Raw genomic sequence first — 57,671 nt, 5'->3', positions numbered from 1 at the left:
GTCATGAACAGTTTTATTGATGATTATGCAATGAATTGGCGTTTTTGTTAGATATGATTTTATTGGACGGGGCTATAAATGAAAAACCACGCCCTGAGGCGTGGTTGGGAATCAGATAATGTCAATCTCGTCGACGGAGGGGTAGATCCAGCTCGGCCGGAACGGCATCGAATCAATGTCATCAAGTTGAGAGACACCGGAGAGCACCAGAATGGTCTCCAGACCCGCCTGGAAACCGGCCAGAATATCGGTGCGCAGGTTATCACCGACAATCACCGTCTCTTCAGAGTGGGCCTGCATCGTGTTCAGCGCGGCACGAATGATCCACGGGCTCGGTTTACCGACCACAAACGGCTTACGACCGGAGATTTTTTCGATACCGGCGCACAGTGCGCCGCAGGCCGGATAGAAACCACGGCCGTGCGTATCGGGGTTGGTGGCGATAAAACGCGCGCCGCTGGCGACAAAGTAGGCGGCCTTATGCATCATCTCCCAGTTAAACGAGCGCGTTTCGCCGACGATCACAAAGTCCGGGTTCACATCGGTAATGGTAAAGCCTGCTTTATACAGCTCGTGGATCAGCGCACCTTCACCGACCACGTAGGCTTTTTTCCCTTCCTGACGCTTCAAAAAATCTGCCGTCGCCATTGCGGAGGTATAAAACACGCTGTCCGGTACGTTGATGCCCGCAGTGGCAAAACGGTTCGCCAGATCCTGACCGGTTTGGGAAGGGTAGTTCGTGAGAAGAACCAGCGGCATTCCTTTGTCGATGATGCGGTATAGAAACTCCGCAGCACCTGGCACGGCGACGTTGTCGTGCATCAGCACGCCGTCAATATCACAAATTACATTCTTAATGGTCATGAACAATCCGACATCAAAAAAAGAAGGCGTTACTATAAGTCCCGATTAGCTTTCCAGCAAATGCTGCAACAGGATCCCGTTGAGCATGGCGCGTTTGACCAGCGCAAACGCGCCAATCGCAGAGCGGTGATCCAGCGTCGAACGCACGACCGGTAAATTCTGACGAAACGCTTTCAACGCCTGGGTGTTAATGCAGCCTTCAATCGCGGGCAGTAACACTTTTTCCGCCTCGACGATTTCACCTGCAATCACCACTTTTTGTGGATTAAAAAGGTTGATGGCAATGGCAATGGTTTTGCCGAGGTGGCGCCCGACCTGTTCGATCACTTCGCAGGCCAGCGCATCGCCTTTATTGGCGGCTTTGCAGATGGCGCCGATTTTACAATCATCCAGCGTCACGCGGCTCTGGTAGCCTTGTTCCAGCAGATGACGGACGCGATGCTCAATGGCCGCGTTGGCGGCAACCGTTTCAAGACAGCCAAAATTACCGCAGTGGCAGCGCTCGCCAAGCGGTTCCACCTGGATATGACCAATCTCGCCCACATTGCCGTTACGGCCAATAAAGATACGTCCGTTGGAGATAATGCCCGCCCCGGTACCGCGGTGAACACGCACCAGAATAGAGTCTTCACAGTCCTGACTCGCACCAAAGTAGTGCTCGGCCAGCGCCAGCGAGCGGATGTCGTGACCCACAAAGCAGGTCACTTTAAAGCGCTTTTCCAGCGCCTCCACCAGCGCCCAGTTCTCGACCGGGATATGTGGCATATAACGAATGACACCGCTTTCCGGATCAACCAGCCCGGGCAGGATCACCGAAATGGCGATGAGCTCGCGGATCTTGCGCTGACAGCTTTCGATAAAGTGCGCGATGGTATTGAGCAGCGCGTGCTCCAGTGTCTCCTGGGTGCGCTCCGGAAGAGGGTAGTGCTCTTCGGCAATGGCTTTGCTGCTCAGATCGTAAAGCGTCAGGGTGGTGTCATGGCGACCAAGACGAACGCCAATGGCCTGAAAATTGCGGGTTTCGGTGATGATGGAAATTGCGCGGCGGCCTCCGGTGGAGGCCTGCTGATCGACTTCTTTGATCAGGCCGCGCTCAATAAGCTGACGTGTAATTTTTGTCACGCTGGCGGGAGCAAGCTGGCTTTGTTCGGCTATCTGAATACGTGAGATTGGCCCGTGTTGGTCAATCAGGCGATATACCGCCGCGCTGTTAAGCTGTTTAACGAGATCGACATTACCGATTTGAGCTTGTCCGCCTGGTGTCATACTTTTACTTACTCAGTGACGACCTCGTTACCATTAACGATGGTCTTAATAATTTTATAATCGTGTGTGAATGCCGTCAGGTTTGCAACCATGCCTGGTGCAATTCTGCCGAGCTGTTTATCCACGCCGATGGCACGCGCAGGATAAAGGGTTGCCATGCGCAGCACTTCTTCAAGCGCAATGCCGCAATGCTCGACCAGGTTACGCACGCCTTCAATCATGGTCAGGGAGGAGCCGCTCAACGTACCGTTTTCATCCACACACAGTCCGTTGCGGTAGTATATTGTTTTACCGGCAAAAATGAACTGCTCAATATTTGCACCTGCCGGTGCGGTGGCATCCGTCACCAGGCAAAGCTTGTCACCTTTCAGCCGCTTGGCGTTGCGAATGTTGGTGTAATCGACGTGTAAACCGTCCGCGATGATGCCGCAGTAAACGTCTGGCTCATCCAGAATCGCCCCAACCAGCCCCGGTTCGCGACCCGTGATATACGGCATGGCGTTATACAGGTGTGTCGCAAAGGTAATACCCGCACGGAAACCGGCTTTTGCCTCTTTCAGCGTGGCGTTTGAATGGCCCGCTGACACGACAATCCCGGCGGCGGCCAGTTTGCTGATCACGTCAGTACCGGTCATTTCAGGTGCCAGCGTCACTTTGGTGATCACATCCGCATTGGCACACATATAGTCGACCAGTTCGGCATCAGGCTTACGCACGTAATCCGGATTATGCGTCCCTTTCTTCACCATATTCAGCCATGGCCCTTCAAGGTGCAGACCCAGAGCCTGATTTGGGTGTTTCGCCAGGTATTCACGCATAACGCGGATACCCTGTTTCATCAGCTCATCGCTGCTGGTGATGAGGGTTGGCAGATAGCTGGTGCAGCCCGATTTCTCGTTCGCTTTCTGCATGATTTCCAGCGTTTCGACGGTGACGGCGTCTGCGGTGTCGTTAAACTGCACACCGCCGCAGCCGTTCAGCTGTACGTCGATAAAACCGGGGGAGATTACTGCTCCATTGAGTGAGCGCTGTTCAATCTCCGGCGGCAGCTCTGCCAGCGGACAAACACGTTCAATCAGGCCATTGGCGATAACAATCGCATGGTCATCCAGAATTTCATGGCCGGTATAAATCCGACCGTGGGTTAAAGCGTACATAACGACCCCCGGTTAAAAAAAGCGGCCGCCTCTTCATGAAGAGGCGGTTATTCAATTACAGACCTTTGATGTTCTCAGCTTCTAACTCGTTGAAGTATTTCAGCGTCTTCACCTTCAGTTCCATCGTGGACGGTTCGTCACAGACGATGACGGATTTTGGATGCAGCTGCAGGCAGCTGATGGTCCACATGTGGTTTACGTTGCCTTCAACGGCAGCCTGGAGCGCCTGCGCTTTCACGCTGCCCAGGACCAGAATCATCACTTCTTCGGCATCCAGCAGCGTGCCGACACCGACGGTCAGGGCATATTTAGGAACCTGGTTCACATCGCCATCAAAGAAGCGGGAGTTTGCCACGCGCGTGTCATGGGTCAGCGTTTTAATACGGGTACGGGACGCCAGCGACGACGCGGGTTCGTTAAATGCGATATGACCATCGTTACCCACACCGCCCATAAACAGGTGGATTTTACCGTAAGAACGGATTTTTTCTTCATACTGACGGCATTCTGCGTCAATATCAGGCGCGTTTCCATTCAGCAGGTTAATGTTTTCAGCTGGAATATCAACGTGATCAAAGAAATTACGGTGCATGAAGCTATGGTAGCTTTCCGGGTGATCCTTCGGTAAGCCGACATATTCATCCATGTTGAAGGTGACAACGTGTTTGAAGCTAACCTGGCCTGCTTTGTGCATCTCTACCAGTGCTTTATATGCGGTCAGCGGTGTGCCGCCGGTAGGGAGGCCAAGTACGAAAGGACGATCGGCGGTTGGTTTGAAGGCGTTGATACGGTTAACGATATGGCGAGCGGCCCATTTACCGACTTGTTCAGCAGTTGCCAGGGGAATCAGTCTCATTGTTCACCTCAAGAGTTTAAGTAGAAGAGTGGGCGGATGGGTATCGGGACCTGATACTTAAGCGTAACCTGGAACCTTTCAGGCCGGATCAATCCGTCTTGATTTTTCGAATGATAAAATAAGTTTTCGATGTTAGCCAGTGAAAGGGAGGATGATAAACGATATTTGGTGACAAAAATCACAAAAAGTACGCTTTTAATTTGCGATACGAATTAATTTTTCACACACTCACAATGCCAGTGAATCATCAACTGTATTTCTAGTTCGTGACACAATAAAAAACATAGTTAATGCACGAGCCTTAACAAGGGTCTCGTAGGGGGAATAGGATGAATATTTTAGGTTTTTTCCAGCGCCTCGGTAGGGCTTTGCAGCTCCCTATCGCCGTGCTACCGGTTGCAGCACTGCTGTTGCGATTCGGGCAACCCGATCTTCTTAACGTGCCGTTTATCGCGCAAGCGGGTGGTGCGATATTTGACAACCTGGCGCTGATTTTCGCCATCGGCGTGGCGTCCAGCTGGTCTAAAGACAGCGCGGGTGCCGCGGCGCTGGCAGGGGCAGTCGGTTATTTCATCCTGACCAAAGCGATGGTAACCATCAACCCTGAAATCAACATGGGTGTTCTGGCGGGTATTATTACCGGTCTGGTCGGCGGTGCAGTGTACAACCGTTGGGCGGGTATCAAACTGCCAGATTTCCTGAGCTTCTTTGGCGGAAAACGCTTTGTCCCGATTGCGACAGGCTTTTTCTGTCTGATTCTGGCCGCTATCTTTGGTTATGTCTGGCCGCCGGTACAGCATGCCATTCATGCAGGCGGTGAGTGGATCGTGTCTGCGGGCGCAATGGGGGCAGGTATCTTCGGTTTCATCAACCGTCTGCTGATCCCAACCGGCCTGCATCAGGTTCTGAACACCATCGCATGGTTCCAGATTGGTGAGTTCACCAACGCAGCAGGTACCGTATTCCACGGTGATATCAACCGCTTCTACGCGGGTGACGGCACCGCGGGCATGTTCATGTCCGGTTTCTTCCCAATCATGATGTTTGGTCTGCCGGGCGCTGCACTGGCAATGTATCTGGCCGCGCCAAAAGCGCGTCGCCCAATGGTTGGCGGCATGCTGCTCTCCGTTGCGGTAACGGCGTTCCTGACCGGTGTTACTGAGCCACTGGAATTCCTGTTCATGTTCCTGGCTCCGCTGCTGTATCTCATGCATGCGGTGCTTACCGGTATCAGCCTGTTTGTGGCCACCCTGCTGGGCATTCACGCGGGCTTCTCCTTCTCAGCCGGTGCGATCGACTACGTGTTGATGTACAACCTGCCGGCAGCCAGCAAAAACGTCTGGATGCTGGTTGTGATGGGCCTGGTGTTCTTCGTCGTCTACTTCCTCCTGTTCAGCGCGGTTATTCGTATGTTTAACCTCAAAACGCCGGGCCGCGAGGATACAAAAGATGACGTCGTAACCAGTGAAGCAAACAGCAATACCGAAGAAGGGTTGACCCAGCTGGCAACCAGCTATATCGCCGCGGTAGGCGGTACCGATAACCTGAAAGCCATTGATGCCTGTATTACCCGTCTGCGTCTGACCGTTGGCGACTCTGCGCGCGTAAGCGATGCCATGTGCAAACGCCTGGGCGCGTCTGGTGTGGTGAAACTGAACAAACAAACCATCCAGGTTATTGTGGGTGCGAAAGCCGAATCTATCGGCGATGAAATGAAAAAAGTGGTTGCCCGTGGACCGGTTGCTGCTGCCTCAACGGATAGCGCGCCTGTGGCTGATGCTCCGGTTGCTAAACCGCAGGCTGTACCAAACGCCGCTACTATCGCCGCGCTGGTTTCACCGGTTACGGGTGAGGTGGTCGCGCTTGAGCAGGTACCTGACGAAGCGTTTGCCAGCAAAGCGGTCGGTGACGGTGTTGCGGTGAAACCAACGGAGAAAACCGTTGTGTCTCCTGCGGCGGGCACCATCGTGAAAATCTTCAACACCAACCACGCGTTCTGCCTCGAAACCGAAAAAGGCGCGGAGATCGTGGTTCATATGGGTATTGATACCGTTGCGCTGAACGGCCAGGGCTTTACTCGCCTGGTGGAAGAGGGCGCAGAAGTGGTTGCAGGTCAGCCGATTCTGGAAATGGATCTGGACTTCCTGAACGCCAATGCCCGTTCGATGATAAGCCCGGTGGTATGCAGCAACATCGACGACTTCAGCGGCCTGGTGCTTCGGGCAAAAGGTCAGGTGGTTGCGGGGCAAACGCCACTGTATGAGATTAAAGGCAAGTAATCGCTCCTGAGTAGAGTCATGCCTTAAGCGGCGGGGGAGATCCTCCGCCGCTTTTTTTTGCAGCAAATGCCCCCATTATTTTCTTCCGGGACGTTTTAAGGGTTGTCACTACGTCCGGCTTATAAGATCATATGCCGTTATACGTTGTTTACGCTTTGAGGAATCCACGATGAGTGAGGCAGAAGCCCGCCCGAGTAACTTTATTCGTCAGATCATCGATGAAGATCTGGCCAGTGGTAAGCACACCACGGTGCATACGCGTTTCCCGCCGGAGCCTAATGGCTACCTGCACATTGGTCACGCCAAATCGATCTGCCTGAACTTTGGTATCGCACAGGATTACCAGGGGCAGTGCAACCTGCGTTTCGATGACACCAACCCAGTAAAAGAAGACATCGAATACGTTGAGTCCATTAAGAACGACGTGCAATGGCTGGGCTTCAACTGGTCTGGCGATATCTGCTACTCCTCTGACTATTTCGATCAGCTGTATGCCTATGCCGTTGAGCTGATCAATAAAGGTCTGGCCTATGTTGACGAGCTCTCTGCGGATGAAATCCGTGAATACCGCGGCACGCTGACGGCACCGGGTAAAAACAGCCCGTTCCGCGATCGCAGCGTGGAAGAGAACCTGGCGCTGTTTGAAAAAATGCGTGCTGGTGGCTTCGAGGAAGGTAAAGCGTGCCTGCGTGCCAAAATCGATATGGCATCACCGTTTATCGTGATGCGCGACCCGGTGCTTTACCGCATTAAATTCGCTGAACATCACCAGACCGGTAACAAGTGGTGCATCTACCCGATGTACGACTTCACCCACTGCATCAGCGATGCGCTGGAAGGCATCACCCACTCGCTGTGTACGCTGGAATTCCAGGACAACCGTCGTCTGTACGACTGGGTGCTGGATAACATCACAATTCCGGTGCATCCGCGTCAGTACGAGTTCTCTCGTCTGAATCTGGAATACACCGTGATGTCCAAGCGTAAGCTGAACCTGCTGGTGACCGATAAGCACGTTGAAGGCTGGGACGACCCACGTATGCCGACCATCTCTGGTCTGCGCCGTCGCGGATATACCGCGGCGTCAATCCGTGAGTTCTGCAAACGCATTGGCGTGACCAAGCAGGATAACACCATTGAGATGGCGTCTCTGGAATCCTGCATTCGTGAAGATCTGAACGAAAACGCGCCGCGCGCGATGGCCGTTATCGACCCGGTAAAACTGGTTATCGAAAACTATCCGCAGGGTGCGAGCGAAATGGTCTCGATGCCTAACCATCCGAACAAACCGGAGATGGGCAGCCGTGACGTACCGTTCAGTGGTGAAATCTGGATCGATCGTGCTGACTTCCGCGAAGAAGCGAACAAGCAGTACAAGCGACTGGTGCTCGGTAAAGAGGTGCGTCTGCGTAACGCCTATGTGATCAAGGCTGAGCGCGTAGAAAAAGATGCGGAAGGCAACATCACCACGATCTTCTGCACATACGATGCCGAGACCCTGAGCAAAGATCCAGCGGACGGCCGTAAGGTGAAAGGCGTGATCCACTGGGTCAGTGCATCACACGCGCTGCCGGTAGAGATTCGTCTGTACGATCGTCTGTTCAGCGTGCCTAACCCAGGCGCAGCAGAAGACTTCCTGGCGACCATCAACCCGGAATCGCTGGTCATCAAACAGGGTTACGCTGAGCCATCCCTGAAAGCGGCTGAGGCGGGTAAAGCCTTCCAGTTTGAACGTGAAGGTTACTTCTGCCTGGACAGCCGTCACAGCACCGCTGAAAAACCGGTATTTAACCGTACGGTTGGTCTGCGTGATACCTGGACGAAGATCGGCGAATAATAACGCCGCGCTGGTCAATGAGAAACAAACGCCGCGTAATGCGGCGTTTTTTTATAGAGTGATCATGCCTTTAAAGCAGTAGCTAAATAGCGTTTATAAAAATAACAGGTCAATGTGGTGCTACTTATTTTTTTTAAAAAAGTTTATCCCCTTTCAAAAGTCTGACGCACCGTAAAAAGAATATCATTTAACGCGTTACTTATTGAAAATCGGCCTTTTCCCCTGCCAGTACTGGCATCCCGTTAAATGTTACAAAGCACTACCAATTATGTGCTCTTCGTCATAATCCTGAGTTTTAGCCACCGAAAAGCATTGATAATTCGCGTCGCGAAAAATAACCTAAAGACGGTAGTTATTCGAGGGTATTTCCGACTACCCCTGACCATCAGGTCTTTTATATTTTTCGCCGTTTTAGGCGTTTTAATTCGTCAAAGAGGAATAATCTATGCGTACGTTCAGTGGCAAACGTAGTGCGCTGGCGCTGGCTATTGCCGGTGTGACAGCAATGTCAGGCCTGGTGGTGACGCCAGACGCTAAAGCAGCAGGCTTCATCGATGATTCAACCCTCACGGGCGGTATTTATTACTGGCAGCGTGAACGTGACCGTAAAGATGTCACGGAAGATAAATATAAAACGAACCTTTCTCACTCTACCTGGAACGCCAATCTGGATTTCCAGTCTGGTTACGCTGCCGATATGTTCGGTCTGGATATTGCCGCCTTCACGGCAATTGAAATGGCGGAAAATGGTGACAGCGGCCACCCGAACGAAATAGCCTTCTCCTCCAGTAATAAAGCGTATAAAGAAGACTGGTCCGGAGATAAAAGCGGTATCAGCCTGTATAAAGCTGCCGCGAAATTTAAATACGGCCCGGTATGGGCGCGCGGTGGTTATATTCAGCCAACCGGTCAAACCCTGTTAGCACCGCACTGGAGCTTTATGCCAGGTACCTATCAGGGGGCAGAAGCGGGCGCCAATTTTGATTACGGTGACGCAGGTGCGTTGAGCTTCTCGTATATGTGGACCAACGAGTATAAAGCGCCGTGGCATATCGAAATGGACAAGTTCTACCAGAACGATAAAAAAACCAAAGTGGATTATCTTCACTCGCTGGGCGCGAAGTACGACTTTAAAAATGATTTAGTGCTTGAAGCGGCATTTGGTCAGGCGGAAGGTTATATCGATCAGTATTTTGCTAAGGCCAGTTATAAATTTGACATCGCGGGTAGCCCGCTGAGTACCAGCTACCAGTTCTACGGTACGCGAGATAAAGTCAGTGATGGTGGCGTGAATGATATTTATGACGGCACGGCGTGGTTGCAGGCGCTGACCTTCGGCTACAAAGTCGGTCAGGTAGATTTGCGTCTTGAAGGAACGTGGGTAAAAGCGGAAGGGCAGCAGGGCTACTTCCTGCAGCGTATGACCCCAACCTATGCATCTTCAAACGGTCGTCTGGATATCTGGTGGGATAACCGTTCCGACTTCAACGCCGATGGCGAAAAAGCAGTCTTCTTCGGCGCAATGTATGATCTGAAAAACTGGAACCTGCCAGGCTGGGCGGTGGGGGTATCTTACGCCTACGCATGGGATGCGAAGCCTGCTGATATGGCAACGCCAGACGCATACTACGATCCAAACTATCGTCTCAAAGAATCCGCTTACAGCCTGGATGCGATCTACACCCTGCAGGATGGTCGCGCCAAAGGTACTATGTTCAAACTGCACTTTACACAATACGACAACCACTCCGATATCCCGAGCTACGCGGGCGGTTACGGCAACATCTTCCAGGATGAACGCGACGTGAAATTCATGGTTATCGCACCGTTCACCATCTTCTGATGACTCGTCCGGCGGGATAATTCCCGCCGGACCGGAGACTACATATGAAAAAAATTGTAATCGTCGCGTTGCTGGCATCGGGACTGGTGGCTTGTGCGCAGAATCAGGCCCCGAAAGAGGACTCCCGTCTGAAAGAAGCCTACAGCGCGTGTATCAATACGGCGGAAGGTTCGCCGGAGAAGATCGAAGCCTGTCAGAGCGTGCTGAATGTGCTGAAAAAAGAGAAAGCGCATGAACAGTTCGCAACCCAGGAGAATATTCGCGTAATGGATTACCAGGCCTGTATCCAGGCGCGTAAAACCGGTAACGATCAGGAAGTCGCGAAGCGTTGCGATCAGATCTGGAAAGAGATTCGCAGCAACAACAGCCATTAACCCGCTGTTATCATGCCCGGTAGCGCTGCGCTGCCGGGCTTTTTTTTGCCAGACCGCAGGCAAAAAAAAAGCCAACCTTGCGGCTGGCTCAGAGTATGAAACGTGTTTATTTCGCGTCGTGCGCGTGATCGTCTTCGCGGCAATCGCCTTCAGCGCAATGACCATACAGGTACAGGCTGTGGTTCGTCAGGCGGATACCGTGACGTGCGGCGATTTCACGCTGGCGAGATTCAATGGAATCATCGCTGAATTCAATGACCTTGCCGCAATCCAGGCAGATCAGGTGATCGTGGTGATGCTGTTGAGTCAGTTCGAATACAGATTTACCGCCTTCGAAATTATGACGGGTGACAATGCCCGCGTCATCAAACTGGTTCAGCACACGATAGACGGTTGCCAGCCCAATCTCTTCGCCCATGTCGATAAGACGCTTATAAAGGTCTTCCGCACTGACATGGTGATTGTCTGGACCCTGAAGCACTTCAAGGATTTTTAACCGAGGAAGCGTAACTTTCAGGCCAGCCTTCTTTAATGCGGTATTGTTGTCAGTCATGCGGAATCTGTCCTGTTGCTAAACGATTCACTTCTGTAGGAAGTGACAGAAATTGCACCCGGGATAATGCGTCTCATTATAGAACTGCCATGGCTAAATGAAAACTGCAAGTCTCAGGTAAAGTATGCTTATAAAAACGTGGTATCACCAACAAACTTGCATTGTGAAAGCCACGTTTTATCAGGGGGTCATTGTACAGGTCTGGGCGAAAAAGTTAAAAGATTGTAGCAATTAATTTAATCGGTTTGACCTGGTTTATGGGCGCAACCACCGTTGCGCCGCAAGAATCATCAGGCGTTGAGAATATCGTCCAGGTGCAGCTCTTCACGGATCTGCTTAACCCATTTTTCAACGCGCTCGGCGGTCAGTTCTGGCTGACGGTCTTCGTCAATCGCCAGACCCACGAAGTGATCGTCGTCTGCCAGACCTTTAGACGCTTCGAAGTGGTAACCAGCGGTAGGCCAGTGACCTACAATAACGGCACCGTTTGGCTCAATAATGTCGCGGATGGTGCCCAGCGCATCACAGAAGTACTCTGCATAGTCTTCCTGGTCGCCGCAGCCAAACAGGGCAACCAGCTTGCCGTTGAAATCCACCTCTTCCAGCGTTGGGAAGAAATCATCCCAGTCACACTGGGCTTCACCGTAATACCAGGTCGGAATACCCAGCAGCAGGATGTCATAGCCTTCGAGATCTTCTTTGCTGCTCTTGGCGATGTCGTGCACATCGGCAACGTCTTTACCGAGCTGTTTCTGAATGTTTTTTGCGATATTTTCGGTATTGCCGGTATCACTGCCGAAGAAAATGCCGATAATTGCCATGAGTAAAATAACCTCTTGATACTTAATGGTATGGTGGCGCAATTTGTCCACGGATAAAGGCAATAATAGCAGAACAGGCAACCCTGCGGAAACAGCTATCGCGCAGGACTGCACTCTGTGCTACATGAAAAGGGTAATGAAGGGATTTTTCGGACTTATGCCTTACTGCGCATGGTCTCGAGTTGGGTGAGTAACATCTCTTCGATCAGCTCGCTGCGGCTGATATTACGCGCGTCAGCCAGTTCGTTTAGCGCATCGACAGCGTCGGCGTTGAGCTTCAGTTCGACACGCTTAAGCCCACGATTTTTATCGCGTTTAAGCTGGTTGCGTTTATTAATACGCAGCTGTTCGTCGCGCGAAAGCGGATTCGTTTTTGGTCGTCCCGGTCGACGCTCATTCGCGAACAGATCTAGTGTCGTACGGTCCGTTTGTTCTTTGGCCATGATTCTGAGACTTCGGGGGAAACACGCCGCCCTGCTAATGCCTGGGCGATAAGCGCGCCATCATACATCACCAAAAACGGCACGCCAACGACTGGAAGCCCGCAGCCTTCCAGTCGCTCTCTTTTTAATCAATTTGCCGTATCAGTCAGATAGCGGCGAATGGCGCGTAAGACGGCATCTGGTTTTTCCGCATGAACCCAATGTCCGGCGCCAGCTATGACATGAGCGCGTGCCTGCGGGAATTGCGCCAGCAAGGTATCGCGACAGGCGTCGGTAACGTAGGGCGAATTGCCGCCACGAATGAAGAGGGTAGGGTGCGGCCATGCCGGTACGGTTTCCCAACCAACGATGTTATCGTACTGCTCCCACAGCACCGGCACGTTGAACCGCCACTGGCCGTCAACGAACGATTTCAGCAGAAACTGGATAACCCCTTCTTCATCCAGATGCTCACGCATAACGACAGCTGCCTGTTGGCGCGTCGAGGCGCCAGCGTTGGTCACCGCGTTGATGGCGGCGAAAATCTCATCATGGCGACGGACATTGTAATCCACCGGGGCGACATCTATGACCACCAGGCCACTTATTCTTTCTGGTGCCAGAGCCGTCAGGGCCATGACCGCTTTGCCGCCCATTGAATGCCCGATCAATGTCACTTTCTCGAGAGTGTTGGCATCCAGCGTATCCAGCAGATCCTGCGCCATGGCCGCATAGGTCATCTCTTCTGAACGCCCGGAAAGGCCATGATTTCGCATATCCACCTGCAAAATATCGTGATCGGTAACCAGATCGCGCGCCAGCACGCCCAGGTTATCCAGGCTGCCAAACAGCCCGTGAACCAGTACGATGGGAGGATTCGTGTTCGGCGATTGTGCAGATTGCGCTCGGGTATTCAATTTCATGGCAAAGTTCTTTTTTTAGGTGTGACAGGTTAGGGTATTATGTTGACCATTCTGCCGCCCGGCTGCAAGGTTCCAGTTTAATCTGACTTTTGCCGCCAACCTGGTTTGACGCTATCCGCTGTTGGGATTTGACTTTATAATCTCAACGACTTGTATTCAGATAAGATATCGCACTGGATTAAGATGAAAACAATCGAAGTTGATGACGAACTCTATCAGTTTATTGCCAGCCAAACGCGGCATATCGGGGAGAGCGCGTCCGACATTTTACGGCGCATGCTTAAAATTTCCGCCGCCTCACCGTCTGCTACCCCAGCCACTAAAGATGTCGTGTCTCAGCCGAGTGTTGTTGCACAAGCAAAACCTGCCGCCGTGCAGGTGAAAGACAAAGTACGTGCGATGCGCGAGCTGCTGCTGTCTGATGAATATGCAGAGCAGAAAAAAGCGGTCAACCGCTTCATGCTGGTGCTGTCTACACTTTATTCACTGGATAACAAGGCGTTTGCTGAAGCGACTGAGTCGCTGCACGGTCGCACGCGCGTCTATTTCGCGGGCGACGAGCAGACGCTGCTGCAAAATGGCAACCAGACCAAACCTAAACATGTCCCTGGCACACCGTACTGGGTCATCACCAATACCAATACGGGCCGCAAGTGCAGCATGGTTGAACACATCATGCAGTCCATGCAGTTCCCGGCGGAATTGATTGAAAAGGTTTGCGGTACAATTTAACCCTTGCATCAGAAGGACCCGGTAATGGCAAATCACAGCCGTGCAGGCCAACCTGCACAACAAAGCGATTTGATTAACGTCGCTCAGCTGACCGCGCAGTATTATGTGCTGAAACCGGTCGTGGGCAACGCAGAACACGCAGTGAAGTTTGGGACATCAGGCCATCGCGGTAGCGCGGCACGCCATAGCTTTAACGAACCGCACATTCTGGCCATTGCTCAGGCCATCGCGGAAGAGCGCGCCAAAAACGGTGTTACCGGTCCGTGCTACGTGGGGAAAGATACTCACGCCCTGTCTGAACCGGCATTCATTTCCGTGCTGGAAGTTCTGGCGGCGAACGGCGTTGATGTAATTGTGCAGGAAAATAACGGTTTCACCCCAACGCCTGCCGTCTCTAACGCTATCCTTGTGCACAACAAAAAAGGTGGCCCACAGGCTGACGGTATCGTTATCACGCCTTCTCACAACCCGCCGGAAGACGGTGGTATCAAATACAACCCACCTAACGGTGGCCCGGCAGATACCAACGTCACCAAAGTGGTGGAAGACCGCGCCAACGCCTTAATGGCCGATGGTCTGAAAGGCATTAAGCGTATTTCTCTGGATGCGGCCATGGCGTCCGGCCACGTGAAAGAGCAGGATCTGGTGCAGCCGTTCGTGGAAGGGCTGGCGGATATCGTCGATATGGCGGCTATCCAGAAAGCCGGCCTGAAGCTGGGTGTGGATCCGCTGGGCGGCTCCGGTATTGAATACTGGAAACGCATTGCAGAGCATTACAAGCTGGATCTGACCATCGTTAACGATCACGTCGATCAGACCTTCCGCTTTATGCACCTTGATAAAGACGGCGCGATCCGTATGGACTGCTCCTCCGAGTGCGCGATGGCAGGCCTGCTGGCACTGCGTGACAAATTCGATCTGGCCTTCGCCAACGACCCGGATTATGACCGCCACGGTATCGTTACCCCGGCCGGGCTGATGAACCCAAACCACTACCTGGCTGTGGCAATCAACTACCTGTTCCAGCATCGTCCACAGTGGGGCAAAGAGGTGGCTGTAGGTAAAACGCTGGTTTCTTCAGCCATGATCGACCGCGTGGTCGATGCGCTGGGTCGCAAGCTGGTGGAAGTGCCGGTGGGCTTTAAATGGTTTGTTGACGGTCTGCATGACGGCAGCTTCGGCTTTGGTGGTGAAGAGAGCGCGGGGGCATCCTTCCTGCGTTTCGACGGCACACCATGGTCAACCGACAAAGACGGTATCATCATGTGTCTGCTGGCGGCGGAGATCACCGCGGTCACCGGCAAGAACCCGCAGGAACACTACGACGAGCTGGCGGCGCGCTTTGGTGCTCCGAGCTACAACCGTATCCAGGCAAGCGCGACCTCCGCACAGAAAGCTGCCCTGTCTAAACTCTCTCCGGAGATGGTCAGTGCCAGCACGCTGGCCGGTGATCCGATTACGGCACGTCTGACGGCTGCGCCGGGTAACGGTGCCTCTATTGGTGGTCTGAAAGTGATGACCGAAAATGGCTGGTTCGCCGCGCGTCCATCCGGTACGGAAGATGCGTACAAAATCTATTGTGAAAGCTTCCTCGGCGCTGAGCATCGCCAGCAGATTGAGAAAGAAGCGGTAGAGATTGTCAGCGAAGTGCTGAAAAACGCGTAAGTGGTGTTCGGTGCGGGCTGATGCCCTCACCCCGGCCCTCTCCCACAGGGAGAGGGTGAAAACACTAAAAACGGCAACCCCTGGGTTGCCGTTTTGCTTTTACCTAACTATGTTTATTCTTCAATTCAAACCGCGGTGAGACCAGCCCGTACAGCGTCCATCCCATAAAGGTCACCATCGCACCATAAAGCATCGCCTCCTGGCCGGATGAGTAGAGCGCATAGAAGCTGTAAATCGCCCCAATCAGCGCCACAATATTGGCCGCCCGTGCTTTACGGGGATCGACTTTCGCCACCTTCTGAATGATCACCAGCGCCGCCATCGACAGAATATATGGAATGATATTTGTCACCACCGCCAGGTTGACCAGCACGTTGAACTGGCTGTTCAGGGATGGGCTAATGGTCATCAGCGATAACCCGCTCTGGAAGATGACAATGGCCAGCATGCCCTGCACCGGCGCATCGGCTTTGGTCACGCGGGAGAAGATTTTCGGGAAGTAACCTTCGTCAGCCGAAGATTTAAACACCTGCGCGATGGTGAACTGCCAGCCGAGGAGTGAACCGCAGCAGGACATGACCATCAGCCCCATGATCACTTTCCCGACTTCCGGGGTGAACATCTGCGCGAAGGCCAGCCCAAACGGCGCCGTGGAGTTAGCCAAATCCATGTTCGGTACGATACCGGCAATAACGTTAGTGGAGACGATATAGATCACCGCCGCGCCCAGCGTTCCGCCAAGAACGGCAATCGGGACGTTCTTTTCCGGGTTCTCTACCACTTCCGCGTTTGCGCAGGCGGATTCCAGACCGAGGAAGGCCCACAGCGTCATGGCGATAGAGGACCCCACAGCGGAAAAGAACGGCACATGGTGCGGGTTCCAGGAGTTCGCGTACAGGGTCGGACTGAACCAGAACCAGCCGATGATGCACAGCCCGACAACCGGGATAATCACGCCCCAGACGGTGATGCTACTTAACTGACCCGTGATGCGCGCGCCGCCAAAGTTGGCCACGGTGCAGATCCACAATACGCCGATGGTGGCCAAACCAATTTGCACCGGGCTGAGCGTGGCACCAAACAGCTCCGTACCGTAACCCACGGCGGAGATGGCAATCGCCACGTTGGCGATCAGCAGCGACACGCCATAGGTGTAGTTAGCCATAAAGTTGCCAGATTTGCCGAAGGCGTATTCGGCGTAGCCGCCCATCCCGCCTGACTTGCGGCTGAACATTCCGCATTTGGCAAATGCCCATGCCAGCGCCATGGAGCCGACCGCGGTTACCAGCCAGGAGATAATCGAAATGGTACCCACCTCGGCAAGTTTGGTGGGCAGCATAATAATCCCTGACCCCATCATGTTGACCATGGTGAGGATGGTCAGCTGCATCACGCCCATCTTGTTGGACTTACTCATAATTTTTCTCCTTTCAGCAGCGCGGGCTGAGCGGCGGGTTGTTTGATGACGTTACAGCGAACCTGTTTGCGTCCGTCACACTCCTCAACGTACACACCCTGTAGTTCCGGTGCGAAGCCCGGTAAAAGGTTGATACCCTCTTCCAGCGCGGCAAAGTAGCGCAGGACGGAGCCTCCCCAGACTTCACCCGGAACCACGCACAGCACGCCTGGTGGGTAAGGCAGGGCGCCTTCGGCGGCAATGCGGCCTTCCGCATCACGCAGGGAGACCAGTTCAACCTCACCACGCAGATACGCATAGTTTGCGTCCTGCGGGTTCATCATCACGCGAGGGAAGTGAGACTTGCGGAACATCTCTTTTTGCAGCTGTTTCACGTTATGGCGGGCGTACAGTTCATGCATCTCCTGGCATATCTGGCGCAGGGTATAACCGGCGTAGCGTTCCGGGTATTGCTTACAGATAGACGGAAGCACCTCTTTTAATGGCGCATCGGTCTGAAGCAGTTTTTCGAAACGCACCAACTGTGCCACCAGCTGCTGCAGCTTGCCCATATCTTCCGCAGGGGTCAGCAGGAACAGGATCGAGTTGAGATCGCATTTCTCCGGCACGATGCTGTTTTCACGCAGGAAGTTAGCCAGGATGGTGGCGGGCACGCCGAAACCCTCATACTCGCCGGTACGGGCGTTGATGCCCGGCGTGGTCAACAGCAGTTTGCACGGGTCGATAAGGTATTGATGCTCGGCATACCCTTCAAAAGCGTGCCAGTTTTCACCCGGCACAAAGTGGAAGAAGCGCAGGTCGGTGGCAATTTCAGCCGTGTCCCAGCTTTCCCACGGACGGCCATCTACCAGCTCCGGCACGAACGGGCGAATAAACTGGCAGTTCTCCAGGATCAGCTTGCGTGCTTCAATGCCGGTAACCACGCAGTCCATCCACATATTGCGGCCACTCTGCCCCTCGTGCATGCGGGCGTTGATATCCAGTGCGGCAAACAGGGGGTAGAACGGGCTGGTGGAGGCGTGCATCATAAAGGCGTTATTCAGGCGCTTGTGCGGGACATAGCGCGGTTGGCCTTTAATATGGCGGTCTTTCTTGTGAATTTGCGAGGTCTGCGAAAAACCCGCCTGCTGTTTATGGACTGACTGGGTAACCAGGATCCCCGGATCGTTTTCGTTCAGCTCCAGCAGCAGCGGAGAGCAGTCGGCCATCATCGGAATAAATTGCTCGTAGCCCACCCAGGCAGAATCGAACAGGATGTAGTCGCACAGGTGACCAATTTTATCGACGACCTGGCGGGCGTTATAAATGGTGCCATCGTAGGTGCCCAGCTGGATCACCGCCAGACGGAACGGACGTTCGTCACGCGCACGACCCGGCGCCACTTCCGATACCAGCTCGCGCAGGTAGCTCTCCTCAAAGCAGTGGGCATCAATGCCACCAATAAAGCCGTACGGGTTGCGCGCCGTTTCCAGATAGACCGGCGTGGCACCCGCCTGAAGCAGGGCTCCGTGGTGGTTGGATTTATGGTTATTACGATCGAACAGCACCAGGTCGCCGGGGGTGAGCAGGGCGTTTAGCACCACTTTGTTAGATGATGAGGTACCGTTCAGCACAAAGTAGGTTTTATCCGCATTAAACACTTTCGCCGCGTGTTGCTGGGCAATGCACGGCGCGCCTTCATGAATCAGCAGATCCCCCATGGCCACGTCGGCGTTGCACAGATCGGAGCGGAAAAGCGTTTCGCCGAAGAAATCGACAAATTGATTACCGGCAGGATGACGGCGGAAAAATTGCCCACCCTGATGCCCCGGACAATCGAATGCGCTGTTGCCCTGATTCACGTAGTCGACCAGTGCGCGGAAAAACGGGGGGCGTAGCTGGGTTTCGTACTTCTGCGCGGCCGCTTCCAGTTGACGTCCGTAAAAGTCGTTACTGGTCTCTGAACACTCAAACACACCGTGGATGCGCGATAAATATTCAGCCGGAATGAACTCTTCTTTATGTGTCGCAATGAATACGGGAATACCAAACCCGGTAGCTTCTATTTCTTCCAGAGTGCCACTGGAAATATCGCTCACGGCCAGAACAATGGCGGCCACGTCAATATAATCAGAGGTGCTGACATCTACCAGTTCACGGTGAGTGGTAAAGCAATCAGGGCATGCACGGCTGGTTGCAATTTTTAAACTTTTCATCTTTCTCTCTTTATTTAAGGCAATATTCGTCCCTCGATTTCTCGCAAGAAAGAAATCGATAATGTCCGGAAAAAAAAGCAAAGTGTGGCCGCTGATAAAAAATCAGTAAGTTGCTTTTTAATGAATGAGATTCAGTCCGCCCGGCTGCGGATAAGTCTGAATTAAATTGAATGAACGCACGCCTTCACAGGCAACGGCCTGTAAAATAGAGTTTTTTCAGGTTAACCTGCAAGCGGGTGCGCCAGAAGTCGAAGGACTACCGGGCATTAAAGAGATGGAAGTCAAAGCAGTTTCGGTGGGCAAACATCATGATATGTGTTGTCCGCCTTATATGGGGCATCAAGCGATTATTGTTTTCCATGTTTCATTTTCCTTTCAGTAATTGAAAGCATGGTCATTTTATCCAGGAAAAAGCGATTAACTGTGAATCAGATCACCCTTAACTGATCAAATCAGAAATAATTATTCGTTTTCGATGAATATCGCAGATCAAAACACTGGTTTGTTGATAATGCGTTAACGGATTGTATTGTTTCTGTTTTGAATGAGCGAAAATAAGCCAAAATTATCGCTTATGGCTTATTTAAACGGAATTATGTGGGTGGGTTTGTTTTTATTGGAAATAAAATTGAATAGTTATTCAAAGCATAAACCGATAACCGATACCGGTTTCAGTTAATAAATGGCGAGGACGTGCGGGGTCGGTTTCAAGTTTCTGGCGCAGGTGACCCATATATATGCGTAAATAGTGACTATGTTCCACGGCGTTGGGTCCCCACACCTGAGCCAGCAGCTGACGTTGGGTCAGCACCTTACCGTGGTTGTTGAGCAAAACCGCAAGCAGGCGGAACTCTATCGGCGTGAGATGGATCTCCTCTTCACCGCGCACAATACGTCGCGAAGCGAGATCGACCTGCACATCACCGAAAGTGTACGTTGGGTCGGCAGGCGTGGCGGCACCGTGGCGACGCAGCGCCACACGAAGGCGAGCCTGTAACTCACCAATCCCAAAAGGTTTAATAAGATAGTCGTCCGCCCCGGCATCCAGCGCGGCGATTTTATCCGACTCTTCGGTGCGTGCGGAGAGCACCAGAATGGGCATCTGGCTCCACTGGCGCACCTCGCGAATAAAATCGATACCGTCGCCATCCGGCAAACCGAGATCGAGGATCACCAGGTCCGGCTTGCGGGTAGCGGCTTCAATCAACCCGCGCTGGAGCGTACCGGCATCATGAACGCGCAGACCGTCACCTTCCAGCGCAGCGCGCAGAAACCGGCTAATGGCGAGTTCATCTTCTACAATCAGGACGTTGATCACAAATCCTCTGGTAATTCATCAAGTTCTGGCGGGGTGTCCAGAGGAAGTGTAACACAAAAACGTGCACCTCCTTCCGGGCGGTTCTCCGCCGAAATGGTGCCGCCATGGACGTCAATAATGGCCTGGCAGATCGCCAGACCCAGCCCAACCCCCGGAATGGCAGACTCTTTATTGCCCCGTGAGAATTTTTCGAATATCGCTTTTTCCTGCCCGGCAGGAATACCGGGCCCGGTGTCCCAGACATCGAGCCGCAGGGTGTGATCTTCCACCGAAGCATTCACCCCAATTTGCGCGTGTGCTCCGGCATATTTACCCGCATTTTCCAGCAGATTAATTAACACCCGCTCAAACAGCGGGCCATCAACGTGAATTAATGTCAGGGGATCGGGCATGTTCAGGGCGATATGCCGTCCGCCGAGACCGGGCTCCAGCATTTTCAGCGCGCTTCCTACCACTTCCTCAAGCGTGAGCCACTCTTTTTTGAGGTTGAACCCGCCAGACTGTATCCGCGCCATATCGAGCAGGTTATTCACCAGCCGCGTGGTGTTCAGCACGTGCTGGCGGATCTCGCTGGCCTGCAGGGCGTGTTTTGAACCTTCAGCCGCCAGATCCAGGGTCAGAATTTCCGACTGGCCAAACAGCACGGTGAGAGGCGTGCGAAGATCGTGTGAGAGCGCTGCCAGCAGCGAGTTGCGAATGCTTTCGCGCTCGCTTGCCAGCCGGGCCTGTTCTTCGCTGGCAGTCAGCGCCAGCCGCTCCAGGGCGCTGGCAACCAGCAACGTAAAGGTCTCGAGCAGCCTCTGCTGCTCGGGGATCATCAGCTGGCGCAGATTAGAAGGCTCGACGATGACCAGCCCCTGATTTTTATCCGCGCTGCGCAGCGGCAGGATCTGATACGGCACGCCGGGGAGGGTGTCTGTCCCTGCGCCTGCCGGTAACCCTTTATCGAAGCTCCAGCGTGCAATGGCCTCATCCCACGGCGTCATGCCCGTGGCCGACGTCAGCGGGCGCAGCTTACCGTGCTCATCCGGGAGTAAAATCAGGTTGCTGGCGTTAAATGTCGAGCGGATAAACTGCTCGCTGGTCTGGACGATATCCAGCGGCGTGCGGCCTACCGCCAGCGATTTAGACATCTCGTATAAATGTCGGGTGCGCTGTTCGCGATAGCGGGCGATACGCGCCTGATAGCGAACGCCTGCCGTCAGATTCCCGATCACCAGCCCGACGGTGAGCATGACGGCAAACGTGAGGACGTACTGTACGTCCGAGACGGCAAGCGTTCCGCGCGGGTCGATAAAGAAGAGATCGAAGCTGATGACGTTAATCACCGTCGCCAGGACTGACGGCCAGCGCCCGTAGAAGAGCGCCACCACCACCACGCCGAGCAGGTAGATCATCACCAGGTTGGCGGCATCAAACGCAATCAGCCACTGGCTGGCAATAAAGGTAATCAGGGCGCAAAGCACGACGGCGATAAGGCAACCGCGAAGCTGGATGCGCCATTTATCGGTGAACGTGCGGCTGTCTGGCGCGCGGTTGGGTAACGGCGTGGGTTTGTCATCCAGCGCCACGACCACCAGATCCAGGTCGGGTGCACGCCGGGCCAGTTTGTCGGCAAACGATTCGCGGCTAAACCAGCGCCGGTGCTGGCGACGGCCAATGACAATTTTGCCCAGGTTGTGCTCACGCGCGTAGCGCAGAATGGCTTTATCTTCCTGCGGATCGGAGAGGGTCGCGGTTTCCGCCCCCAGCTCCTGCGCCAGGCGCAGCGCACTCAGGATCGCGCGACGCTGGTTTTCTGGCAGGGCGTGAAGCTGCGGCGTTTCGACATACACCGCGTGCCAGACGCTGCCAAATTTCGCAGCCAGCCGGGCGGCGGTACGGACAAGCTTTTCATTGCCGCTACCGTGACCAATGCACAGCAGGATGGCATCCCGCGTATGCCAGACGCGTTCCTGTCCTTGCAGATCGCGCCAGGCACGCATCTGGTCATCCACGCGATCGGCGGTGCGGCGCAGGGCCAGTTCGCGCAGGGCGATCAGGTTGCCTTTACGAAAGAAGTGTTCGATGGCGCGTTCGGCCTGGCCTGCAATATAGACTTTCCCTTCATGCAGGCGCTGGCGCAGATCGTCTGGCGGCAGGTCCACCAGCACTACTTCATCGGCGGAGTCAAAGAACGGATCCGGCACCGTTTCGCGCACCTGAATGCCGGTCACGCCGCTGACCACGTCGTTCAGGCTTTCAAGATGCTGAACATTCACCGTAGTGAAGACGTCAATCCCGGCTTCAAGTAACTCTTCTACGTCCTGCCAGCGTTTGGGGTGGCGCGAGCCTGGCGCATTGCTGTGCGCCAGTTCGTCCATCAGAATAAGGGCGGGGCGGCGGGCGAGGGCGGCGTCGAGATCAAACTCCGTCACCAGCCTGCCACGATGGCTGATACGGCGAGGAGGCTGCGTGGCCAGCCCCTTTAACAACGCCGCGGTCTCTTTACGGCCGTGGGTTTCCACCACGCCGATCAGAATATCGAGCCCCTGAGCCCGAAGCCGCTGAGCTTCTGTCAGCATGGCGAAGGTTTTCCCGACGCCCGCGCAGGCGCCGAAGAAAATTTTCAGCTTGCCGCGATGGGCTTCAGCTGTCTGTTCCAGCAGCCTGTCAGGATCCGGGCGCAAGGGCTCGTCGGTCATTTAGTTATTCCTTAGCGCGTCCAGCGCCAGATTCAGCTCAACAATATTCACTACCGGCATGCCAATGAAACTGACCAGCGGGTTTTGCGTGTGCGCTGCCACCAGCTGGCTGACCTGCTCGACGCTAAGATGACGGGCCGCGGCGACGCGCGGTATCTGCCAGGCCACCGCTTCAGGCGTCAGGCTGTAGTCCAGCCCACTGGCGGAGGCGGTCACCAGTTCCACTGGAATCTCCCGGCTGGCCTGCGGGTTGGCGCTGCGCAGGGCCGCCACACGCTCAGCGATGGCTTTATCCAGTTCAGGATTACTGCCCGCCAGGTTGCTCCCGCCGGATGCCATCGGATTATACGGGCTATCGGCGGTAGCGGAAGGGCGTCCCTGAAAGTACCGGGCGTCCGTAAAGTTTTGACCAATCAGGCGGGAGCCGCGGTTTTCACCCTGCTGTATGATCAGCGAGCCATTGGCCTGATCCTTGAACCACCACTGGCCCAGCGCGGTGGTCAGCAGCGGGTAAAGCCCACCTGTAATGAGAGACAGCAGAATAAACAGAAGTATAGCGGGACGTAACATCGTCATTTGATTCACCTTTTAAACCAGCCCGAACAGCGTTAACAGCAGGTCGATAGCTTTAATCCCGATAAAGGGCACCAGCAGCCCGCCCAGCCCGTAAATCCACAGGTTACGGCGCAGCATGGCAGCAGCCGTCAGCGGTTTATAGCTCACCCCTTTCAGCGCCAGCGGGATCAGGAAGACAATAATCAGGGCGTTGAAAATCACCGCACTGAGAATGGCCGAAGACGGGGAGTGCAGATGCATCACGTTCAGCGCGTTTAGCTGCGGATAGGTGGCCGCGAACGCTGCGGGAATAATGGCGAAATACTTCGCCACGTCATTGGCGATACTGAACGTGGTCAATGACCCGCGCGTCATCAGCATCTGTTTACCGATATGCACCACTTCAATCAGCTTGGTCGGGTTAGAGTCAAGGTCGACCATGTTGCCCGCCTCTTTTGCTGCCTGGGTACCGGAGTTCATCGCCACCGCCACGTCGGCCTGTGCGAGGGCAGGGGCGTCGTTGGTGCCGTCACCGGTCATCGCGACCAGACGACCTTCCGCCTGGTACTGACGGATCAACGCCAGCTTGGCTTCCGGTGTGGCTTCCGAGAGGAAATCATCCACGCCCGCTTCTGCGGCAATCGCGGCGGCAGTCAACCGGTTATCCCCGGTGATCATCACCGTTTTGATCCCCATTTTACGCAACTGGGCGAAACGCTCTTTAATGCCGCCTTTGACGATGTCCTTCAGCGCAATCACCCCCAGCACATTCGCCCCTTCGGCTACGACCAGCGGTGTGGCCCCCTGGCGGGCAACGCTCTCAACCAGATTGTCCACTTCCGGTGGAAAATGGCCGTTGTTGGCTTCAATGTGGCGACGAATGGCATCAACGGAACCTTTACGGATCATGCGCTCCTGAATGTTGATACCGCTCATTCGGGTTTGTGCCGTGAAGGGGACAAAAGTGGCGTGCAGGCTCTGCACATCACGCTGGCGCAGATTAAAGCGCTGTTTCGCCAGAATAACGATGCTGCGGCCTTCCGGCGTTTCATCGGCAAGAGACGAGAGCTGGGCGGCATCGGCCAGCGTTTTTTCATCCACGCCCGGGGCAGGTAAAAACTCGGAGGCCTGGCGGTTGCCGAGGGTGATGGTCCCGGTTTTATCCAGCAGCAGCACATCCACGTCACCGGCGGCCTCTACGGCGCGTCCGCTGGTGGCGATAACGTTCGCGCCCAGCATGCGGCTCATACCCGCCACGCCAATAGCGGAGAGCAGGCCGCCGATGGTGGTTGGGATCAGGCAGACCAGCAGCGCCACCAGCACGGTGATGCTGACCGCGGTGCCCGCGTAGCTGGAGAAGGGCCACAGCGTGGCGGTAGCCAACAGGAAGACGATGGTCAGCGCCACCAGCAGAATGGTGAGGGCAATTTCGTTGGGTGTTTTACGACGCTGCGCGCCCTCAACCATGGCGATCATCCGGTCGAGGAAGGTTTCACCCGGGTTGACGCTGCACTGGATCACCAGCCAGTCGGAGAGAATACGCGTCCCGCCCGTGACCGAGGCGAAGTCACCGCCAGATTCACGAATGACCGGCGCGGATTCCCCGGTAATAGCGCTCTCGTCTATCGAGGCGCCCCCTTCAATGACTTCGCCATCACAGGGGATGATGTCACCGGCTTCCACCAGCACCACATCGCCTTTACGCAGCTCATCTGCCGGCACGTGGTCCATCTGCGCGCCGTATTTTGGCTCACGTAATTTGCGTGCGAAGGCGGTCTTTTTTACCCCTTTCAGGCTGTTGGCCTGCGCTTTACTGCGGCCTTCCGCCAGCGCCTCGGCAAAGTTGGCAAACAGCACGGTAAACCACAGCCACAGGCTGATGGCTCCGGTGAACATCGCGTTGCCCGGGAGGTGACCCGTTCCCATGGCAATCGCCAGGACGGTAGTCAGCACGCTGCCTGCCCAGACGATAAACATCACCGGGTTGTGCCACTGTACGCGCGGGCTCAGCTTTTTCACCGCATCCATGAGGGCCTGACGAACTAACGACGGTTCGAACAGGGCCAGTTGTTTACGACTCATGACAATTCTCCGCAAAATCAGCGTAAAGAGAGGGTTTCCGCGACCGGGCCTAACGCGAGGGCGGGGATAAAGGTCAGGGCGCCTACCAGCAACACGGTGCCGGTCAGCAGGCCAATAAACAGCGCACCGTGTGTCGGTAATGTACCGGTGGTGGTCGGTTGGATTTTTTTATTCACCAGCGATCCGGCGATGGCCATCACCGGCACAATCACGCCGAAGCGGCCGACAAACATGCAGAAAGCCAGCAGACAGTTCCAGAAAGGCGAGTTGGCACTTAAGCCTGCAAAGGCGCTGCCGTTGTTGTTCGCCGCAGACGAGACGGCGTAGAGCACTTCACTAAAGCCATGGATACCCGGGTTAAAGATGCCGCTGCGCCCGGCTTCGGTCATCAGTGCCAGCGCGGTGCCGAGCAGCACGAGAGCAGGCGTGACCAGAATGGCCAGCGCGGTTAATTTCATCTCCCGGACGTCGATTTTTTTGCCCAGGTATTCCGGGGTACGGCCAATCATCAGACCGGCGATAAACACCGCCAGCAGCACAAACAGCAGCATGCCGTAAAGACCAGAGCCCACGCCGCCAAACACCACTTCGCCAATCTGCATCAGCCACATTGGGATCATGCCACCCAGTGCCGTAAAGGAGTCATGCATGGCGTTAACCGCCCCGCACGAGGCTGCGGTGGTAACCACGGCAAACAAACTGCTGGACAGGATGCCAAAGCGACTCTCTTTCCCTTCCATGTTGATCGCGCTGTCAGCGCCCAGCGTCAGGAAATGCGGATTACCTTTCCATTCCGCCCACATCACCAGCGCGACGCAGACCACGAAGATCAGAGACATGGTCCACAGAAGGGTGCGTCCCTGACGGCGGTCGTTGACCACATCGCCAAAGGCAAAACAGAGCGCGGCGGGGATCAGGAAGATCGCCAGCATTTCGACAAAGTTGGTCAGCGCTGTTGGGTTTTCAAACGGATGCGACGAGTTGGCGTTGAAGAAGCCACCGCCGTTAGTCCCGAGCATCTTAATGGCTTCCTGCGAGGCCACCGGCCCCATAGGCAAAAGCTGTTTTGCCCCTTCCAGAGAGGTATACGGCGCGTAAGGCAGCAGGTTTTGCAGGGTACCTTGCTGAATAAAGAACAGCGCGATAATGAGGGCAGCAGGGAGCAGTATCCACAGCGTGATGCGTGTCAGATCGACCCATGCGTTGCCCAGCGTGCTGATATTTTGACGCGCAAAGGCACGCGTGAGCGCGAAGATCACCGCAATACCGGTGGCAGCAGAGAGGAAGTTTTGCACGGTTAACCCGGCCATCTGGCTAAAGTAGCTCAGCGTGGTTTCCCCGGCATAGGACTGCCAGTTGGTGTTAGTGACAAAGCTGACTGCCGTGTTCAGCGCCAGATGCCAGGACAGACCCGGTAACTGCTGCGGGTTGAGCGGTAAGCTCCCCTGCAGCATCAGCATGCTGAAGAGGACGATGAGGCCGACAATATTCAGCAGCAGGAGCGCCATCAGATACTGGCGCCAGTTCATTTCCCCCTCCCGAATGCCCAGAACGCGCCAGATCCCTTTTTCAACGCGACCTGCCACCGGCAGCGCCACGTTGTTAATCATCCTTGCCAGCACTGTTCCCAGCGGTCTTGCCAGCAGGAACAACACCCCTAAAAAACTGGCAATAAGCAAAAACGCCTGAGCAGCCATCAGAATGCCTCCGCATTAATCAGGGCATAAACCAGATAACCCAATAACAGGAATACCAGCACGATGCCGGCAATAAGGCCTGCACTCACAATCCACCTCCGGGTGACATTTGTATTTGTGCTAACGGTAGGATTTATGGCGCAAAGATTTCGCAAAAATCAGGACGAGGGGTGTAAAAAAAGTATAAAAATGGCAAAGCCCACAATTTAACTATTGATAAGTAAATCGTTAACTTTTTTGTAACTTAATTACGGTGTGAATGTAAATTTTGGCTAAACGGCTAAAAATAAGTGGTCGGATGAGTAGTAAAATTACAAACAAAGCGATATTATTTTAGCCAGGTCACAGTTTTTGAATTTTCCGGAGTCAGTTTCCGGCCAACTACAGGGGAGAAAAATATGGATCTTTATAAAGAGTATCCGGCTCATATCGTGTTCATGCGTCGTGCTTTCGCCGTAGTGGCTGGCGTGCTGGCCCTGCCGGTGATGTTGTTCTGGAAAGATCGCGCACGTTTTTACAGCTATCTGCACCGCGTCTGGGCAAAAACCAGCGAGAAGCCGGTATGGATGGATCAGGCCGAAAAAGCGACCTGTGATTTCTACTAATAAAAAGACTACACACAGCAATAAACAAACCGCCTACAGCAATGTGGCGGTTTTTTTGTCTCTCCTGATTTGCGGTCCGTTGGGTGGTTTTCAGGCATATCTTCTTATTCTGAGTCATCAACTGCCACTACCTTATTTCATCCTGTCTACACTTCATGGCAAAGTAGTTCAATGCGTGCCTTTTTCGTTTTACGGCATGCCCTTACGGACATAATGGACAATTGCCTGGAGTTTTATGCCCACCCATCTGGTTTGGTTTCGCGCGGATCTGCGCCTGCATGACAACATCGCCCTGGCGGCAGCCTGTCGCTCTGAACACGCCCGCGTGCTGGCGCTGTTTATCGCTACTCCCGGACAGTGGCAGCAGCATGATATGGCCCCCCGACAAGCCGCTTATCTCTGTTCGCATCTGAATGCCCTGCAACGTTCGCTGGCGGAAAAAGGCATTCCGTTGATTTACAAAGAGGTCAGCGATTTTACCGCTCAGCTCAGCGCGGTACAGGAGGTATGTCAGCAGAACGACGTCACGCATCTTTTTTACAACTACCAGTACGAATTCAATGAACAGCAGCGCGATCGCGAGCTTGAGCGCATCCTCGGGGATGTAGAGTGTCAGGGATTTGATGACAGCGTCATGCTGGCGCCGGGCAGCGTAATGACCGGCAATCGCGAGATGTATAAGGTCTTTACGCCGTTTAAAAATGCATTTATCAAACGGCTGAAAGAGGCGTTGCCGGAGTGTGTTGCCGCGCCATCTGCGCGAGGGGAGTGTGTAAACGACCTGCCTGAACTGACGTTTGACTATCCGCAACAGGCGTATGAGCACTCTTTATTCCCGGCTGATGAAAAAGCGGCAATCGCGCAGCTGCGCCAGTTCTGCAAAACGGGGGCGGCCGCTTACGAGGCACGCCGGGATTTCCCCGCCATTGAAGGTACCAGCCGGTTGTCGGCCTGTTTAGCGCTGGGCGTGCTTTCTCCGCGCCAGTGTTTACACCGTCTTCTGGCAGAGCAGCCCCAGGCGCTGGAGGGGGGCGCTGGCTCGGTATGGCTTAACGAGCTTATCTGGCGCGAATTCTACCGTCATCTGATGACGTATCACCCTGAATTATGTAAACATCGTCCTTTCATTCGCTGGACCGAAAATGTGCAGTGGCAGCAAAACGAGACGCTGCTGCAGGCCTGGCAAAAGGGTGAAACCGGCTACCCGATTGTGGACGCCGCGATGCGCCAGCTGAATGAAACCGGATGGATGCATAACCGCCTGCGGATGATTACCGCCAGCTTCCTGGTGAAAGATCTGCTTATCGACTGGCGTGTCGGGGAGCGGTATTTTATTTCTCAGCTGATCGATGGCGATCTCGCGGCGAATAACGGCGGCTGGCAATGGGCGGCCTCGACCGGAACCGATGCGGCACCTTACTTCCGGATTTTTAATCCCACCACGCAGGGACAAAAATTTGATGCGGACGGGACGTTTATCCGCCACTGGTTGCCTGCGCTGAAAGCGGTTCCCGCTAAGGCGATCCACGACCCGTGGGCATGGGCGGACAAACAGGGCGTAACGCTCGATTATCCTCGTCCGATTGTTGAACATAAACAGGCGCGCGTCGCCACGCTGGCGGCGTACGAAGCGGCCCGCAAAGCGTAAGAGAGTCATGATGAAAAATACCGAACTGGAAAGTCTGATCAACGAAAAACTGAACAGCAGTGCCTTCAGCGACTACGGCCCGAACGGGTTACAGGTTGAAGGGCGCGACACGGTGCAAAAAATTATCACCGGTGTGACCGCCAGTCAGGCGTTGCTGGATGAAGCCGTGCGTCAGGAGGCCGATGCGGTCATCGTCCATCACGGCTATTTCTGGAAGAACGAATCACCGATCGTTCGCGGCATGAAGCGCAACCGACTGAAAACGTTGCTGGCGAATGATATCAACCTCTATGGCTATCACCTGCCGCTGGACGCTCATCCCGAGCTTGGCAACAACGTCCAGCTCGCGCAGCTGTTAGGGATCACCGTGATGGGTGAAATTGAGCCGCTGGTACCGTGGGGCGAGCTGTCGATGCCGGTACCGGGTCTTGAGCTGGCCTCCTGGATTGAAGCACGTCTGGGCCGCCGTCCGCTGTGGAGCGGCGATACCGGCCCGGATACGGTGAAGCGTGTCGCCTGGTGCACCGGTGGCGGTCAGGGCTTTATCGATAGCGCCGCGCGTTTTGGTGTGGATGCCTTTATTACCGGGGAAGTCTCAGAGCAGACCATCCATTCAGCCCGTGAACAGGGGCTGCATTTTTACGCGGCAGGTCACCACGCCACCGAGCGCGGCGGCATTCGCGCCCTGAGCGAATGGCTGACCGAAAATACCGATCTGGATGTCACCTTTATTGATATCCCTAACCCGGCCTGATGAGAGGTACCTGAGTGCAGCGAGCGCGTTGTTATCTTCTGGGGGAAACGGCGGTGGTGCTGGAGCTGGAGCCGCCCGTCACCCTTGCTACCCAAAAGCGTATCTGGCGGTTAACGCAGCGTCTGGTGGATGTGCCGGAGGTGGTTGAAGCGATCCCGGGGATGAATAACATCACCGTGGTGCTGCGTAATCCGCATACGCTGGCACTGGATGCCATTGAACGTTTACAGCGCTGGTGGGAGGAGAGCGAAGCGCTGGAGCCGGAATCCCGCACGATTGAGATCCCGGTGGTGTATGGGGGCACAGGGGGACCCGATCTTGGCGTGGTGGCTGAACACAGTGGGCTAACCGAAAAACAGGTCGTTGAGCTGCACGCCTCTGTTGATTATGTGGTCTGGTTTTTGGGATTCCAGCCGGGCTTCCCGTATCTGGGCGGACTCCCTTCGGCACTGCATACGCCACGTCGCGCTGAGCCGCGTCTGAGCGTGCCGGCGGGTACCGTCGCGATTGGCGGCGAACAGACGGGCATTTATCCGCTGGCGTCGCCGGGGGGCTGGCAGCTTATCGGACACACGTCTATGCCGTTATTTGAACCGGGCCTGGACTCGCCGGTCCTCCTGCGTCCTGGCGACACCCTTCGCTTTATCCCGCAGAAGGAGGGGGTATGTTAACGCTTATTCGCGCCGGGCTTTACACCTCTGTTCAGGATGCGGGTCGCTTTGGCATGCGCCAGTCTGGCGTGAGCTATTGTGGCGCGCTGGACAGACCAGCACTGGAGATTGCCAACGTGCTGGTGGGCAATCCCGGCAATACGGCTGCGCTCGAAATTACGCTGGGGCAGTGTGTCATTGAATTTAGTCAGGAGACCTGGTTTGCGTTAACTGGCGCCGGGTGCGATGCCACGCTTGATGGCAAAGCGGTCTGGACCGGCTGGCGGCTGCGGGCAAAAGCCGGACAGCGTTTAACGCTTAAGCGTCCTCAGCATGGGGTTCGCAGTTATCTTGCCGTTGCCGGGGGGATTGACGTGCCGGAGGTGCTGGGCTCATCCAGTACCGATCAGAAAGCCGGAATTGGCGGCCACGAAGGACGTTTGTTGCGCGATGGCGATCGTCTGGCGATAAAACCGTCAACGCGGCACTTTTCAACCGCGCAGGGTGTAAAACAGCTCCTGTGGGGAAACCAGATCCGCGCCCTGCCGGGGCCGGAGTATCAGGAATTTGATGAGGTGTCTCAGGAGTCTTTCTGGCGCTCGCCGTGGAAGATTAGCCCGCAGAGTAACCGCATGGGGTATCGTCTTCAGGGGCAGCCGCTGACCCGTACGACGGACCGCGAGCTGCTTTCACACGGTCTGTTGCCCGGCGTCATTCAGGTACCGGGTAACGGTCAACCGATTGTGTTGATGAACGATGCACAGACCACGGGCGGTTACCCGCGCATCGCCTGCATTATTGAGGCCGATCGCTACCATCTGGCGCAAATCCCGCTCGGACAGCCGATTCACTTCGTGCAATGCTCCCTGGAGGAGGCGCTGAAGGCGCGGCAGGACCAGCAGCGTTATCTGGAACAACTGGCGTGGAGGCTTGATGGTAAAGATTGATTTAAACGCCGATCTGGGCGAGGGCGGCAGCGCCGACGCTGAACTGATGACCCTGGTCACCTCGGTGAATATCGCCTGCGGTTTTCACGCGGGTGATGCCCAAACGATGCTGGCTAGCGTGCGCAATGCCATCAAAAACGGCGTAGCGATAGGGGCGCATCCGAGCTTCCCTGACCGGGAGAATTTTGGTCGCACGGCGATGGATCTCCCGCCCGAGACGGTCTACGCCCAGACGCTTTACCAGATTGGCGCGCTCGAGGCGATTGTGCGTTCGCAGCAGGGCGCGCTGCGCCACGTGAAGCCGCACGGCATGCTCTATAATCAGGCGGCGAACGACCCCGCGCTGGCTGAGGCCATCGCCCGGGCGGTGTTCGATTGCAACCCACAACTGATCCTGGTTGGCCTGGCGGGGAGCGAGCTGATTCGCGCCGGTCAGCGTCTGGGGTTAACCACCCGCCAGGAAGTGTTTGCCGACCGAGGCTATCAGCCCGACGGAACCCTGGTTCCCCGTTCCCGGCCCAACGCGCTGATCACCGATGAGTCTCTGGCGCTGGCGCAGACCCTTCAGATGGTGCGCGAGGGAACAGTAACAACGGTTGAAGGTAATACGGCCAGCGTTCAGGCTGACACAGTATGCTTACACGGTGATGGCGAGCACGCGCTGCAGTTTGCCCGCCGCTTACGGGCGGCGTTTGCAGAGCAGGGGATCCTCGTCAGCGCCTGAAAATCATAAGGATAAAGAGATGCCAGAAGGCCCGGAGATCCGCCGCGCTGCGGATAGCCTCGAGGCGGCGATAAAAGGCAAACCCTTGACGGACGTCTGGTTTGCTTTTCCTCAACTGAAGCCGTTTGAAGCACCGCTGGTGGGACAAACGGTGACCCACATCGAAACGCGGGGAAAGGCGTTACTCACGCATTTTTCTCATAACCTGACGTTATACAGCCACAACCAGCTTTATGGCGTCTGGCGGGTGGTTAACGCCAACGAGCAGCCGCAAACCACACGTGTGCTGCGCGTCAGGCTGCAAACCGCGGATAAAGCGATTTTGCTCTATAGCGCGTCTGATATCGAAATGTTAACGCCGGAGCAACTGCTTACGCACCCGTTCTTACAGCGGGTCGGGCCGGACGTGCTGGATATGCGTCTGACGGCGAATGATGTCAAAGCCCGCCTGTTATCCCCTAAATTCCGCAACCGGCAATTTTCCGGGCTACTGCTCGATCAGGCGTTCCTGGCCGGATTAGGCAATTACCTTCGCGTCGAAATTCTCTGGGAGGTCGGGCTGGCACCACAGCATAAAGCGTCGCAGTTGAGGGATGATCAGCTGGAAGTGCTCTCTCACGCGCTGCTGGATATTCCGCGGCTATCGTATAACACCCGCGGCGTGGTAGATGACAACAAGCATCACGGGGCGCTGTTCCGCTTTAAGGTGTTTCATCGGGCGGGGAAGAGGTGCGAACGGTGCGGTGGGGTGATTGAGAAGACAACGCTCTCTTCACGACCGTTTTACTGGTGTCCCGGGTGCCAGAGGTAAAAAGTAAAACGGTAACCCTCAGGTTACCGTTTTTAATGTGTTCACCCTCTCCCGGTGGGAGAGGGTCGGGGTGAGGGCATCAGGCCGCACCCACGTGTTTAGCGCTTAAGATCAGACTTAAAATCACGCTGCTCGTAGCCGGTATACAGCTGACGAGGACGGGCGATTTTCATGCCTTCGCTGTGCATTTCGTTCCAGTGCGCAATCCAGCCCACGGTACGTGCCATGGCGAAGATCACGGTGAACATGGATGACGGAATGCCCATCGCTTTCAGAATAATGCCAGAGTAGAAGTCTACGTTCGGGTAGAGTTTCTTCTCGATGAAGTACGGGTCGTTCAGCGCGATGTGTTCCAGCTCCATCGCCACTTCCAGCAGATCGTCTTTGGTGCCCAGCTCTTTCAGCACTTCGTGGCAGGTTTCACGCATCACGGTTGCACGTGGGTCGTAGTTTTTGTACACACGGTGACCGAAGCCCATCAGACGGAAGGAGTCATTCTTGTCTTTCGCGCGGCGCACGAATTCAGGAATGTGCTCAACGGTGCTGATCTCTTCCAGCATCTTCAGTGCAGCTTCGTTCGCGCCGCCGTGCGCCGGTCCCCACAGGGAGGCGATGCCCGCAGCGATACAGGCGAACGGGTTCGCACCTGAAGAGCCTGCGGTACGGACGGTGGAGGTAGAGGCGTTCTGTTCGTGGTCAGCGTGCAGGATCAGAATACGGTCCATCGCGCGTTCCAGCACCGGGTTCACTTCGTACTCTTCGCACGGAGTGGAGAACATCATGCGCAGGAAGTTACCGGCATAGGAGAGGTCGTTACGTGGATACACGAACGGCTGACCGATGGAGTATTTGTAGCACATCGCTGCCATGGTTGGCATTTTGGACAGCAGGCGGAACGCTGCGATATCGCGGTGGCGTGGGTTATTCACGTCAAGGGAGTCGTGGTAGAACGCCGCCAGCGCACCGGTAATCCCGCACATCACCGCCATCGGGTGAGAGTCACGACGGAACGCATGGAACAGACGGGTAATCTGCTCATGGATCATGGTGTGACGGGTGACGGTGGTTTTGAATTCATCATACTGAGCCTGCGTCGGCTTTTCGCCGTTCAGCAGGATGTAGCACACTTCCAGATAGTTGGATTCGGTGGCTAACTGATCGATGGGGAAGCCGCGATGGAGCAGGATACCTTCGTCACCGTCAATGTAGGTGATTTTGGATTCGCAAGATGCGGTAGAGGTAAATCCAGGGTCAAAGGTGAACACTCCTTTGGAACCCAGCGTACGGATATCAATAACATCCTGACCGAGCGTGCCTTTTAGCACATCCAGTTCAATAGCATCACCACCGTTGAGGGTGAGTTTTGCCTTTGTATCAGCCATTTACGGTCTCCTTAGCGCCTTATGCTTAAGACTGCGCTTTACCGGATTTGCTTTCAGCTGTTAATCACCGTTACCAGATTGTTATTTGGCTTACCGCTCAGCTCACGAGGACAAACCAGGGTACAGAGCTATGGCGCCTTGCAGGTAAACGAATGAAATATCAGTGAAACAACAGCAAATCAGCGTTTTTGCAGTCCGAATTTTTCAAACCTGTATATCACTAATAACTGTCCTGATAACTTCGGTCAATACCATCACACTGTTACATAACTATTTGTCAGGTGAAAGAGAGACCTCATAACTTTTGCGCATTATATGCCTTTTCTGATGACGTTTGTAACAATATTGTTTAACATTTGTCAAATCAGATGATTAAAAATTAAAAAGATGTTGTTATCGTGACCCTGATCACTGTTCCAGAGAAAACCCGACAAACTGTATGTAGGTTAATTGTAATGATTTTGTGAACGGCCTATACTGCCGCCAGGTCTCCGGAACACCCTGCAATCCCGAGCCACCCAGCGTTGTAACGTGTCGTTTTAGCATTTGGAAGCAATGTTTTGCATGACGCGCAGTTATAGAAAAGGAACGCTGTCTGACCCGCATCGCAGTCCGGAGGAAGGAAACAATAAGAACAGCATGTGGGCGTTATTCATGATAAGAAATGTGAAAAAACAAAGACCTGTCAATCTGGATCTCAAAACGATCCGGTTCCCCGTAACAGCAATAGCGTCCATTCTGCACCGTGTATCGGGTGTGATTACGTTTGTGGCGGTAGGCATTCTGCTGTGGTTACTGGGCACCAGCCTCTCTTCTCCTGAAGGATTCCTCCAGGCCTCTGCCATCATGAACAGCTTCTTCGTGAAATTCATCATGTGGGGCATTCTGACCGCACTGGCGTACCACGTTGTGGTGGGTGTTCGCCATATGCTGATGGACTTTGGTTACCTGGAAGAGACTTTCGAAGCCGGGAAACGTTCCGCTAACATTTCATTTGTGATTACAGTCGTGCTTTCACTTCTCGCAGGAGTTCTCGTATGGTAAGCAACGCCTCCGCATTAGGACGCAACGGCGTACATGACTTCATTCTGGTCCGTGCTACCGCCATCGTTCTCACCCTCTACATCATCTATATGATCGGTTTCTTCGCGACCAGCGGCACGCTGACGTGGGAAATCTGGAGTGGGTTCTTCGGATCTGCCTTCACCAAAGTGTTCACCCTGCTGGCGCTGTTCTCCATTCTTATTCATGCCTGGATTGGCATGTGGCAGGTGTTGACCGATTACGTTAAACCGCTGGCGATTCGCCTTCCTCTGCAGCTGGCCATTGTCGTTGCACTGGTGGTTTACGTTATTTATGGATTCGTTGTGGTGTGGGGTGTGTAATGAAACTGCCAGTCAGAGAATTTGATGCTGTTGTGATTGGTGCGGGTGGCGCAGGTATGCGCGCCGCGCTGCAAATTTCCCAGAGCGGCCAGACCTGTGCGCTGCTCTCTAAAGTATTCCCGACCCGTTCCCACACGGTATCTGCGCAGGGCGGTATTACCGTTGCGCTGGGTAACTCCCATGAAGATAACTGGGAATGGCACATGTACGACACGGTAAAAGGGTCCGACTACATCGGCGACCAGGATGCCATCGAATATATGTGTAAGACTGGCCCGGAAGCGATTCTGGAGCTGGATCATATGGGTCTGCCGTTCTCCCGTCTGGAAAATGGCACCATCTATCAACGTCCGTTTGGCGGCCAGTCGAAAAACTTCGGCGGCGAGCAGGCGGCACGTACCGCGGCAGCGGCTGACCGTACCGGTCACGCGCTGCTGCATACTCTGTATCAGCAGAACCTGAAAAACCACACCACCATCTTCTCCGAGTGGTATGCGCTGGATCTGGTGAAAAATGCCGATGGCGCGATTGTCGGTTGTACCGCGCTGTGCATTGAAACCGGTGAAGTGGTCTACTTCAAAGCGCGCGCAACCGTGCTGGCGACCGGCGGTGCAGGGCGTATTTACCAGTCCACCACTAACGCCCACATCAATACCGGTGACGGCGTAGGGATGGCTATCCGCGCTGGCGTGCCGGTGCAGGATATGGAGATGTGGCAGTTCCACCCAACCGGTATCGCCGGTGCGGGTGTTCTGGTGACCGAAGGCTGCCGTGGTGAAGGCGGTTACCTGCTGAACAAACACGGCGAACGTTTCATGGAACGTTATGCCCCGAATGCGAAAGACCTGGCGGGTCGTGACGTGGTGGCGCGTTCAATCATGATCGAAATCCGTGAAGGTCGCGGCTGTGATGGCCCATGGGGTCCACACGCCAAGCTGAAACTCGACCACCTGGGTAAAGAGGTACTGGAATCCCGTCTGCCGGGTATTCTGGAGCTGTCCCGTACCTTCGCCCACGTCGACCCGGTGAAAGAGCCAATTCCGGTTATTCCTACCTGCCACTACATGATGGGCGGTATTCCGACCAAAGTGACCGGTCAGGCATTGACCGTGAACGAGCAGGGCGAAGATGTGGTCATCCCAGGCCTGTTCGCGGTAGGCGAAATTGCCTGCGTATCCGTACACGGTGCCAACCGTCTGGGGGGGAACTCCCTGCTGGACCTGGTGGTGTTTGGTCGTGCGGTGGGTCTGCACCTGCAGGAATCCATTGCCGAACAGGGCGCGCTGCGTGACGCCACTGACGACGAAATTGATGCATCGCTTGAGCGTCTGAACCGCTGGAACGGTAACCGTAACGGTGAAGATCCGGTGGAAATCCGCAAAGCGCTGCAGGAATGTATGCAGCACAACTTCTCGGTATTCCGTGAAGGTGACGCGATGGCGAAAGGTCTTGAGCAACTGAAAGCGATCCGCGAGCGCCTGAAAAACGCCCGTCTGGATGATACTTCCAGCGAGTTCAACACCCAGCGCGTTGAGTGTCTTGAGCTGGATAACCTGATGGAAACCGCGTTCGCAACCGCGATGTCGGCCAACTTCCGTACCGAAAGCCGTGGCGCGCATAGCCGCTTCGACTTCCCGGATCGTGACGATGAAAACTGGCTGTGCCATTCCCTGTATCTGCCAGAGTCGGAAACCATGACGCGCCGTCAGGTGAACATGGAACCGAAACTGCGTCCGGCGTTCCCGCCGAAGATTCGTACTTACTAATGCGGAGACAGGACAATGAAACTCGAATTCTCAGTTTATCGTTATAACCCGGATGTAGATGACGCTCCGCGCATGCAGGATTACACGCTGGAAGCGGAAGAAGGTCGTGACATGATGCTGCTGGATGCGTTAATCCAGCTGAAAGAAAAAGATCCGACACTGTCGTTCCGTCGCTCCTGCCGTGAAGGGGTGTGTGGCTCTGACGGCGTCAACATGAACGGCAAAAATGGTCTGGCCTGCATCACGCCAATTTCCGCGTTGCAGCGCCCGGGCCAGAAAATTGTTATCCGTCCTCTGCCAGGCCTGCCGGTCGTGCGTGATTTGGTGGTAGACATGGGGCAATTCTATGCACAATATGAGAAGATTAAACCTTACTTATTGAATAATGGGCAAAATCCACCCGCTCGTGAGCATTTACAGTCTCCCGAGCAGCGTGAAAAACTCGACGGCTTGTATGAGTGTATTCTCTGTGCATGTTGTTCAACGTCGTGCCCGTCGTTCTGGTGGAACCCGGACAAGTTCATCGGCCCGGCCGGTCTGCTGGCTGCCTATCGCTTCCTGATCGATAGCCGCGACACCGAAACCGATAGTCGTCTGGAAGGTTTAAGTGACGCTTTCAGCGTATTCCGCTGCCATAGCATCATGAACTGCGTCAGTGTGTGTCCGAAGGGGCTGAACCCGACGCGCGCCATCGGCCATATTAAGTCGATGCTGCTGCAGCGCAGTGCGTAAGTAAGTAGTGAGAGGGGGCGCTGTTCCCCCTCACCCTAACCCTCTCCCAAAGGGAGAGGGGATAGATTGCAGAAACCTTTAAAAACTGCCCTGAAGTCTAGACAGTTTCTAAAGGTTCCTTCGCGGGCCAAATGAAAAGAGCTCGCAGGTGAACCCCGGCACGTACACGCGGTGTGCGTGGTAGTTTCTACGGCGAAAGTAAGCATAAAAATGCTTAAGGGATCACGATGCAGAACGGCGCAATGAAAGCCTGGCTGGACTCTTCTTACCTCTCTGGTGCCAACCAGAGCTGGATAGAACAGCTCTATGAAGACTTCTTAACCGATCCTGACTCAGTGGACGCAAACTGGCGTTCCATGTTCCAGCAGTTGCCTGGCACGGGAGTCAAACCGGATCAATTCCATTCCAAAACACGTGATTATTTCCGTCGTCTGGCGAAGGATGCCTCACGTTACTCTTCTGCGATTTCCGACCCTGACACCAACGCGAAGCAGGTTAAAGTCCTGCAGCTTATTAACGCTTATCGCTTCCGCGGTCACCAGCATGCGAATCTCGATCCGCTGGGACTGTGGAAACAAGACCGTGTGGCGGATCTCGATCCGGCGTATCACGATCTGACCGAGGCCGATTTCCAGGAAAGCTTTAACGTAGGTTCTTTTGCCATCGGTAAAGACACGATGAAGCTGGGCGATCTGATCGACGCCCTCAAGCAAACCTACTGCGGCTCCATCGGCGCGGAATACATGCATATCACTTCTACCGAAGAGAAACGCTGGATCCAGCAGCGTATCGAATCCGTAGCGGGCCACGCGACCTTCTCGGCTGACGAGAAAAAACGCTTCCTGAACGAACTGACCGCAGCGGAAGGGCTTGAGCGCTATCTGGGCGCGAAGTTCCCGGGCGCAAAACGCTTCTCGCTGGAAGGCGGCGATGCGTTAGTGCCAATGCTGAAAGAGCTGATTCGTCATGCAGGCAAGAGCGGTACCCGTGAAGTGGTACTGGGCATGGCGCACCGTGGTCGTCTGAACGTGCTGGTCAACGTGCTGGGTAAAAAACCGCAGGACCTGTTCGACGAATTCGCGGGCAAACATAAAGAACATCTCGGCACCGGTGACGTGAAGTACCACATGGGCTTCTCGTCTGATATCGAAACCGAAGGCGGTCTGGTTCACCTGGCGCTGGCGTTTAACCCGTCGCACCTGGAGATCGTCAGCCCGGTAGTTATCGGTTCCGTGCGCGCGCGTCTGGATCGTCTGGACGAGCCAAGCAGCAACAAAGTGCTGCCAATCACCATTCACGGTGATGCGGCGGTCACAGGGCAGGGCGTGGTTCAGGAAACCCTGAACATGTCCAAAGCGCGTGGTTATGAAGTGGGCGGTACCGTTCGTATCGTCATCAACAACCAGGTGGGCTTCACAACGTCTAACCCACTGGATGCGCGTTCAACCCCTTACTGCACCGACATCGGCAAGATGGTACAGGCGCCAATCTTCCACGTGAACGCGGATGACCCGGAAGCGGTCGCCTTCGTGACCCGTCTGGCGCTGGACTTCCGTAACACCTTCAAACGCGATGTGTTCATCGATCTGTTCTGCTACCGCCGTCACGGCCACAACGAAGCCGACGAGCCAAGTGCAACCCAGCCGTTGATGTACCAGAAAATCAAAAAACACCCGACGCCGCGCAAAATCTACGCTGACAAGCTGGAAAGCGAAAAAGTGGCGACGCTGGAAGATGCGACCGAAATGGTCAACCTCTACCGCGACGCGCTGGATGCGGGTGAGTGCGTGGTGAAAGAGCTGCGTCCGATGAACATGCACTCCTTTACCTGGTCGCCGTACCTCAACCACGAGTGGGATGAGAGCTACCCGAACAAGGTCGAGATGAAGCGCCTGCAGGAGCTGGCTAAACGCATCAGCACCGTGCCAGACGCCATCGAGATGCAGTCTCGCGTGGCAAAAATTTATGCTGACCGTCAGTCTATGGCGGCAGGTGAGAAGCTGTTCGACTGGGGCGGTGCAGAAACGCTGGCTTACGCGACGCTGGTTGACGAAGGTATTCCTGTTCGTCTGTCCGGTGAAGATGCGGGCCGTGGCACCTTCTTCCACCGTCACGCGGTAGTTCACAACCAGTCTAACGGTTCAACCTACACCCCGCTGCAGCACGTGCATAACGGTCAGGGCCAGTTCAAGGTCTGGGACTCCGTGCTCTCTGAAGAAGCGGTGCTGGCCTTCGAATACGGTTACGCTACCGCAGAGCCGCGTACGCTGACCATCTGGGAAGCGCAGTTCGGTGACTTCGCCAACGGTGCTCAGGTGGTTATCGACCAGTTCATCTCTTCTGGCGAACAGAAATGGGGCCGTATGTGTGGCCTGGTGATGCTCCTGCCACATGGTTATGAAGGCCAGGGTCCTGAGCACTCCTCCGCGCGCCTGGAACGTTATCTGCAGCTCTGCGCTGAGCAGAACATGCAGGTTTGCGTACCGTCCACCCCGGCTCAGGTTTACCACATGCTGCGTCGTCAGGCGCTGCGCGGTATGCGCCGTCCGCTGGTGGTCATGTCACCAAAATCCCTGCTGCGTCACCCACTGGCGGTGTCCAGCCTGGATGAGCTGGCGAATGGCACCTTCCTGCCTGCCATCGGTGAGATTGATGAACTGGATCCGCAGGCTGTGAAGCGTGTGGTGATGTGTTCTGGTAAGGTTTATTACGACCTGCTGGAACAGCGCCGTAAGAACGATCAGAAAGATGTCGCCATCGTGCGTATCGAACAGCTTTATCCATTCCCGCACCAGGCGGTGCAGGAAGCGCTGAAACCGTACGCTCACGTGCATGATTTTGTCTGGTGCCAGGAAGAGCCGCTCAACCAGGGCGCATGGTACTGCAGCCAGCATCATTTCCGTGAAGTGATTCCATTTGGGTCTGCCCTGCGTTATGCAGGTCGCCCGGCCTCCGCCTCTCCGGCGGTAGGGTATATGTCCGTTCACCAGAAGCAGCAACAAGATCTGGTCAATGACGCGCTGAACGTCGATTAATTAAAGGATACATAATGAGTAGCGTAGATATTCTTGTTCCCGACCTGCCTGAATCTGTAGCAGATGCGACCGTCGCTACCTGGCATAAAAAACCAGGCGATGCCGTTAAGCGCGATGAAGTGCTGGTAGAAATCGAAACTGACAAAGTGGTACTGGAAGTACCGGCTTCGGCGGATGGCGTTCTGGACGCGGTGCTGGAAGACGAAGGCACCACCGTAACCTCTCGCCAGATCCTGGGTCGCCTGCGTGAAGGCAACAGCGCGGGCAAAGAGTCCAGCGCGAAGTCTGAAGAGAAAGCCTCTACGCCGGCTCAGCGCCAGCAGGCTTCTCTGGAAGAACAGACCAACGACGCGCTCAGCCCGGCGATCCGTCGCCTGCTGGCTGAACACAGCCTTGACCCGGCAGCCATCAAAGGTACCGGTGTAGGCGGTCGTCTGACCCGTGAAGACATCGACAAACACCTGGCGAAAGCGCCTGCTCAGGCAGAAGCGAAAGCCCCTGTGGCAGCCCCAGCAGCACAGCCTGCTCTGGGTGCGCGCAGTGAAAAACGCGTGCCAATGACTCGCCTGCGTAAGCGTGTGGCAGAGCGTCTGCTGGAAGCGAAAAACTCCACCGCGATGCTGACCACCTTCAACGAAGTGAACATGAAGCCAATCATGGACCTGCGTAAGCAGTACGGTGACGCGTTTGAAAAACGTCACGGTATCCGTCTGGGCTTTATGTCCTTCTACGTGAAAGCGGTTGTTGAAGCGCTGAAACGCTACCCGGAAGTGAACGCGTCCATCGATGGTGATGACGTGGTTTACCACAACTATTTCGACGTCAGCATGGCGGTGTCTACGCCACGTGGTCTGGTGACTCCGGTTCTGCGTGATGTGGATACCCTGGGTATGGCCGACATCGAGAAAAATATTAAAGAGCTGGCCGTGAAAGGCCGCGACGGCAAGCTGACCGTAGACGACCTGACCGGCGGTAACTTCACCATTACCAACGGCGGCGTGTTTGGCTCGCTGATGTCTACCCCGATCATCAACCCGCCGCAGAGCGCGATCCTGGGTATGCACGCCATTAAAGATCGTCCGATGGCGGTAGACGGTAAAGTGGAGATCCTGCCAATGATGTATCTGGCGCTCTCTTACGATCACCGTCTGATCGACGGCCGCGAGTCCGTGGGCTTCCTGGTAGCGATTAAAGAGCTGCTGGAAGATCCAACGCGTCTGCTGCTGGACGTCTAGTCCCTTTTAGCATCACCTGCCCTGTAGGCCGGATACGCCTTGCACCGGCCTGCAGGTTTGAAGATAACGATTACCCTGAAGGATGGATAGAACACATGAACTTACATGAATATCAGGCCAAACAGCTGTTTGCCCGGTATGGCTTACCGGCTCCGGTGGGTTATGCCTGTACTACCCCGCGTGAAGCAGAAGAAGCCGCATCTAAAATCGGTTCCGGCCCGTGGGTAGTTAAATGTCAGGTTCACGCTGGTGGCCGTGGTAAAGCGGGCGGTGTGAAGGTTGTTAAGAGCAAAGAAGAAATTCGTGCATTTGCTGAACATTGGCTCGGCAAGCGTCTGGTCACTTACCAGACAGATGCGAACGGCCAGCCAGTCAACCAGATCCTGGTTGAAGCGGCAACCGACATCGCGAAAGAGCTGTATCTGGGCGCGGTGGTAGACCGTAGCTCGCGTCGCGTGGTGTTCATGGCGTCTACCGAAGGCGGCGTGGAAATCGAAAAAGTGGCAGAAGAGACGCCACACCTGATCCATAAAGTGGCTATCGATCCACTGGCAGGTCCAATGCCTTACCAGGGCCGTGAGCTGGCGTTCAAACTGGGTCTGGAAGGCAAGCTGGTTCAGCAGTTCACCAAGATCTTCATGGGGCTGGCGACCATCTTCCTGGAGCGCGATCTGGCGCTGATCGAGATCAACCCGCTGGTGATCACCACTCAGGGCGATCTGATCTGCCTCGATGGCAAACTGGGTGCTGACGGCAATGCCCTGTTCCGCCAGCCAGATCTGCGCGAAATGCGTGACCAGTCTCAGGAAGACCCGCGTGAAGCACAGGCTGCTCAGTGGGAGCTGAACTACGTGGCGCTGGATGGCAACATCGGCTGCATGGTTAACGGTGCGGGCCTGGCGATGGGCACCATGGACATCGTTAAGCTGCACGGCGGCGAGCCAGCGAACTTCCTCGACGTAGGGGGGGGCGCAACCAAAGAGCGCGTAACCGAAGCGTTCAAAATCATTCTCTCTGACGACAACGTGAAAGCCGTTCTGGTGAACATCTTCGGCGGTATCGTACGTTGCGACCTGATCGCAGACGGCATCATCGGCGCGGTAGAAGAAGTGGGCGTTAACGTTCCGGTTGTTGTGCGTCTGGAAGGTAACAACGCTGAACTCGGCGCGAAAAAACTGGCTGACAGCGGCCTGAATATTATTGCAGCGAAAAGTCTGACGGATGCAGCTCAGCAGGTTGTTGCCGCAGTGGAGGGGAAATAATGTCAGTTTTAATCAATAAAGATACCAAGGTTATCTGCCAGGGCTTCACCGGTAGCCAGGGGACTTTCCACTCCGAGCAGGCGATTGCCTACGGTACGCAGATGGTTGGCGGTGTAACACCAGGTAAAGGTGGCACCACGCACCTGGGCCTGCCGGTGTTCAACACCGTGCGTGAAGCCGTAGAAGCGACGGGCGCAACCGCGACCGTTATCTACGTTCCGGCACCGTTCTGCAAAGACTCCATTCTGGAAGCGATCGACGCTGGCATCAAACTGATCATCACCATCACTGAAGGTATCCCGACGCTGGATATGCTCACCGTGAAAGTGAAGCTGGACGAAGCGGGCGTGCGCATGATCGGCCCGAACTGCCCAGGCGTGATCACCCCAGGCGAATGCAAAATCGGCATCATGCCAGGTCACATTCACAAGCCGGGCAAAGTGGGTATCGTTTCCCGTTCCGGTACGCTGACCTATGAAGCGGTTAAGCAGACCACCGACTACGGCTTCGGCCAGTCCACCTGTGTGGGCATCGGCGGTGACCCAATCCCAGGCTCTAACTTCATCGACATCCTGAAGCTATTCCAGGAAGATCCACAGACCGAAGCGATCGTCATGATCGGTGAGATCGGTGGTAGCGCGGAAGAAGAAGCGGCTGCTTACATCAAAGAACACGTAACCAAGCCAGTAGTCGGTTACATCGCGGGTGTGACGGCGCCGAAAGGTAAGCGTATGGGTCACGCAGGCGCGATTATCGCCGGTGGTAAAGGTACGGCTGATGAGAAATTCGCAGCGCTGGAAGCCGCAGGCGTGAAGACCGTTCGCAGCCTGGCGGATATCGGCGAAGCACTGAAATCCATCATTAAGTAAGTCCTCTCTGCGCCCTGAAAGGGGCGCGTTGAAATAAAAAATGTCCGTTTCGACATGGTTGGCCGCTGTAAAGCGGCCTTTTTTATTGCCTGCGTTTCGCCACGAGGGTGAATTTGTAATCGTCGGTATTGAACACGTTGCGGCTGTATTCGAAAACCCGGCCATCTTTCAGGAAACCGCGGGAGACTTTTTCCAGGATCGGTTTTGCCGGATCGAGCGCCAGCGCAGCAATCGCCTCTTCTGAGGGCATGACCGGCACCAGCTCCTGTTCACTGCGATCGATGACCAGCTTTTTGATCTGTTCAACGTAGTGGTATTTCGACTTTTCCATCACTTCCCAGGTGAGGTCGGGGAACATCGCCAGCGGCATCCAGGTTTCTTCCAGGTTTACCGGCTTCTGCTTGATGAAGCGTACGCGCTTGACGTGCCAGACCTTATCATCCTCGCCAATTGCCAGCGTAGCCGCGAGTCTTGTATCGGCTTTTACCACTTCAAAAATTTTGACGTCGCTGTGCGTATCAACGTTGCGATCCGCCAGTTTTTCGTAAAAGCCGGTGAGCTGGTAAATGTCGTAATTCACCCGCTCCTCTTTTACATAGGAACCACTGCCCTGGATGCTTTCGATGATCTGTTCGTCGGCAAGGAGTTTCAGGGCCTGCCGGACGGTGACGCGGCTGACGCTAAACGCCTCCTGAAGGCTGGATTCCGTTGGTAGCGCGTCACCCGGTTTTAATTCTCCGGCGTTAATTTTTTCGCGGAAGACATCCGCTATCTGCCGGTATCGCGGTTTGTTGCCCATTTTATCGCGCCTGATTAATACCTTTTCTGAGAATTATGCATTCAACTAATGATTTGTAAATAATACAACTTAAATACAAATTTTGATGTTAGTGAAAATGATCACATAAATGTATTATCCGCTCTGCCACAATCCTTCGCAGACTATAACGATGCAACTGTGAGGATCTCTATGAACCTGACGACCCTGACCGATCCGCGTGCTGTCTGCGTTCAGGCGCAGTTTACCCGCCGTGATGAGGCAATACGTCAGCTCGCGATGCGGCTGGAGGCGCTGGGCAAAATCACTGACGCCGAGGCTTTTCTGGTGGACGTTTTTCAACGGGAATCGCTTGGCCCAACCGCGCTGGGTGAGGGGCTGGCTGTCCCCCATGGCAAATCGGCCACGGTAAAAGAGGCGGCATTTGCCGTCGCAACGCTGTGCGAGCCGCTGGAATGGGAAGGGGTGGACGGGCCGGAAGAGGTCACGCTCATTTTCCTGCTCGCGATCCCTCCGGCGGAAGCCGGATCAACGCATATTGAGGTGTTAACGGCGCTCACGTCTCGCCTGGCGGATGACGATCTCAGGGCCCGCGTAATGGCTGCGACCACGGCCGAAGGTGTGCTGACCGCGCTGGACGCCGCGCCCGGGGAGCAGGCCGACGCCATCCAGGAGAGTGCCCCGACTATTGTCTGCGTTACCGCCTGCCCGGCCGGGATTGCCCACACCTATATGGCGGCGGAATATCTGGAAAAAGCGGGACGCAGGATGGGCGTCAACGTGGTGGTGGAAAAGCAGGGGGCGAACGGCATTGAGGGGCGCCTCACGTCGCAGCAACTGCAGGAGGCCAGAGCATGTATCTTTGCCGCAGAAGTGGCGATCAAAGAGAGTGAACGCTTTGCGGGGATCCCCACCGTTTCCGTACCCGTTGCGGAACCACTACGCCATGCTGAAGCGTTAATAGAACGCGCGCTGGCGTTAAAGCCTGCCGACGCTGCGCGTCATGCGCCCGTCGATACCGAAACAAAAAAGAGTGTCAAAACCGAGCTCAAGCAGGCGCTCCTGAGCGGCATCTCCTTTGCGGTGCCGTTGATTGTCGCCGGTGGTACGGTGCTGGCCGTGTCGGTATTGCTGGCGCAAATTCTGGGGCTGCAGCACTTATTCGATCAGGAAAACTCGTGGCTGTGGATGTACCGCAAGCTTGGCGGCGGCATGCTTGGCATGCTGATGGTTCCCGTTCTGGCGGCGTATACCGCTTATTCACTGGCGGATAAACCGGCGCTGACGCCGGGTTTCGCTGCCGGTCTGGCTGCCAATATGATTGGTTCCGGTTTTCTGGGGGCCATCGCAGGCGGGCTGATTGCGGGCTACCTGATGCGCTGGGTGAAAAATCACATTCGCCTCAGTAGCCGCTTCAACGGCTTCTTAACCTTTTATCTTTATCCGGTTATTGGCGTGCTGGGCGCAGGCAGCCTGATGCTGTTTGTGATCGGCGAACCGGTGGCCTGGATAAACAACGCGCTCACCGCCTGGCTTAATGGTCTTTCTGGCGCGAATGCGCTGCTCCTGGGCGCGATCCTTGGCTTTATGTGTTCGTTCGATTTGGGCGGGCCGGTCAACAAAGCCTCCTACGCGTTCTGCCTCGGGGCGATGGCCAACGGGGTGTATGGCCCCTATGCGATTTTCGCCTCCGTCAAGATGGTCTCGGCCTTTACCGTGACGGCGTCAACGATGCTGGCGCCGAGATTGTTTAAACCGTTTGAAATTGAAACCGGCAAATCAACGTGGCTGCTTGGCCTCGCGGGCATTACCGAAGGGGCGATACCGATGGCGATTGAAGATCCCCTCCGCGTCATTGGCTCATTTGTGCTGGGCTCCATGGTGACAGGGGCGATTGTTGGCGCGATGGGGATCGGCCTGTCCACGCCGGGCGCAGGCATTTTCTCGCTCTTTTTACTTCATGATGCAGGGCTGAGCGGTGTGGTTGCAGCGGCAGGCTGGTTTGGTGCGGCGCTGGTGGGGACCGCTATCTCCACATTTATTCTGCTGCTCTGGCGACGTCAGGCGGTCAAAACGGGCAAATACATCACTGAAGACGCCATACCGTAAAACGCACAACACAGGAAACGAAGATGAAAGCTGTATCTCGCGTTCATATCACGCCGCATATGCACTGGGACCGTGAGTGGTACTTCACCACCGAAGAGTCGCGTATTCTTCTGGTCAATAATATGGAAGAGATCCTGACCCGTCTGGAGCAGGACGAGGCCTATAAATATTACGTTCTCGACGGACAGACGGCAGTGCTGGAGGATTACTTTGCCGTCAAGCCCGAAAACCGCTCGCGGGTGAAGGTGCTTGTCGAGCGCGGAAAACTGATTATCGGCCCGTGGTATACCCAGACCGATACCACGATCGTCAGCGGCGAGTCGATTGTCCGCAACCTGATGTACGGTATTCGCGACTGTATGGCGTTCGGCGAGCCGATGATGATCGGTTATCTGCCGGATTCGTTTGGGATGTCAGGCCAGCTTCCGCATATTTATAACGGCTTTGGCATTACCCGCACGATGTTCTGGCGCGGCTGTTCTGAACGACACGGTACCGATAAAACCGAATTTCTCTGGCAGAGCCAGGACGGCAGTGAAGTGACGGCACAGGTGCTGCCGCTGGGCTATGCGATTGGTAAGTACTTACCTGAGGATGAGGCCGGGCTACGAAAACGGCTCGACAGTTATTTCGAGGTCCTGGAAAACGCCTCTGTCACCAAAGAGATTTTGCTGCCCAACGGACACGACCAGATGCCGCTGCAGCAGAACCTTTTTGCGGTGATGGAGAAGCTTCGTGAAATCTATCCGCAACGTCAGTTTGTGATGAGCCGCTTCGAGGAGGTGTTTGACCATATTGAGGCGCGGCGCGATGAACTGGCGACGCTGAAAGGGGAGTTTATCGACGGGAAATACATGCGCGTGCACCGGACAATCGGCTCCACGCGCATGGACATTAAAATCGCCCATGCGCGTATCGAGAATAAAATCGTCAACGTGCTTGAGCCGCTGGCGACGCTTGCCTGGACTCTCGGCTTCGACTATCACCACGGTCTGCTGGAGAAAATGTGGAAAGAGATCCTCAAGAATCACGCCCACGACAGCATCGGCTGCTGCTGCAGCGACAAGGTGCATCGCGAGATTGTTTCCCGCTTTGAGCTGGCGGAGGACATGGCAGACAACCTGGTGCGCTTCTATATGCGCAAGATTGTCGACAACATGCCGCAATCCGACGCCGATAAGCTGGTGATGTTCAACCTGATGCCCTGGCCGCGTGAAGAGGTGATGAACACCACGATTCGGCTGCGCGCCAGCCAGTTTCGTCTGCGTGATGAGAAAGGCAACGAGATCCCGTATTTCATTCGCAGCGCGCGCGAGCTCGACCCTGGTCTCATTGACCGGCAGATTGTCCATTACGGCAACTACGAACCGTTTATGGAGTTTGATATCCAGCTCAGCCAGATCCTGCCGTCGATGGGCTACCGTACGCTGTTTATAGAACCGCACGTAGCCGGAAAGGTGCTCTCTCCGGCGCAAAACACCGGTGCTTTACTCGAAAATGCTTTCTGGCAGATTGATATAAACGACGACGGTACGCTGCGTCTGCGCGACAAAGAAACCGGCCTGATTTACGACCGGGTACTGGAGATTGAAGAGAGTTCGGATGATGGCGATGAGTACGACTACTCGCCTTCACGGGAAGAGTGGAGACTCACTTCAGCACAGGGCGAGCATCAGGTTGACGTCATACACGAAGCCTGGCAGAGCAGGGCGGTGATCCGCCACCGTATTGCTGTACCGGCAAACCTCTCTGAACGCGCAGCACGTCAGCGAAAGGGTTCTCTTGAGGTGGCATTTGACATTACGCTCAGCCACAACAGCAGACGTATTGATGTGGCGGTGCGTCTGGATAACCAGGCGGATGACCACCGCGTTCGGGTGCTGATCCCCACACCGTTTACGACTCAGCACGTGCTCGCGGATACGCAGTTTGGCACCATTACTCGCCCCGTGCAGGACGCTGCGATGCAACGCTGGCAGGAAGAGGGCTGGAAAGAAGCGCCCGTTCCTGTCTGGAATTTGCTCAACTATGCCGTGCTGCAGGAAAAGCGAAACGGGCTTGCGCTGTTTACAGAAGGACTACGTGAATTTGAAGTGGTGGGCGATACCAAAAAAGCCTTTGCGCTGACTCTGCTGCGCGGCGTGGGGTTACTCGGAAAAGAAGATTTGCTGTTGCGCCCTGGCAGACCTTCGGGGATTAAGATGCCCGTCCCGGATTCCCAGATGCGTGGTCCGTTAACCTGCCGTTTTAGCCTGTTCAGTTTCAGTGGCACCCCTGAAAGCTCGGGCGTCACGCAGCAGGCTAAGGCGTGGTTAACGCCGGTGCAGTGCTATAACAAGATCCCCTGGGATGCGATGAAATTAAACCGTGCGTCGTTCACCACGCCGGAAAGTTACAGTCTGCTGGCGCTTTCCCCGACGGGATGCGTGCTCAGCGCGCTCAAAAAAGCGGAAGATCGGGATGAACTTATTCTTCGCCTGTTCAACCCTTCGGAGTCCAGCGTCTGCGAGACGACGTTATCCGTTAACCCGGCGTTGAAACGGTGCGGCGAAACGGACCTGAATGAACGGTTACTGGATGATCGTGAAGAGCAGGGGATTACCGGCACGTTCAGACCGGGGCAGTCACGAACCTTTAGCATTCTTCTTGCCTGAAAAACGAAAAAAGGCTGCCAAGTGCAGCCTTTTTTCATTAAATAGTCACGCTACGGTGTTAACTTATAGAGCGCGAAAAGTAAATTAAATGTAATTTCGAAGGGTTGCAGTCAAACTCTGGAAAAATAACCTGGCCCGACTACGCTTTAAGGATTGCCCCGCGTCGAAAAGGTGTTTTTCTTTTGCGTTAATTAAAATCACTTCTGTTTATATTTTTTCCCTTCTTCGATAACCAATCACAGCTTTGTATGCACATATCGTTAACATGGTTTTCACCATTCTTACCGCGTTTAAACATGGTTAACATCGGTCGTTGTTTTTGATTTAAATCAAAGTTTAATCCTTGGAAAAAGGTGCTTAAAAGCGCTAAATTGTCCCCGATCAAAATGGTCGAAAAGTGGTAATTTTGCTATAAATTGATCGCCGTCGAAAAACGTAAATATGATTCAATAAAAACCTGTTTATTGTAAGGGTTTTGCAGCGTATTATATTTGCGGGACCAATTTGAGTTTTTTATTAACGTATTTGTAACCTTTCATCACTGCTTTTTCATTCTGTAGAGAATAGGCAACGAAGAAGGGGAGCAGATAACTTTGTATTGGGGCATGCGTGTGGATCCTTTTCCTGGGGTTCACTCTCGGAGTCTTCATGCGATGAGCAAGGAGTCATAATGTTAGACGTAGTCGAACTGTCGCGCTTACAGTTTGCCTTGACCGCGATGTACCACTTCCTGTTTGTGCCGCTGACGCTCGGTATGGCGTTCCTGCTGGCCATCATGGAAACGGTATACGTTCTGTCCGGCAAACAGATTTATAAAGATATGACCAAGTTCTGGGGCAAGTTGTTTGGTATCAACTTTGCACTGGGCGTGGCTACCGGTTTGACCATGGAGTTCCAGTTCGGGACTAACTGGTCATATTATTCCCACTATGTAGGGGATATCTTCGGTGCGCCGCTGGCCATTGAAGGTCTGATGGCCTTCTTCCTCGAATCCACCTTTGTAGGTCTGTTCTTCTTCGGCTGGGACCGTCTGGGCAAAGTCCAGCATATGGCGGTGACCTGGCTGGTGGCATTAGGGTCTAACCTGTCCGCGCTGTGGATCCTGGTGGCAAACGGCTGGATGCAGAACCCGATTGCGTCTGATTTCAACTTCGAAACCATGCGTATGGAGATGGTCAGCTTTGCCGAACTGGTCCTGAACCCGGTTGCTCAGGTTAAATTCGTCCACACCGTGGCCTCTGGCTATGTGTGCGGCGCGATGTTCATTCTGGGCATCAGCTCCTACTATATGCTGCGTGGTCGTGACTTCGCCTTCGCTAAACGTTCCTTTGCTATCGCTGCAAGCTTCGGTATGGCTGCCATCCTCTCCGTTATCGTGCTGGGTGATGAATCCGGTTATGAAATGGGTGACGTACAGAAAACCAAGCTCGCCGCAATCGAAGCTGAATGGGAAACCCAACCGGCCCCGGCTGCCTTTACCCTGTTCGGTATTCCGGACCAGGACGCCCAGGAAAACCGCTTCGCCATTCAAATTCCTTATGCGCTGGGTATCATCGCCACCCGTTCTGTTGACAAACAGGTGACGGGTCTGAAAGAGCTGATGGAGCAGCACGAAGGCCGTATCCGTAACGGTATGAAAGCCTACGCTCTGCTGGAACAGCTGCGTGCCGGTTCTACCGACCAGGCCGTTCGTGACCAGTTCAACGACGTGAAGAAAGATCTGGGCTACGGTCTGCTGCTGAAACGCTATACCCCGAACGTCTCCGACGCGACGGAAGCGCAGATCCAGATGGCAACCAAAGACTCTATTCCACGCGTAGCGCCACTCTACTTTGCATTCCGTATCATGGTAGGCTGCGGCATCATCATGCTGCTGATCATTGCGGCGTCCTTCTGGTCTGTGATTCGTAACCGCATCGGCGAGAAAAAATGGCTGCTGCGTACGGCGTTGTATGCTATCCCGCTGCCGTGGATCGCAATTGAGTCCGGCTGGTTTGTTGCGGAGTATGGACGTCAGCCATGGGCGATTGGTGAGGTGCTGCCAACGGCGGTGGCCAACTCCTCGCTGACAGCAGGCGATCTGATCTTCTCAATGCTGCTGATCTGTGGTCTCTACACCCTGTTCCTGGTGGCTGAACTGTTCCTGATGTTCAAGTTCGCGCGCCTTGGCCCAAGCAGCCTGAAAACCGGTCGCTATCACTACGAGCAGTCCGGTGTGACTACTCAGCCGGCACGCTAAGACAGGAGTCATCAAATGATCGATTATGAAGTATTGCGTTTTATCTGGTGGCTGTTGATCGGTGTTCTGCTGATCGGTTTTGCTGTCACGGATGGTTTCGACATGGGGGTGGGGATGCTCACCCGTTTCCTCGGTCGTAATGACACCGAGCGTCGAATCATGATCAACTCCATCGCCCCGCACTGGGACGGTAACCAGGTGTGGCTGATCACCGCAGGCGGCGCGCTGTTCGCTGCCTGGCCGATGGTTTACGCGGCTGCGTTCTCCGGTTTCTACGTGGCGATGATTCTGGTTCTGGCGTCTTTATTCTTCCGTCCGGTCGGTTTCGACTACCGTTCCAAGATTGAAGACACCCGCTGGCGTAACATGTGGGACTGGGGCATCTTCATTGGTAGCTTCGTTCCACCGCTGGTGATTGGTGTGGCATTCGGTAACCTGCTGCAGGGTGTACCGTTCCACATGGACGAGTACATGCGTCTTTACTACACCGGTAACTTCTTCCAGCTGCTGAATCCGTTTGGTCTGCTGGCAGGCGTAGTCAGTGTGGCGATGATCATCACCCAGGGCGCAACCTATCTGCAGATGCGTACTGTTGGTGAGCTGCATCTGCGTTCTCGTGCAACGGCTCAGGTTGCTGCCCTGATCACACTGGTCTGCTTCGCGCTGGCAGGTGTTTGGGTGGTCTACGGTATTGATGGTTACGTGGTGACGTCTGCGATTAACCACGTCGCGCCGTCTAACCCGCTGACCAAAGAAGTGGCGCGTGAGGCCGGTGCATGGCTGGTGAACTTCAACGCGATGCCTGTGCTGTGGGCTATTCCGGCGTTGGGTGTGTTGCTGCCGCTGCTGACGGTTCTGACGTCTCGTCTGGAAAAAGGCGCTCTGGCGTTCGTGTTCTCATCACTGACGCTGGCGTGCATCATCCTGACTGCAGGTATCGCTATGTTCCCATTCGTGATGCCATCCAGCACCATGCTGAATGCTAGCCTGACCATGTGGGATGCAACCTCCAGCCATATGACGCTGAACTTAATGACTTATGTTGCTTGCGTGTTCGTTCCGATTGTTCTGGCCTACACCATCTGGTGTTACTGGAAAATGTTCGGTCGTATCACTAAAGAACATATCGAAAGCAACACCCACTCTATGTACTAAGTAAGGAGCTGAATATGTGGTATTTCGCATGGATTTTAGGGACGCTTCTTGCCTGTGCTTTTGGTGTCATCACTGCCCTGGCGCTTGAGCACGTTGAAGCGACCAAAGCGGGTGAAGAAAAACACTAATGAAGATTATCGCAACGTTATATGCGGTAATGGATAAGCGCCCGTTACGGGCGCTTTCTTTAGTGATGGCATTACTGCTGGCAGGGTGTATCTTCTGGGACCCTTCGCGTTTTGCAGCGAAGACCAGCGAGCTTGAGATCTGGCACGGCTTTCTCATTATGTGGGCGGTGTGCGCAGGTGTGATCCACGGCGTAGGCTTTCGTCCGAAAGCGATTCACTGGCAGGGCATTTTCTGCCCGCTTATCGCCGATATCGTGCTGCTTGCTGGATTGATTTTCTTCTTCTTCTGAATAAGAAATGTCCGTTAACCATATGGGCTTACCCGAGCCCATAAAAATTTACTCTCCGTTTACTTTCTCCCATTCCAAACCATCATTCCCGCGCGTATAGTAGCGAAGTTTAAAGCATAAACTTTTGTTGCATTACCGGGATGTAAAGTGAATACAACGCTGTTTCGATGGCCGGTTCGTGTCTATTACGAAGATACCGATGCCGGTGGTGTGGTTTACCACGCCAGCTACGTTGCTTTTTATGAACGGGCACGCACAGAGATGCTGCGCCATCATCACTTTAGTCAACAGGTACTGTTGGCTGAGCGAGTTGCCTTTGTGGTACGCAAGATGACGCTTGAGTATTTTGCGCCTGCCAGACTCGACGATATGCTCGAAGTCCAAACTGAAATTACATCAATGCGCGGAACCTCGCTGGTTTTCACGCAGCGGATAGTCAATGCAGAGAACACCGTACTGAACTCAGCTGAAGTACTGATTGTCTGTGTTGATCCAACCATAATGAAGCCTCGTGCGCTTCCTAAGTCTATTGTCGCGGAGTTTAAGCAGTGACTGACATGAATATCCTTGATTTGTTCCTGAAGGCAAGCCTTCTGGTTAAACTTATCATGCTGATTTTGATTGGTTTTTCAATCGCATCCTGGGCCATCATCATCCAGAGAACGCGTATTCTCAATGCGGCTGGCCGTGAAGCGGAAGCGTTTGAAGATAAGTTCTGGTCGGGTATCGAACTGTCCCGTCTGTATCAGGAAAGTCAGGGTCGTCGCGATAGTCTCGCTGGCTCCGAACAAATTTTCTACAGCGGATTCAAAGAGTTTGCCCGTCTGCATCGCGCGAACAGCCATGCACCTGAAGCGGTGGTGGAAGGAGCCTCGCGTGCGATGCGTATCTCCATGAACCGCGAGCTGGAAAATCTCGAAACGCACATTCCTTTCCTGGGAACGGTGGGTTCCATTAGCCCGTATATCGGCCTGTTTGGTACGGTGTGGGGGATTATGCACGCCTTTATCGCGCTGGGCGCAGTGAAGCAGGCGACGTTGCAGATGGTTGCACCGGGTATTGCAGAAGCACTGATTGCAACCGCTATCGGTCTGTTTGCGGCAATCCCGGCGGTTATGGCTTACAACCGTCTGAACCAGCGCGTGAATAAACTGGAACTGAACTACGACAACTTCATGGAAGAGTTCACCGCGATTCTGCACCGTCAGGCGTTTACCAGCACCGAGAGCAACAAGGGGTAAACCATGGCCAGATCGCGTGGACGAGGTCGTCGCGAGCTCAAGTCCGAAATCAATATCGTTCCGCTGCTGGACGTACTGCTGGTGTTGCTGCTGATCTTTATGGCGACAGCGCCCATCATTACCCAGAGCGTGGAAGTTGATCTGCCGGATGCGACAGAATCACAGGCGGTAAGCACCAATGACGATCCTCCGGTCATCATTGAGGTTTCCGGCGTAGGGCAATACAGCGTCGTGGTAGAGAAAGATCGTATGGATCAGCTACCGCCGGAGCAGGTGATTGCTGAAGCGCAACGACGCCTGGAGTCAAATCCGAAAACGGTCTTCTTAATCGGTGGTGCGAAAGACGTGCCTTACGATGAAATTATTAAAGCGCTGAACTTGCTACATAGTGCGGGTGTTAAGTCTGTCGGCTTAATGACTCAGCCTATTTGATCATCCGCGTAGTTTTTGGGAACCGATAGTGTCAAAGGCAACCGAACAGAACGACAAGCTTAAGCGAGCGATAATCGTCTCCGCAGTGCTGCATGTGATCCTTTTTGCAGGGCTGATCTGGAGTTCGTTCGACGAGCATATTGATGCATCAGCGGGCGGCGGTGGCGGTTCTTCTATCGACGCCGTCATGGTGGATCCCGGTGCGGTCGTGCAGAACTATAACCGTCAGCAACAGCAGCAGGCGAGTGCAAAACGGGCTGAAGAGCAGCGAGAAAAACAGGCGCAACAGCAAGCGGAGGAACTGCGTGAAAAGCAGGCCGCCGAGCAGGAACGTCTGAAGCAGCTTGAGAAAGAACGTTTGCAGGCGCAGGAAGCCGCGAAAGAGCAGGCAGAACAGCAGAAGCAAGCCGAAGAGGCCGCGAAGAAAGCCCAGGAACAGCAAAAGCAGGCGGAAGAGGCGGCAGCTAAAGCCGCAGCGGATGCCAAAGCACAGGCTGATGCCCAGGCGAAATTAGCGGCAGAAGCGGCGAAGAAAGCCGCTGCCGACGCCCAGAAGAAAGCGGAAGCGGAAGCCGCGAAGAAAGCCGCCGCTGATGCTCAGAAGAAAGCGGAAGCAGAAGCCGCGAAAAAAGCCGCTGCTGATGCTCAGAAGAAAGCTGAAGCCGAAGCTGCAAAAAAAGCTGCTCAGGAAGCCGAGAAGAAAGCGGCTGCCGAGGCTGCGAAGAAAGCCGCCGCTGCCGAGAAAGCTGCCGCAGAAAAAGCCGCCGCTGCTGAAAAAGCGGCTGCGGAGAAGAAAGCTGCCGACAAAAAAGCTGCAGCTGAGAAGGCTGCTGCCGATAAAAAAGCGGCTGCTGAAAAAGCTGCAGCGAAAAAGGCTGCTGCAGAAAAAGCCGCTGCCGCTGCGGGCGTTGACGATCTGCTGGGCGATCTCAGTTCCGGTAAGAATGCGCCGAAAACAGGCGGTGGGGCGAAAGGAAACAACGCAGCACCGACAGGAAGTGGTAACACTAAGAGCAACGGTGCGACAGGGGCTGAAATCAATGGCTATGCTGCGCAGATTAAATCCGCTATCGAAAGCCGATTCTATGATGCGTCTTCCTATACCGGTAAAACGTGTACGCTGCGTATAAAACTGGCGCCGGACGGCATGCTTCTTGATATTAAGTCTGAAGGTGGGGATCCCGCTTTGTGTACTGCAGCTCAGGCTGCCGCACGTCAGGCGAAGATGCCTAAACCACCGTCTCAGGCAGTCTACGAAGTCTTTAAAAATGCACCGCTGGACTTCAAACCTTAAGTTACA

Annotated in this window: 50 protein-coding genes and 1 pseudogene; 31 read left to right on the top strand and 20 right to left on the bottom strand. The window is 54.7% G+C overall.

Translation table 11 applies throughout. From position 1 onward, the window contains the following. Nucleotides 1-111 precede the first annotated feature (111 nt). The 4 genes from nagD to nagB are packed head-to-tail and all read right to left on the bottom strand — an operon-like array spanning nt 112 to nt 4,143. Nucleotides 112-864, bottom strand: coding sequence for a ribonucleotide monophosphatase NagD (nagD, locus tag EQV24_RS09675; protein ID WP_130626504.1), 753 nt, complete (start codon nt 862-864; stop codon nt 112-114). 45 nt (nt 865-909) lie between these two features. Continuing rightward, the gene (locus EQV24_RS09670; protein WP_013097570.1) at nt 910-2,130 is read right to left on the bottom strand and encodes an N-acetylglucosamine repressor; all 1,221 of its coding nucleotides are present in this window, start codon (nt 2,128-2,130) and stop codon (nt 910-912) included. Nucleotides 2,131-2,138: 8 nt separating this feature from the next. Continuing rightward, nucleotides 2,139-3,287 carry an N-acetylglucosamine-6-phosphate deacetylase gene (gene nagA, locus EQV24_RS09665; RefSeq protein WP_020684945.1) on the bottom strand — a complete coding sequence of 383 codons (1,149 nt, stop codon included), beginning with the start codon at nt 3,285-3,287 and terminating at the stop codon, nt 2,139-2,141. Nucleotides 3,288-3,342: 55 nt separating this feature from the next. Beyond that, nucleotides 3,343-4,143, bottom strand: coding sequence for a glucosamine-6-phosphate deaminase (nagB, locus tag EQV24_RS09660; protein ID WP_013097568.1), 801 nt, complete (start codon nt 4,141-4,143; stop codon nt 3,343-3,345). A gap of 329 nt (nt 4,144-4,472) precedes the next feature. Between nagB and nagE the strand changes: the two genes are divergently transcribed. Together nagE and glnS are read left to right on the top strand one after the other, a co-directional pair. Next, the gene (gene nagE / locus EQV24_RS09655; protein ID WP_130626503.1) at nt 4,473-6,422 is read left to right on the top strand and encodes a PTS N-acetyl glucosamine transporter subunit IIABC; all 1,950 of its coding nucleotides are present in this window, start codon (nt 4,473-4,475) and stop codon (nt 6,420-6,422) included. A 169-nt stretch (nt 6,423-6,591) separates the two neighbouring features. Further along, nucleotides 6,592-8,259, top strand: a complete 1,668-nt coding sequence (gene glnS / locus EQV24_RS09650) for a glutamine--tRNA ligase (RefSeq protein ID WP_013097566.1) — start codon at nt 6,592-6,594, stop codon at nt 8,257-8,259. A gap of 269 nt (nt 8,260-8,528) precedes the next feature. On the opposite strand, the pseudogene EQV24_RS23895 reads toward glnS, so the two are convergent. After that, nucleotides 8,529-8,645 (bottom strand): annotated as a pseudogene (locus EQV24_RS23895) (hypothetical protein); the annotation flags it as partial. Nucleotides 8,646-8,704: 59 nt separating this feature from the next. Between EQV24_RS23895 and chiP the strand changes: the two are divergent. Beyond that, nucleotides 8,705-10,102, top strand: coding sequence for a chitoporin (chiP, locus tag EQV24_RS09645; RefSeq protein ID WP_130626502.1), 1,398 nt, complete (start codon nt 8,705-8,707; stop codon nt 10,100-10,102). Between the two features lie 44 nt (nt 10,103-10,146). Beyond that, the gene (gene chiQ, locus EQV24_RS09640) at nt 10,147-10,476 is read left to right on the top strand and encodes a ChiQ/YbfN family lipoprotein (protein ID WP_013097564.1); all 330 of its coding nucleotides are present in this window, start codon (nt 10,147-10,149) and stop codon (nt 10,474-10,476) included. A gap of 106 nt (nt 10,477-10,582) precedes the next feature. On the opposite strand, the gene fur is transcribed toward chiQ, so the two are convergent. The 4 genes from fur to ybfF all read right to left on the bottom strand — a co-directional run bounded on the left by fur (nt 10,583) and on the right by ybfF (nt 13,195). Next, on the bottom strand, nt 10,583-11,029 hold the full coding sequence (gene fur / locus EQV24_RS09635; RefSeq protein ID WP_010428651.1) for a ferric iron uptake transcriptional regulator: 447 nt from the start codon (nt 11,027-11,029) through the stop codon (nt 10,583-10,585). Nucleotides 11,030-11,319: 290 nt separating this feature from the next. Beyond that, the gene (fldA, locus tag EQV24_RS09625; RefSeq protein WP_008501067.1) at nt 11,320-11,850 is read right to left on the bottom strand and encodes a flavodoxin FldA; all 531 of its coding nucleotides are present in this window, start codon (nt 11,848-11,850) and stop codon (nt 11,320-11,322) included. A 155-nt stretch (nt 11,851-12,005) separates the two neighbouring features. Then, nucleotides 12,006-12,293: a LexA regulated protein gene (gene ybfE, locus EQV24_RS09620; RefSeq protein WP_013097563.1), complete on the bottom strand. Its 288-nt coding sequence runs from the start codon at nt 12,291-12,293 to the stop codon at nt 12,006-12,008. Nucleotides 12,294-12,421: 128 nt separating this feature from the next. Beyond that, nucleotides 12,422-13,195 (bottom strand): esterase, encoded by a 774-nt coding sequence (ybfF, locus tag EQV24_RS09615; protein WP_130626501.1) that lies wholly within the window; start codon nt 13,193-13,195, stop codon nt 12,422-12,424. A 183-nt stretch (nt 13,196-13,378) separates the two neighbouring features. Between ybfF and seqA the strand changes: the two genes are divergently transcribed. Together seqA and pgm are read left to right on the top strand one after the other, a co-directional pair. Then, nucleotides 13,379-13,927, top strand: a complete 549-nt coding sequence (seqA, locus tag EQV24_RS09610) for a replication initiation negative regulator SeqA (protein ID WP_023621116.1) — start codon at nt 13,379-13,381, stop codon at nt 13,925-13,927. 24 nt (nt 13,928-13,951) lie between these two features. Then, nucleotides 13,952-15,592 (top strand): phosphoglucomutase (alpha-D-glucose-1,6-bisphosphate-dependent), encoded by a 1,641-nt coding sequence (gene pgm, locus EQV24_RS09605; RefSeq protein WP_045293394.1) that lies wholly within the window; start codon nt 13,952-13,954, stop codon nt 15,590-15,592. A 103-nt stretch (nt 15,593-15,695) separates the two neighbouring features. Here the strand turns inward: pgm and potE are convergent, their stop codons facing one another. From potE to kdpF, 9 genes are all read right to left on the bottom strand, one after another. Beyond that, nucleotides 15,696-17,009: a putrescine-ornithine antiporter gene (gene potE / locus EQV24_RS09600; RefSeq protein WP_100168484.1), complete on the bottom strand. Its 1,314-nt coding sequence runs from the start codon at nt 17,007-17,009 to the stop codon at nt 15,696-15,698. Then, on the bottom strand, nt 17,006-19,204 hold the full coding sequence (speF, locus tag EQV24_RS09595; protein WP_130626500.1) for an ornithine decarboxylase SpeF: 2,199 nt from the start codon (nt 19,202-19,204) through the stop codon (nt 17,006-17,008). Before speF ends, potE begins: the two co-directional genes overlap by 4 nt. Before the next feature lie 256 nt (nt 19,205-19,460). Continuing rightward, nucleotides 19,461-19,565, bottom strand: coding sequence for a leader peptide SpeFL (gene speFL, locus EQV24_RS09590; protein WP_003858645.1), 105 nt, complete (start codon nt 19,563-19,565; stop codon nt 19,461-19,463). Between the two features lie 279 nt (nt 19,566-19,844). Next, nucleotides 19,845-20,522: a two-component system response regulator KdpE gene (gene kdpE / locus EQV24_RS09585; RefSeq protein WP_040020625.1), complete on the bottom strand. Its 678-nt coding sequence runs from the start codon at nt 20,520-20,522 to the stop codon at nt 19,845-19,847. Next, nucleotides 20,519-23,206: a two-component system sensor histidine kinase KdpD gene (gene kdpD / locus EQV24_RS09580; RefSeq protein ID WP_023621125.1), complete on the bottom strand. Its 2,688-nt coding sequence runs from the start codon at nt 23,204-23,206 to the stop codon at nt 20,519-20,521. Before kdpD ends, kdpE begins: the two co-directional genes overlap by 4 nt. Then, on the bottom strand, nt 23,207-23,782 hold the full coding sequence (gene kdpC, locus EQV24_RS09575) for a potassium-transporting ATPase subunit KdpC (protein ID WP_130626499.1): 576 nt from the start codon (nt 23,780-23,782) through the stop codon (nt 23,207-23,209). It lies immediately after the preceding gene. Nucleotides 23,783-23,794: 12 nt separating this feature from the next. After that, on the bottom strand, nt 23,795-25,843 hold the full coding sequence (kdpB, locus tag EQV24_RS09570) for a potassium-transporting ATPase subunit KdpB (RefSeq protein WP_130626498.1): 2,049 nt from the start codon (nt 25,841-25,843) through the stop codon (nt 23,795-23,797). A 17-nt stretch (nt 25,844-25,860) separates the two neighbouring features. After that, nucleotides 25,861-27,540 (bottom strand): potassium-transporting ATPase subunit KdpA, encoded by a 1,680-nt coding sequence (gene kdpA / locus EQV24_RS09565; protein ID WP_130626497.1) that lies wholly within the window; start codon nt 27,538-27,540, stop codon nt 25,861-25,863. Continuing rightward, nucleotides 27,540-27,629 (bottom strand): K(+)-transporting ATPase subunit F, encoded by a 90-nt coding sequence (gene kdpF, locus EQV24_RS09560; protein ID WP_014069365.1) that lies wholly within the window; start codon nt 27,627-27,629, stop codon nt 27,540-27,542. The genes kdpA and kdpF overlap by 1 nt, the downstream gene beginning before the upstream one ends. Before the next feature lie 309 nt (nt 27,630-27,938). Here kdpF and EQV24_RS09555 point away from each other — a divergent pair, with 309 nt between their 5' ends. From EQV24_RS09555 to nei, 7 genes are all read left to right on the top strand, one after another. Next, nucleotides 27,939-28,145 carry a YbfA family protein gene (locus tag EQV24_RS09555; protein ID WP_013097552.1) on the top strand — a complete coding sequence of 69 codons (207 nt, stop codon included), beginning with the start codon at nt 27,939-27,941 and terminating at the stop codon, nt 28,143-28,145. 235 nt (nt 28,146-28,380) lie between these two features. Continuing rightward, nucleotides 28,381-29,793, top strand: a complete 1,413-nt coding sequence (phrB, locus tag EQV24_RS09550; RefSeq protein ID WP_045902297.1) for a deoxyribodipyrimidine photo-lyase — start codon at nt 28,381-28,383, stop codon at nt 29,791-29,793. 10 nt (nt 29,794-29,803) lie between these two features. Continuing rightward, entirely contained in the window at nt 29,804-30,547 is a 744-nt protein-coding gene (locus EQV24_RS09545; RefSeq protein ID WP_023621132.1) for a type 2 GTP cyclohydrolase I, read from the top strand. A 14-nt stretch (nt 30,548-30,561) separates the two neighbouring features. Beyond that, nucleotides 30,562-31,218, top strand: coding sequence for a 5-oxoprolinase subunit PxpB (pxpB, locus tag EQV24_RS09540; protein WP_013097549.1), 657 nt, complete (start codon nt 30,562-30,564; stop codon nt 31,216-31,218). Continuing rightward, nucleotides 31,212-32,144: a 5-oxoprolinase subunit PxpC gene (pxpC, locus tag EQV24_RS09535; protein ID WP_013097548.1), complete on the top strand. Its 933-nt coding sequence runs from the start codon at nt 31,212-31,214 to the stop codon at nt 32,142-32,144. The genes pxpB and pxpC overlap by 7 nt, the downstream gene beginning before the upstream one ends. Then, nucleotides 32,131-32,868: a 5-oxoprolinase subunit PxpA gene (gene pxpA / locus EQV24_RS09530; RefSeq protein ID WP_029883020.1), complete on the top strand. Its 738-nt coding sequence runs from the start codon at nt 32,131-32,133 to the stop codon at nt 32,866-32,868. Before pxpC ends, pxpA begins: the two co-directional genes overlap by 14 nt. A gap of 19 nt (nt 32,869-32,887) precedes the next feature. Further along, nucleotides 32,888-33,679, top strand: coding sequence for an endonuclease VIII (nei, locus tag EQV24_RS09525; protein WP_058682128.1), 792 nt, complete (start codon nt 32,888-32,890; stop codon nt 33,677-33,679). A 98-nt stretch (nt 33,680-33,777) separates the two neighbouring features. Here nei and EQV24_RS09520 read toward each other — a convergent pair whose 3' ends face one another. Then, entirely contained in the window at nt 33,778-35,061 is a 1,284-nt protein-coding gene (locus EQV24_RS09520) for a citrate synthase (RefSeq protein WP_013097545.1), read from the bottom strand. 639 nt (nt 35,062-35,700) lie between these two features. On the opposite strand from EQV24_RS09520, the gene sdhC reads away from it, so the two are divergent. The 8 genes from sdhC to sucD all read left to right on the top strand — a co-directional run bounded on the left by sdhC (nt 35,701) and on the right by sucD (nt 45,345). Continuing rightward, nucleotides 35,701-36,105, top strand: coding sequence for a succinate dehydrogenase cytochrome b556 subunit (sdhC, locus tag EQV24_RS09515; protein WP_020684965.1), 405 nt, complete (start codon nt 35,701-35,703; stop codon nt 36,103-36,105). Beyond that, on the top strand, nt 36,099-36,446 hold the full coding sequence (sdhD, locus tag EQV24_RS09510) for a succinate dehydrogenase membrane anchor subunit (RefSeq protein WP_008501088.1): 348 nt from the start codon (nt 36,099-36,101) through the stop codon (nt 36,444-36,446). The genes sdhC and sdhD overlap by 7 nt, the downstream gene beginning before the upstream one ends. Then, nucleotides 36,446-38,212, top strand: coding sequence for a succinate dehydrogenase flavoprotein subunit (gene sdhA / locus EQV24_RS09505; RefSeq protein ID WP_014831113.1), 1,767 nt, complete (start codon nt 36,446-36,448; stop codon nt 38,210-38,212). Before sdhD ends, sdhA begins: the two co-directional genes overlap by 1 nt. A gap of 15 nt (nt 38,213-38,227) precedes the next feature. Next, nucleotides 38,228-38,944 (top strand): succinate dehydrogenase iron-sulfur subunit SdhB, encoded by a 717-nt coding sequence (sdhB, locus tag EQV24_RS09500; protein WP_008501090.1) that lies wholly within the window; start codon nt 38,228-38,230, stop codon nt 38,942-38,944. 227 nt (nt 38,945-39,171) lie between these two features. Continuing rightward, the gene (gene sucA, locus EQV24_RS09495) at nt 39,172-41,979 is read left to right on the top strand and encodes a 2-oxoglutarate dehydrogenase E1 component (RefSeq protein WP_023622290.1); all 2,808 of its coding nucleotides are present in this window, start codon (nt 39,172-39,174) and stop codon (nt 41,977-41,979) included. A 14-nt stretch (nt 41,980-41,993) separates the two neighbouring features. After that, nucleotides 41,994-43,214, top strand: a complete 1,221-nt coding sequence (gene odhB / locus EQV24_RS09490; protein WP_013097540.1) for a 2-oxoglutarate dehydrogenase complex dihydrolipoyllysine-residue succinyltransferase — start codon at nt 41,994-41,996, stop codon at nt 43,212-43,214. A gap of 95 nt (nt 43,215-43,309) precedes the next feature. Continuing rightward, nucleotides 43,310-44,476 (top strand): ADP-forming succinate--CoA ligase subunit beta, encoded by a 1,167-nt coding sequence (sucC, locus tag EQV24_RS09485; protein ID WP_006809579.1) that lies wholly within the window; start codon nt 43,310-43,312, stop codon nt 44,474-44,476. Further along, entirely contained in the window at nt 44,476-45,345 is an 870-nt protein-coding gene (gene sucD, locus EQV24_RS09480; RefSeq protein WP_008501094.1) for a succinate--CoA ligase subunit alpha, read from the top strand. Before sucC ends, sucD begins: the two co-directional genes overlap by 1 nt. Before the next feature lie 82 nt (nt 45,346-45,427). Here the strand turns inward: sucD and EQV24_RS09475 are convergent, their stop codons facing one another. Then, entirely contained in the window at nt 45,428-46,144 is a 717-nt protein-coding gene (locus EQV24_RS09475) for a GntR family transcriptional regulator (RefSeq protein WP_013097539.1), read from the bottom strand. A gap of 171 nt (nt 46,145-46,315) precedes the next feature. Here EQV24_RS09475 and mngA point away from each other — a divergent pair, with 171 nt between their 5' ends. The 10 genes from mngA (at nt 46,316) to tolA (ending at nt 57,665) form a co-directional block, all read left to right on the top strand. After that, nucleotides 46,316-48,232, top strand: coding sequence for a PTS 2-O-a-mannosyl-D-glycerate transporter subunit IIABC (gene mngA, locus EQV24_RS09470; RefSeq protein WP_013097538.1), 1,917 nt, complete (start codon nt 46,316-46,318; stop codon nt 48,230-48,232). A 23-nt stretch (nt 48,233-48,255) separates the two neighbouring features. Further along, on the top strand, nt 48,256-50,886 hold the full coding sequence (gene mngB / locus EQV24_RS09465) for a mannosylglycerate hydrolase (protein WP_038986090.1): 2,631 nt from the start codon (nt 48,256-48,258) through the stop codon (nt 50,884-50,886). A 670-nt stretch (nt 50,887-51,556) separates the two neighbouring features. Then, nucleotides 51,557-53,125, top strand: a complete 1,569-nt coding sequence (gene cydA / locus EQV24_RS09460; protein ID WP_013097536.1) for a cytochrome ubiquinol oxidase subunit I — start codon at nt 51,557-51,559, stop codon at nt 53,123-53,125. A gap of 15 nt (nt 53,126-53,140) precedes the next feature. Continuing rightward, a complete protein-coding gene (cydB, locus tag EQV24_RS09455) occupies nt 53,141-54,280 on the top strand; it encodes a cytochrome d ubiquinol oxidase subunit II (protein ID WP_013097535.1) in 1,140 nt (379 codons plus the stop codon). 14 nt (nt 54,281-54,294) lie between these two features. After that, nucleotides 54,295-54,408, top strand: a complete 114-nt coding sequence (gene cydX / locus EQV24_RS09450; RefSeq protein ID WP_003858598.1) for a cytochrome bd-I oxidase subunit CydX — start codon at nt 54,295-54,297, stop codon at nt 54,406-54,408. Beyond that, nucleotides 54,408-54,698 (top strand): cyd operon protein YbgE, encoded by a 291-nt coding sequence (gene ybgE, locus EQV24_RS09445; RefSeq protein ID WP_013097534.1) that lies wholly within the window; start codon nt 54,408-54,410, stop codon nt 54,696-54,698. The genes cydX and ybgE overlap by 1 nt, the downstream gene beginning before the upstream one ends. Before the next feature lie 147 nt (nt 54,699-54,845). Next, a complete protein-coding gene (ybgC, locus tag EQV24_RS09440) occupies nt 54,846-55,250 on the top strand; it encodes a tol-pal system-associated acyl-CoA thioesterase (protein WP_003858593.1) in 405 nt (134 codons plus the stop codon). Beyond that, nucleotides 55,247-55,939 (top strand): Tol-Pal system protein TolQ, encoded by a 693-nt coding sequence (gene tolQ, locus EQV24_RS09435; protein ID WP_013097532.1) that lies wholly within the window; start codon nt 55,247-55,249, stop codon nt 55,937-55,939. The genes ybgC and tolQ overlap by 4 nt, the downstream gene beginning before the upstream one ends. 3 nt (nt 55,940-55,942) lie before the next feature. After that, nucleotides 55,943-56,371 carry a colicin uptake protein TolR gene (tolR, locus tag EQV24_RS09430; protein WP_003858589.1) on the top strand — a complete coding sequence of 143 codons (429 nt, stop codon included), beginning with the start codon at nt 55,943-55,945 and terminating at the stop codon, nt 56,369-56,371. Between the two features lie 28 nt (nt 56,372-56,399). Next, a complete protein-coding gene (tolA, locus tag EQV24_RS09425) occupies nt 56,400-57,665 on the top strand; it encodes a cell envelope integrity protein TolA (protein ID WP_095427304.1) in 1,266 nt (421 codons plus the stop codon). Nucleotides 57,666-57,671 lie beyond the last annotated feature (6 nt).

The organism is Enterobacter sp. A8 (genome assembly GCF_004296595.1).
Classification (GTDB): domain Bacteria; phylum Pseudomonadota; class Gammaproteobacteria; order Enterobacterales; family Enterobacteriaceae; genus Enterobacter; species Enterobacter cloacae.
The sequence above is the reverse complement of the archived record's forward strand: the minus strand, read 5'-3'. Positions and strand labels throughout refer to the sequence as shown.

Bases quoted from the DNA above. Each gene is read 5' to 3' on its own strand.
- nagD (WP_130626504.1), bottom strand. From the start codon at position 864: ATGACCATTAAGAATGTAATTTGTGATATTGACGGCGTGCTGATGCAC.
- EQV24_RS09670 (WP_013097570.1), bottom strand. From the start codon at position 2,130: ATGACACCAGGCGGACAAGCTCAAATCGGTAATGTCGATCTCGTTAAA.
- nagA (WP_020684945.1), bottom strand. From the start codon at position 3,287: ATGTACGCTTTAACCCACGGTCGGATTTATACCGGCCATGAAATTCTG.
- nagB (WP_013097568.1), bottom strand. From the start codon at position 4,143: ATGAGACTGATTCCCCTGGCAACTGCTGAACAAGTCGGTAAATGGGCC.
- nagE (WP_130626503.1), top strand. From the start codon at position 4,473: ATGAATATTTTAGGTTTTTTCCAGCGCCTCGGTAGGGCTTTGCAGCTC.
- glnS (WP_013097566.1), top strand. From the start codon at position 6,592: ATGAGTGAGGCAGAAGCCCGCCCGAGTAACTTTATTCGTCAGATCATC.
- chiP (WP_130626502.1), top strand. From the start codon at position 8,705: ATGCGTACGTTCAGTGGCAAACGTAGTGCGCTGGCGCTGGCTATTGCC.
- chiQ (WP_013097564.1), top strand. From the start codon at position 10,147: ATGAAAAAAATTGTAATCGTCGCGTTGCTGGCATCGGGACTGGTGGCT.
- fur (WP_010428651.1), bottom strand. From the start codon at position 11,029: ATGACTGACAACAATACCGCATTAAAGAAGGCTGGCCTGAAAGTTACG.
- fldA (WP_008501067.1), bottom strand. From the start codon at position 11,850: ATGGCAATTATCGGCATTTTCTTCGGCAGTGATACCGGCAATACCGAA.
- ybfE (WP_013097563.1), bottom strand. From the start codon at position 12,293: ATGGCCAAAGAACAAACGGACCGTACGACACTAGATCTGTTCGCGAAT.
- ybfF (WP_130626501.1), bottom strand. From the start codon at position 13,195: ATGAAATTGAATACCCGAGCGCAATCTGCACAATCGCCGAACACGAAT.
- seqA (WP_023621116.1), top strand. From the start codon at position 13,379: ATGAAAACAATCGAAGTTGATGACGAACTCTATCAGTTTATTGCCAGC.
- pgm (WP_045293394.1), top strand. From the start codon at position 13,952: ATGGCAAATCACAGCCGTGCAGGCCAACCTGCACAACAAAGCGATTTG.
- potE (WP_100168484.1), bottom strand. From the start codon at position 17,009: ATGAGTAAGTCCAACAAGATGGGCGTGATGCAGCTGACCATCCTCACC.
- speF (WP_130626500.1), bottom strand. From the start codon at position 19,204: ATGAAAAGTTTAAAAATTGCAACCAGCCGTGCATGCCCTGATTGCTTT.
- speFL (WP_003858645.1), bottom strand. From the start codon at position 19,565: ATGGAAAACAATAATCGCTTGATGCCCCATATAAGGCGGACAACACAT.
- kdpD (WP_023621125.1), bottom strand. From the start codon at position 23,206: ATGACCGACGAGCCCTTGCGCCCGGATCCTGACAGGCTGCTGGAACAG.
- kdpC (WP_130626499.1), bottom strand. From the start codon at position 23,782: ATGACGATGTTACGTCCCGCTATACTTCTGTTTATTCTGCTGTCTCTC.
- kdpB (WP_130626498.1), bottom strand. From the start codon at position 25,843: ATGAGTCGTAAACAACTGGCCCTGTTCGAACCGTCGTTAGTTCGTCAG.
- kdpA (WP_130626497.1), bottom strand. From the start codon at position 27,540: ATGGCTGCTCAGGCGTTTTTGCTTATTGCCAGTTTTTTAGGGGTGTTG.
- EQV24_RS09555 (WP_013097552.1), top strand. From the start codon at position 27,939: ATGGATCTTTATAAAGAGTATCCGGCTCATATCGTGTTCATGCGTCGT.
- phrB (WP_045902297.1), top strand. From the start codon at position 28,381: ATGCCCACCCATCTGGTTTGGTTTCGCGCGGATCTGCGCCTGCATGAC.
- EQV24_RS09545 (WP_023621132.1), top strand. From the start codon at position 29,804: ATGAAAAATACCGAACTGGAAAGTCTGATCAACGAAAAACTGAACAGC.
- pxpC (WP_013097548.1), top strand. From the start codon at position 31,212: ATGTTAACGCTTATTCGCGCCGGGCTTTACACCTCTGTTCAGGATGCG.
- pxpA (WP_029883020.1), top strand. From the start codon at position 32,131: ATGGTAAAGATTGATTTAAACGCCGATCTGGGCGAGGGCGGCAGCGCC.
- nei (WP_058682128.1), top strand. From the start codon at position 32,888: ATGCCAGAAGGCCCGGAGATCCGCCGCGCTGCGGATAGCCTCGAGGCG.
- EQV24_RS09520 (WP_013097545.1), bottom strand. From the start codon at position 35,061: ATGGCTGATACAAAGGCAAAACTCACCCTCAACGGTGGTGATGCTATT.
- sdhC (WP_020684965.1), top strand. From the start codon at position 35,701: ATGTGGGCGTTATTCATGATAAGAAATGTGAAAAAACAAAGACCTGTC.
- sdhD (WP_008501088.1), top strand. From the start codon at position 36,099: ATGGTAAGCAACGCCTCCGCATTAGGACGCAACGGCGTACATGACTTC.
- sdhA (WP_014831113.1), top strand. From the start codon at position 36,446: ATGAAACTGCCAGTCAGAGAATTTGATGCTGTTGTGATTGGTGCGGGT.
- sdhB (WP_008501090.1), top strand. From the start codon at position 38,228: ATGAAACTCGAATTCTCAGTTTATCGTTATAACCCGGATGTAGATGAC.
- sucA (WP_023622290.1), top strand. From the start codon at position 39,172: ATGCAGAACGGCGCAATGAAAGCCTGGCTGGACTCTTCTTACCTCTCT.
- odhB (WP_013097540.1), top strand. From the start codon at position 41,994: ATGAGTAGCGTAGATATTCTTGTTCCCGACCTGCCTGAATCTGTAGCA.
- sucC (WP_006809579.1), top strand. From the start codon at position 43,310: ATGAACTTACATGAATATCAGGCCAAACAGCTGTTTGCCCGGTATGGC.
- sucD (WP_008501094.1), top strand. From the start codon at position 44,476: ATGTCAGTTTTAATCAATAAAGATACCAAGGTTATCTGCCAGGGCTTC.
- EQV24_RS09475 (WP_013097539.1), bottom strand. From the start codon at position 46,144: ATGGGCAACAAACCGCGATACCGGCAGATAGCGGATGTCTTCCGCGAA.
- mngA (WP_013097538.1), top strand. From the start codon at position 46,316: ATGAACCTGACGACCCTGACCGATCCGCGTGCTGTCTGCGTTCAGGCG.
- mngB (WP_038986090.1), top strand. From the start codon at position 48,256: ATGAAAGCTGTATCTCGCGTTCATATCACGCCGCATATGCACTGGGAC.
- cydA (WP_013097536.1), top strand. From the start codon at position 51,557: ATGTTAGACGTAGTCGAACTGTCGCGCTTACAGTTTGCCTTGACCGCG.
- cydB (WP_013097535.1), top strand. From the start codon at position 53,141: ATGATCGATTATGAAGTATTGCGTTTTATCTGGTGGCTGTTGATCGGT.
- cydX (WP_003858598.1), top strand. From the start codon at position 54,295: ATGTGGTATTTCGCATGGATTTTAGGGACGCTTCTTGCCTGTGCTTTT.
- ybgE (WP_013097534.1), top strand. From the start codon at position 54,408: ATGAAGATTATCGCAACGTTATATGCGGTAATGGATAAGCGCCCGTTA.
- tolR (WP_003858589.1), top strand. From the start codon at position 55,943: ATGGCCAGATCGCGTGGACGAGGTCGTCGCGAGCTCAAGTCCGAAATC.